Origin of the sequence: Aeromonas sp. MdU4 (genome assembly GCF_041929505.1) — a bacterium.
In the GTDB taxonomy this organism is placed as follows: Bacteria; Pseudomonadota; Gammaproteobacteria; order Enterobacterales; family Aeromonadaceae; genus Aeromonas.
The window spans coordinates 1-55,201 of the sequence record NZ_JBHFMW010000016.1 but is presented as its reverse complement, the minus strand read 5'-3'; the positions used below and the strand labels follow the sequence as shown (position 1 = coordinate 55,201).

The following is a 55,201-nucleotide window of genomic DNA, read 5'->3' as shown; positions in this document are numbered from 1 at the left end:
CTCACCGAGACGGCGGGCCAACGCCCCGACGTTCCCGGCCCCCTGAGTCAGCACCAGATCCCCTTCGCCAACCAGGTCGGCCAGCACGGCGGGCACATCATCTGGCGTGGCCACAAAGATGGGTTCCAGGTTGCCGCGCGAGCGAATGGAGCGACACAATGCCCGACCATCAGCACCCGGGATCGGCTCTTCACCAGCCGCATAAACCTCCAGCATCACCAGCACGTCTACCTTGGAGAGCACATCGGCGAAGTCCTCGTAGAGGTCGCGGGTACGGGTATAGCGGTGCGGCTGGAATACCATCACCAGACGCTTCTCGGGCCAACCAGCACGAGCGGCATTAATAGTCACCTTCACTTCGCTCGGATGGTGGCCATAATCGTCCACCAACATCGCCTTGCCGCGACCGGTTTCGAACTCGCCATACTGCTGGAAGCGGCGGCCAACCCCTTCAAACTTGGCCAGCGCACGGATGATGGCCTCATCGCTGACACCATCCTCGGTCGCGACAGCAATCGCCGCGGCAGCGTTCAAGGCGTTGTGGATCCCCGGCAAGTTGAGGGTGACCTTCAGCTCACCGGCATCTTTGCGGCGCACCCGGAAACAGCTGTGGTTGGTGGTCTGGACAAAATCCAGTACCTGCACATCCGCGTCGTCAGAGAGACCATAGGTGAGGGTCGGACGGGCAATCTCGGGCAGCATGCCACGAATAACCGGATCATCGATGCAGACCACAGCCAGACCGTAGAAAGGCAGGTTGTGCAGAAACTCGATGAAGGTGGCTTTTAGCTTGGAGAAGTCACCGCCGTAGGTATCCATGTGATCCGCTTCGATATTGGTCACGATAGAGACCATCGGCTGCAGATGCAGGAAGGAGGCGTCGCTCTCGTCCGCTTCAGCAATCAGATAACGGCTGCTGCCCAGACGGGCATTGGTACCGGCGCTATTGAGAAGACCACCAATAACAAAAGTCGGATCGCGGTCAGCCTCGGCATAGATGCTCGCCACCAGGCTGGTGGTGGTGGTCTTGCCATGGGTACCGGCGATGGCGATACCGTGGCGGAAACGCATCAGCTCGGCCAGCATCTCGGCGCGACGTACTACCGGGATCCGCTGCTCACGGGCAGCCAGCAGCTCCGGGTTGTCCTGCTTGATGGCAGTGGAGACCACAACCACGCTGGCCCCGTTGACATGCTCGGCGCTATGGCCAGCAAAAATATGGGCACCCAGGGCTTCGAGTCGCTCGGTCACGGCATTGCGAGCCAGATCAGAGCCCGTTACCTGATACCCTTCGTTGGCAAGCACTTCGGCGATCCCGCCCATACCGGCACCACCGATGCCGATAAAGTGGATGCGACGCACGCGGCGCATTTCAGGGATCACGGTACGCAGTTTTGCCAGTTCAACCTTGGTCATAATCATCTCTTTAGTCTGCCGCAAGCCATTTACAGTCAAAATCGGCCTGCTCGGCGGCATCAATAAATACAGGGACAACACTGCACGGCTCCGCCTGTGCAATCTTGCTCATCAATTTTTCTTAACTCTGTCCGGTTGCCAACCGCTTGCACTCATCAGCTACCCGCTCAGCCGCATCGGTGATGGCGACGCGACGGGCAGCCTTGGCCATGTTGAACAGGGTCTCCCTGCGCCCGGCGAGCCAGGAGAGTCGCGCAGCCAGCGAGGCAGTGGTCAACTCGGACTGGGGCAGGAACTCGGCCGCACCACCATCGACCAGGGTCAGGGCGTTACGGGTCTGGTGATCATCCACCGCATGGGGCAGCGGCACGAAAATGGCAGCCACACCGGCAGCAGCCACTTCGGAGACGGTCAGGGCACCAGCACGGCAGACCACCAGGTCGGCCCAGGCGTAGGCACTGGCCATATCCTTGATAAATTCACTCACCTCGGCATTGATGCCGTGCTGGGCATAGGCTGCGGACACTGTCTCGCCATTGCCCTTGCCGCACTGGTGACGCACCTCGATAGGTACGCCAGCCGCGGCAACCGCCGCAGGAACCTGTTCGTTGAGCACCCGAGCGCCAAGACTGCCGCCAACGATCAGCAGATGCAGCGGCTCGCTGCTGCTACGCAATTGGGGATCCGGCAGGGCGACCACTTCGGGACGAACCGGGTTGCCAACCACTGCAGTGCAACGACTCGGCGCAAAAGCCCCCGGAAATGCCATCAGCACCCGCTTGGCGATACGTGCCAGCAACTTGTTGGTCAGGCCGGCCGCAGCATTTTGCTCGTGCAGCAGCAACGGAATGCCGGAGATCCAGGCCGCAACGCCGCCCGGGCCGGAGGCAAAGCCGCCCATACCAAGCACCACATCAGGGCGAATGGTCTTGAGTACCTGACGCGCCTGCAGCACGGATTTAACGATGCGATAAGGTGCTGCCAGCAGCCGCTTGATGCCGTTGCCACGCACCCCCTGAATATCGATAAAGGAGATAGGATAACCGTGGGCAGGCACCAGCTCGGCTTCCATCCGATCTGCTGTACCAAGCCAGTGGACTGTCCAACCCTGGGCCTTCAGGCGATCGGCCACGGCCAAACCGGGGAACACATGGCCCCCGGTACCACCCGCCATCACCAACAGCGTCTTGCTCACTAAACCTCCCGCACGCGCGCCTGGGCGGTCGCCTGACGCAACTCAAAATCGATACGAATCAACATGCTCACCGCCACCGTCATGATGATGAGACTGGAGCCACCATAACTGACCAGTGGCAGGGTCAACCCTTTGGTCGGCATCATGCCGCTGGCGGCACCGACGTTAACGAAGGTCTGGAAGCTGAACCAGATACCGATGCCAATTGCCAGATAACCGTCATAGAGCCGCTCGGCGACCAGTGCGCGATGGCCCAATTTCAACGCTTTGACAGCCAATGCAAAAATCAGAAACAGGGCACCCAGCACCCCGACATAACCCAGCTCTTCACCGAGGATCGCAAACACGAAGTCGGTGTGCGCCTCTGGCAGGTACTCCATCTTCTGGATGGAGTTGCCCAGTCCTTCGCCAAACCAGCTACCGCGGCCAAACGCCATCAGTGACTGGGTCAACTGGTAGCCACTGCCGAACGGATCGGCCCAGGGATCCATAAACGAGGTCACCCGGCGCATCCGGTAAGGCTCGACGATGATCAGCATCACCACGGCACCGACCCCGGCACCGATCAGGGTCAGGAACTGGCCAAGTCGGGCCCCCGCCAGAAACAACATGCCGAAGGAGGTCACGAACATCACCACGGTGGAACCCAGGTCAGGCTGCAGCAGCAGCAAGACAGCCAGCACCCCGAACACCGCCAGCGGTTTCAGGAAGCCGATCCAGGCTTCGCGCACTTCGTTCTGACGGCGCACCAGATATCCCGCCAGATAGACAAACAGCGCCAGCTTGCCAAACTCGGCAGGCTGCAGGTTGAACGGACCGAGTGGCAACCAGCGCACCGCTCCGTTGACGTTGCGCCCCACCAGCAGCACCAGCACCAGCATGACGATGGCCAGCAGCAGCATGGGGCCATTGTGCTCCTGCCAGCGCGCCATCGGCACCTGCAGCACGAACCAGGAGATGCCGAGCGCCATCACCAGAAACATGGCGTGGCGTTTCACAAACATGAAGGGGTCGTCACCCAGAGAGATCCCCTCGGGGATCGATGCCGATGCCACGATCACCACCCCGACCGCCATCAGCGCAAGCGCCAGCACGACCAGCTGCCGATCATAGAGACCGGCAGGCCGCGCCGGTAACAACCAGCGCTGCAAAAAACCTGCGACCGTGCGAAGGGCATTCATAGCGCCAGCACCATTTCGGTGAAACGATCGCCGCGCACCTCGAACGACTTGAACTGATCCAGGCTGGCACAAGCTGGCGCCAGCAGCACCCAGTCACCCGATCTGGCATCGGCCGCCGCCTTGGCGACTGCAGCAGCCAGATCGGCCACCCGCTCGGTCTGCTCACCCAATGCCAGCAGCACGTCGGCATCCTGACCGAAGCAGTACATATGATCGATCTGGTTGCCCAACAGAGCCTGAATGGGGCCAAAATCCTGTCCCTTACCCTGACCACCGGCCAGCAGCAACAGCCGTCCCTTCACCGACTCGCGCACCCCGGCCACGGCAGCCAACGTGGCCCCCACGTTGGTCGCCTTGGAGTCGTTGATCCAGCGCACCCCGTTTACCTCGCGCACGAAGCGTGCGCGATGGGGCAAGCCCTCAAAACGGCGTAACACGGTGAGCTGGGCAGCACGGGGAATGCCGACCGCATCGCACAGCGCCATGGCGGCAAGGGCGTTGGCCTGATTGTGGGCGCCGACGATCTTCATCTCGTCCACTGCCAGCAGCGGTTCGCCATGCAGAGTCAGCCAGTAGCGGCCATCCAGCAGGCAGCGGCCATAGCCATTGCAGTCGAGGCCAAAGCTTTGCCATACCTGACCCACATCGGGCAGGGTCTGAGGGTCGTCGCGATTGACCAGAATGTGTTTGGAGTGCTGATGGATCTCCATCTTGGCGGCGCGATAGTCAGCCATGCCCTGATAGCGATCCATATGATCTTCTGAGAGATTGAGCACCACGGAAGCCGCTGCACGCAGGCTATGGGTGGTTTCGAGCTGAAAGCTGGAAAGCTCCAGCACACAGAGATCCATCGGCTGCTTGAGCAGCTCCAGCGCAGGAGTCCCGATGTTGCCACCTACACCGACATTGAGCCCGGCCTCGGCAATCATCTCGCCCACTAGCGTGGTCACCGTACTCTTGCCGTTGGATCCGGTGATGGCGATGACTGGCGCCTGGGTCTCGCGCACGAACAACTCGATGTCGCCGACGATCTGCACACCGAGCTCAGCAGCAGCCTTCAGCTCGGGGGTCGCCAAGGCAATGCCCGGGCTCGCGACGATCATGTGCGCCTGCTTGAGCAGCGCCTCGTCGAGCCCGTGAATGAGCTCCACCTCCGGCGGCAGTTGATCCTTGCCCGGTGGGTTGGCACGGGTATCCATCACCAGTGGCGTGACGCCACGGCCGAGGAAGTAATCGACACAGGAGAGTCCGGTTTTGCCCAATCCGATGATGATGACCATGGCCTTACCTCACCTTCAGGGTGGCAAGACCCAGCAGCACCAGCACGAGGGTGATGATCCAGAAGCGCACGATGACGCGCGGCTCCGGCCAGCCCTTCTTCTCGTAGTGGTGATGGATCGGCGCCATGCGGAAGATCCGCACGCCGCGCAGCTTGTATGAACCCACCTGCAGGATCACCGAGACTGTCTCCATCACGAAGACGCCGCCCATGATCACCAGCAGGAACTCCTGACGCACCAGCACAGCGATGGTGCCGAGCGCGCCGCCCAGCGCCAGCGAGCCGACGTCTCCCATGAAGACCTGGGCCGGATAGGTGTTGAACCAGAGGAAACCCAGACCCGCCCCGACGATGGCGGTACAGACGATCACCAGCTCGGAGGTATAGGGCACGTAGGGAATGTGCAGGTAGTTGGCAAAGTTGACGTTACCTGTGGCCCAGGCGATCAGGGCAAAGCCCCCTGCCACCATCACGGTCGGCATGATGGCCAGCCCGTCGAGACCATCGGTCAGGTTGACCGCGTTGGAGGTACCGACAATGACAAAATAGGTGAGCACGATAAACATCAGGCCAAGCTGCGGCATCACATCCTTGAGGAAAGGCACCACCAGCTGGGTCTGCCCCTCATGGGTCGCTGTGGCATAGAGGAACACCGCCACCGCCAGCGCTACCGCGGATTGCCAGAAGTACTTCCAGCGCGCGATCAGGCCGTCGGTATTCTTGCGCACCACCTTGAGGTAGTCGTCGGCAAAACCGATGGCGCCGTAGGCTCCGAGCACAAACAGCACCAGCCAGACATAGGGGTTGTCGAGGCGGCACCAGAGCAGTACGGAGGTGAAGATAGCCGCAATGATCATCAGGCCCCCCATGGTCGGGGTGCCCCGCTTGCTGAGGTGGGACTCGGGACCGTCGTTGCGGATCACCTGACCGAATTTCAGGATCTGCAGGCGGCGAATGAGGCGCGGCCCCATCCAGAGGGCAACCCCCAGTCCGGTGATGATCGACAGGATGGCGCGAAACGTCAGGTAGGAGAAGACGTTGAAGAAGGTGAAGTGCGGGGTGAGCAGTTCGGCCAGCCAGACTAGCATGTGGCTGACTCCTGATGGCCTTTGACCATCTCGACGATATCTTCCATGCGGGAGCCACGGGCGCCCTTGACCAGAATCGAAATTTCCTGATGTGTATTTATCATTTGCGCAAGCACTTCAAACAACGACGCCTTGTTATCGAAATGTCGGCCCGCCGCGGCATCTGCGGTGTGGCGACTCTGTTCCCCCACTGTCAGCACGGCATCCAGGCCGCGCTCGCGGGCATGATGGCCAACCCGGGCGTGTTGCCCGGCAGACTCCTCACCCAGTTCCCGCATATCACCGAACACCAGCACCTTGAAGCCGCCCATGGCGGTCAGGGTATCGATGCCCGCCAGCACGGATTCCACGCTGGCATTGTAGGTATCGTCCACCAGGGTCAGACCGCCCCAGCGCTGCACGCAGAAGCGTCCCTTGACCGGCGCCATCTGCTCCAGACCAGCCTTGACCGATGCCAGAGAAGCGCCGAGCGCCAGCGTACCAGCGGCGGCCGCCAGCGCATTGGCCACGTTATGGCGACCGGGGATCGCCAGAGTCAGGCTCACCTCGCCCTGCGGGGTCACCATGACAAACTCGGCACAGCCCTGAGCGTTGAGAACCACATCGCGAGCATGGAACGGCTGGCTCTCATCTTCGATGGAGAAGGCGCAGCAAATGCCACGCTCGCGCCACTTCGGCCAGAATTCGTTGTCGGCATTGACGATGGCAGTGCCGCCTTCACGCAAACCCTCAAAAATTTCGCTCTTGGCGTGGAACACCCCTTCCAGCGAGCCAAAACCCTCCAGATGAGCCGCTGCTACGTTGTTGATGATGGCGGCATCCGGTTTAGCCAGCGAGGTAGTCCAGGCAATCTCGCCCGGGTGGTTGGCACCCAGCTCCATCACCGCAAACTTGTGTTGCGGTTCGAGACGCAGCAAGGTCAGCGGCACGCCCACCTCATTGTTGAAGTTACCGGCAGTGGCCAGCACTTCCCCTTCGTTGCGCAGGATGGCTGTCGCCATCTCCTTCACCGTGGTCTTGCCGCAGCTGCCGGTAATCGCCAGCACCTTAGGGTTGATGCGCTCGCGCACCAGCTTGCCAATACGGCCCAACCCCTTGAGGGTGTCTGCTACCACCAGCTGGGGAATGGCCAGCGGCAGTTCACGCTCGACCAGCAGGGCAGAGGCCCCCGCCGCCAGCGCCTGATCGCAAAAATCGTGGGCATCGAAGCGCTCGCCGCGCAGTGCTACGAACAGTGCGCCAGCACCCAAGGTACGGGTATCGGTGCTGACCGCAGTAATCTCGCCATCTTCACCAATCAGACGGGCATCGAGCACCTGCGCCAGGTCGGCAAGCCTGAGGGTCATCATTTGAATGACTCCATTAATGTGTGCAAAGCGGCCGCGACGGTTTCCCGGTCGCTATAGTGCCGCTTGTCGGTTCCAATGATTTGATAATCCTCGTGGCCTTTGCCAGCCACCAGAATGATGTCCTGTTTGCTCGCCTTGCTGATGGCCAGGGTGATCGCCTTGACCCGATCGTGCTCAACCTGCACCGCAGCAGGATCGCGAAGACCCGCCACCATGTCGGCCATGATCCGGGCCGGCTCCTCGGTACGGGGATTGTCGTCGGTCAGGATCACGCGATCCGCATACTGTTCGGCCATGGCCGCCATCATGGGGCGCTTGCCGCGATCCCGGTCACCGCCACAGCCGACCAGACACCAAAGCAGCCCTGTGCAGTGCACCCGCAAGGCCTGCAATGCTTTTTCCAGCGCATCCGGAGTGTGGGCATAATCGACCACGGCCAGCGGCGTATCGCCACCACCGAAGCACTCCATGCGGCCAGTTACCGGCTGCAGTTGAGGTGCGGTCGCCAGCAGTTCGTTGAAGTCGTAACCGAGCACCAGCATCACGCCCATCGCCGCCAGCACATTGCTGACGTTGAAGCGGCCGAGCAAGGGGGCGGATAATACACCATTCCCCCAGCTGGAGTTAATCTGTGCACGAAAACCTTGCTGGTGAAAATCGAGCTGTTGCGCCGTTAATTGACGGCCAACATGGTTTTCAATCGGACCATTAACGCTGAAAGCGACGGCGGAGGGGTAGTTGACCAGCCACTGTGCGCCCAGCTCATCGTCCCGGTTGATCACGGCATGGTGCTCATCGACCAGTTGCAACAACAGCTCCTTGGCGGCGCCATAGGCCTCCATGGTGCCGTGGTAGTCAAGATGATCCCGGCTCAGATTGGTGAAAACCGCGGCAGCAAACGGCAGAGCGGCAACCCGATGTTGCACCAGACCGTGACTGGAGACCTCCATCGCCACCAGATCCGCCCCTTGCTCTTGCAGGGCCGCCAGATTGGCTTGCACCTGAATGGCGCTGCCGGTGGTGTTTTCCGCTTCGATCAGGTTGCCAAACAGACCGTTGCCGATGGTGCCCATCACGCCAGCCTTGCCACCCAGCAGGGTGCGCCAGTTGGCGACCAGCAGTGCCGTGGTGCTCTTGCCGTTGGTACCCGTGATCCCCACCAGATCCAGTTTTTTGGCTGGCTGATCGTAGAAATAACCTGCGAGGACAGAGAGGTGAACGGGCAGATCCCGCATCCCGATACAAGGAACCGGAGTCACTGGCGCGCTAAATTCACCATCCTCCTCAAACACAACAGCGGTCGCTCCCTGAGCCACCGCCTGTTCGATAAACTGTCTGCCGTCCACCTGATGACCACGAATGGCCACGAAGAGAGAGCCGGGGCCGACCCGCCGACTATCCAGCTGGATGTTGGTCAGGGCAAGCGCCGGCGCCGTAATGCCGAAAGGGCGCAGTAATGAATCAAGTGCGCGGTGCAACAGGAGCCTCCGTACTGGCGAGCTTGGTGGGCACCGAAGGGGGTACCGCATCCGGACGAATATTGAAGAGTTGCAGCACCCCGCCCATGGCCTCTGCAAACGGTGGGGTCGCCACGGCGCCACCATAGTAGGCGCTGCCTTTTGGCTCGTTGATTACCACCACCATGACGAAACGGGGATCACTGGCCGGGGCGAAGCCAGCAAACCAGGCCATGTAATCCTTGCCATAGCCACCAGCGACGGCGACTTTGGCGGTACCACTCTTGCCACCCACCCGGTAGCCCGGGATCTTGGCCTTGGGAATGGCGTTGTCGACCACGTATTCCAACGCCTGCAACATGGCGGAGGCGTTGTTGTGGTCGATCACCTGCTCGCCCTTGGGCGGCTCGGTCACTTTGACGATAGAGAGCGGCACCCGCTTGCCCTTGTTGGCCAGAGTGGCGTAGGCAGAAGCCAGCTGCAGCGGGGTGACCCGCAGGCCATAGCCAAAGGAGAGGGTCGCCCGTTCGATATCGGACCAGCGACGGCGCTGGGGCAGCATGCCGCCGCTCTCGCCCATCAGACCGCTACCGGTATCCATGCCGAAACCGAACATGCTGAGGGTATTGATCATCTCCTGCGCCGGCATCCGCAACGCGATACGCGACATACCGATGTTGGAGGAGTAGCGCAGAATGTCGTAGAGGTTGGTCGCCCGGTGGATACTGACATCCTTGATCTGCTTGGCGCCGATAAAGAGTGGCCCGCCCTGGATGGTATCTTTCCAACTGGTCACACCAGCCTGCAAGGCACTGAGCAAAATCAATGGTTTGACTGTCGAACCCGGCTCGTAGGTATCGGTTACTACCCGGTTGCGTACCCGGAAACTCTGGTACTGACCGCGGTTGTTCGGGTTATAGGAGGGGGTATTGACCATGGCAAGCACTTCGCCAGTCTTGATATCCAGCATCACCATGGAGCCGGAGGTCGCCTTGTTTTCGTCGGTGGCCCGCTTGAGAGCGCGGTAAGCCAGCGCCTGTACCCGCTGATCGATACTGAGCTGCAGATCGTTGGCGTTCTTGCCCTCTTTGACGATGCCAAGTCGCTCGATGACCCGGCCCTGCCGATCCTTGCGCACCCGCATCTCGCCAGGTGTCGCGGTCAACCACTCGTTGTAGCTGCGCTCGATCCCCTCGATACCGTTGCCATCAATGTTGGTCACCCCCACCAGATGGGCGCTGATTTCACCAGTCGGATAGAATCGCCGTGACTCTGGGCGCAGATAGACACCACCCAGCTTGAGCCCCTTGATATATTCGGAGACAGCCGGGGTCACCTGACGCTGCAGATAGACAAAACGCTTGCTGGGATTGGCGATGCGCTGCTTGAGGGTATTGATATCGATCTTGAGCACGGCGGAGAGTGCCATCCAGGCCCGTTCATTGTGGATGGCACCGGACTCGTGAACCGTCTTGGGATCAGCCCAGACCGCTTCGACCGGTACAGATACCGCAAGCTGTTCACCGTTGCGATCGGTGATCATGCCGCGTACCGCCTGAGTGGCGGTGGTACGCAGGGAGCGCATGTCCCCCTCCTGGCGCAGGCGATCCGGATTGATCACCTGGATCCACGCCAAACGCAGGATCAGACCCACAAAGGCGATGCCGATAAACACGACCAACGTGCGAAAGCGCCACGGATAAATCGATGGCGCTTTGACAGTCGCTTTGGCAGCTTTGGCTGTAGCCTTGCGTTTCATGGTTGGGTAATTACCTTTTCGGTGGTCACCAGCGGACGTCCCATCTGCAACTTGTCCATCGCCAGGCTCGCCACCCGGGAGTGTTCCGCCAGGGTGCCCTGCTCCAGAAGGAGGTGACGCCATTCGATATTGAGACGATCCTCTTCCGCCATCAGGTCGTTCTGTTTGGCAGTCAGGCCACGCGTCATGTTGGTCACCAGGATCACCGCAAACGCAGTCACCAGTACGGCGACTGACAACAGGATCTGCAGCTTGTGCCGCCAGAGATCTGCCACGATCTCCCTGGCAAGGTGGACACGCACTTCGCTCATCGCTTACTCCGCCAACCGCTCGGCGACCCGCAGCACGGAGCTGCGCGACCGGGTGTTTTCCGACACTTCATGGTCAGAGGGCTTGAGCGCCTTGCCAACCGACTTCAATTTGCGACCGCCAGCCAGCTGGGCTTCGGTCAACGGAATGCCGTAGGGCACTTCCGGTCCCTTCTCGTGTTTGCGGATGAAGTGCTTCACCAGCCGATCTTCCAGTGAATGGAAACTGATCACCGACAGGCGGCCATGAGGTGCCAGCACCTCCAGCGCACCGTTCAATGCGGTCTCGATCTCGTCCAGCTCGCTGTTGATATAGATACGGATGGCCTGGAAGCTGCGAGTCGCGGCATGTTTGCCCTTCTCCTTGCTCGGATTGACCCGGGCAATCATCTCCGCCAGCTGACGAGTACGGACATAGGGCTCGGTAACCCGGTCGTGCACGATGGCGCGGGCAATTTTCTTGGCAAAGCGCTCTTCACCGAAGGTCTTCAACACCCAGGCGATATCATCAACGTCAGCCTTTGCCAGCCACTCGGCAGCACTTTGGCCGGAAGTGGGGTCCATCCGCATATCGAGCGGACCATCCTTCATGAAGCTGAAACCCCGCTCGGCATCGTCAAGCTGGGGAGAAGAGACCCCCAGATCCAGCAAGAAACCATCCACCTTGCCCAGCAGGCCGCGTTCATCCAGATAGGAGGCAATACCGGAAAAAGGACCGTGCACGATTTCGAAACGGGGATCCTGGATCTTGGCAGCCTCGGCAATCGCCTGCGGATCGCGATCGATGGCGATCAGGCGACCATTGGGACCAAGGTGCTGAAGAATAAGGCGGGAATGACCACCACGGCCAAAAGTACCGTCGACATAGACACCGTCCGGCTTGATGGCCAGACCTTCAACGGCTTCGTGCAGCAGCACTGTGATGTGTTCAGCGGCTTGGGTCATTTATAAAGAGAAATCCTGTAGTCGTGATGAGCTTGCCCAATCGTCCCCGGGCAGACCCAAGATGTCGTCATTGACCTGTTGTTGCCAGCGGGCTTCATCCCACAGCTCAAATTTGTTGAGCTGGCCCACCAGCATGATTTTCTTGTCCAGCCCGGCATGATTGCGCAGGGGCTGACTGAGCAGCAGACGGCCATTGCCATCCAGCTCGCATTCTGTCGCATGCCCCAGCAGCAAGCGCTGCAAACGGCGCTCGGCGGGATTCATGCTGGAGAGGGTCTTGAGCTTGCGCTCAACCTCTTCCCATTCATTCAGGGGATAAAGGAGCAGACAGGGATGAGCAATATCGATGGTGCAGACCAGCTGGCCGTCGCTTTCGTCGCGCAGCCAATCACGGAATTTGGTCGGAATAGCCAGCCGCCCTTTACTGTCCAGGCTGATGGCATGAGCGCCACGCAACAAATTGCAGTCCCTGAAGGTGAGTGAGCGGGCAGTTTGCCGCTCTAAAAACCACTTTGATCCACTTTTCCCCACCTTGAAGTTTAAGGACGTGCAGGGGGCTTTTCAAGCAAGGAGATGGGACGAAAGGAACATATTGACGCAGCATTTACATACCGCAGATTGAGTGGGTTGATTTTCCACAAGTTATTTGGTGTACAACTCGGACGATTAATTGAAACAAGTTAATGAAATGGGAGCGCGCGCAATATGGCGACTCAGACCCACGCCATGTCCCCTATCGCAATCCACCGCTATGTTTGGGATAACAACATAGGAAACTATCAGGTTGATTTGAAACATATAATTTCATTCCGAATTACCAAGCTGAAAATATCACGCTCAATGCCGCCATATTTTCTTCAGAAATAAAAAAGAGCCCCGCGATTAATCGCGGGGCTCTTCGGAATGAGGTCGGAGTCGGCCTGTAAGCCGGGTTCTGTACCGGGTTGCCCCGGGTAGCAATCATTCCTCTAGGCCAGCAATCGCTCGCTGGCTCAAGCAACCTACCCGCCCCCAACGCGGGCCGCGCCAATAGGGGGCCTATTTGGTCTTGCTTCGGGTGGAGTTTACCGTGCCACGAACTGTTGCCAGTCGCGCGGTGCGCTCTTACCGCACCCTTTCACCCTTACCTGATCCCTTGCGGGCCATCGGCGGTCTGCTCTCTGTTGCACTGGTCGTAGGCTCACGCCCCCCAGGCGTTACCTGGCACCCTGCCCTATGAAGCCCGGACTTTCCTCCCCTCCGCCCGTCTGTCCCGAGGGACACAACGACGAAGCAGCGATTGCCCAGCCAACTCCGAGGCGCGGATTATAGCCTTGCGATAGCCACGGGGTAAACCGGCAATTCCCGTTTACAACGATTAATAGTGCTCGAGACCGTACTTGTAGAGGGCATTCTTCTTCACACCGTGGATCTCTGCAGTCAATGCCGCCGCTTTTTTAAGCGGGAGTTCGGCAACCAGCAACCCCAAAGTACGGATCGCCTCGGCAGGCAGATCCTCTTCCTCTTTAGAAGCGCCAGCCACAACCAGCACGATCTCGCCGCGGCAGCGATTGTCATCCTCACCTAGCCAGACCAGCATTTCGGAGGCGGGCAAACCGTGGATGGACTCGAACGTTTTGGTCAGTTCGCGGCACACCACAACCTGACGCTCGCCGAGAATGCGAGCAATCGCTTCGACTGTATCTTGTACCCGGCGTGGCGATTCATAGAACACCAGGGAGCGGGTATCTTCGATCACTGCCTGCAGGCGATCATCACGTCCCTTGCTCTTGGCTGGCAGAAAACCTTCGAAAGCAAAGCGATCAGTGGGCAGACCGGCCGCACTCAAGGCGGTAATAGCCGCGCAGGGACCGGGCAGCGGCACAACCTTGACCCCCGCTTCACGACAACGGGTGACCAAGTGATAACCAGGATCGCTGATGAGCGGTGTACCCGCATCGGAGACCAGCGCCACGCTCTTGCCCTCCTTGATCCGGCCGATCAGCACGTCAGCCTTCTGCTGCTCATTGTGATCGTGCAGGGCAAAGGTCGGCACCGAGATTTGGTAGTGGCTAAGCAAGATGCCGGTATGGCGGGTATCTTCAGCGGCCACCAGATCGACACTGCGTAAAATGTCCAATGCACGCTGGGTGATATCCGCCAGATTGCCGATCGGGGTGGGGACTATATACAGGGTTGGGATGTCACTCATGGGATCTCCGAGTGTCCCGACAATTGTGTCGCCATATTGGCCCGTTTACACTATGGGGAACTTCAACACTGGTCGGGGAATGAACTTGAACCGGGTTACAAAGCAGCTAAGTGTATCACGACTCTTCGGCATCATACTCGCGGCGGTACTGCTCGCCGCCTGTGCGTCGGATCCCAATCAACCGTCAGGGCAGTCAGGCATGCCCTCTGCCTTCTCCAATCTGACCAAGAATGCCCAGTGGTATCTTGAGCAGGTGGACCCGGCCAAACCGGCCGAAGCCTTTACCTGGCAGATGTTGGCAGCACGCAGCTATCTGGCGCTGGGCCAGGCCAAACCGGCCTCGGCACTGTTCCAGCAATTGCAGAAGCAGGCCAAGGCCCCCGACCAGAAGGCGCAGCTACAACTGCTGCAAGCCCACCTGTTGCTGGCGCAAGGCCATGCCAATCAGGCGCTGATCCTGTTGGAAGGCAAGCCTGAAGTCGCCCTGGATGCTGATACCCAAAAGGATTGGTATCGCCAGCGCGTGGTGCTGCAGCTAGACATCAACAACAAATTTGGCGCTGCCAAGTCACTGATCCTGCTGGAACCCTATCTGGCCCAGAATGAGCTTGCCACCAACCATCAACAAATCTGGTCACTGCTCAAAAGCATGACCCCGTCCACCCTGCAGGCGCTGGAAGAGGCTCCGGCTCCAGACGTTACCACAGGCTGGCTGCGCCTTGCGGCACTGGTCAACGAATTCGGTGCCCAGCCCAACCTGCTGGCTCGCCAGCTGACAGGCTGGAAACGCGACTTCCCCAATCACCCGGCCCAGAAAGACATGCCGGCGGGCCTTGGCGATCTGGCAACCACCTCTGCCAGCGCCTCGGTACAGCAGATTGCGGTGCTGCTCCCCCTCTCCGGTAATCTGGAACCGCAGGGGGCCGCCATCCGGAACGGTATGCTAATGTCCTACAAGGAGAATCAGGGGCAATTTACCCTCAACTTCTACGACACCCAGAGCAAACCGACTATCGACCTCTACAAACAGGCGATTCAGGAAGGGGCGGATATGATCATCGGCCCGCTGCTGAAAGACCGGGTCGAGGAGCTGCTCAAAGCCAATCCAACCGTGCCGGTGCTGGCGCTCAACGAGCTGGACAAGCCGATCGTCAATGACACCACCTACTACTTCTCTCTCTCTGCCGCTGCCGATGCGGCACAGGCAGCCCAGTATCTCTACGCTCAGGGCTACCGCAAACCGCTATTAATCGCCGCTCAGGGGCGGATCGGCTACAGCAGCATCAAGGCGTTCGAACAGGCTTGGGCTACCGTGAGCCAGGACAAGCCGGTAGTCACCACCTTCGGCGCACGCAACGAAGTGCAGGGAATGGTCAAAAACGCCCTGAGTGGCCGCTCTACTGCCAAGGCCGGCCAGGTTGTTCAGCTTTCCGACGCGGCACCGCGCAGCATCGATGTCGTCTACATCGTGGCCAACCCGCTGGAAACCCGGATGATCAAGCCCTACGTGGATGTCTCGGTCGAGCCGATGGGCAGCCTGCCGATCTTCACCGGCCCGCGCGGTTATGATAGTGCTGCGACCGAAGTGACCTCCGAACTCAACGGTATGCATATCGCCGATATGCCTTTGCTGCTCGGCGGTTACGAGAAGCAGCGCGAGCAAGTTGCCCTGCTGTGGCCGCAGACCCAGGGCGACCTGCTGCGCCTGTTTGCCATGGGCTACGACGCTGTCGCACTGGCGGAAAATCTGCAACAGATGCGCAAGGTCGGCGGGATGCAGCAGGCTGGCATGAGCGGCCAGCTGAGTGTCGACGCGCAGGGTAATATCGTGCGAATGCTGAGCTGGGGCACCTATCAGAATGGCAAGCTGGTCGACGAAAATGCAGTCCAGCAGCTGGAGGAGCCAACCAATGAAGGAGCTGTTAGCACGGATGCGCCAGCAATTGCAGAACCTGTTCTCGCCCCCGCCGAACAAGGGACAGCACTTTGAGCTAGTGGCTGAACGCTGGCTGCAGGCGCGTGGTCTGCAGCCAGTAACTCGCAACTACCGCTGTCGGGGTGGCGAAATCGATCTCATCATGCACCAGGGCCAGACCCTGGTGTTTGTTGAGGTGAGGTACCGGGCCTCCACCAGCCATGGTGGTGCCGCCAGCTCGGTCACCCGGGCAAAACAGCGCAAGATCATGCTGGCCGCGCGACACTATTTGAAGCAACATGCCATCAACGAGGCCAGCCAGGCCTGCCGATTCGATGTGATCGCGTTCGAGGGGGACCAGCCAGACTGGATCCAGAACGCATTTTAAGAGGACCCTATGACAGACCGCATCAAAGAGAACTACACCGAAAGCATCCAGACCAAGATCGCCGCTGCCGAGGCGCTGCCGGATGCCATCCATACTGCAGCCCAGATGATCACCATCTGCCTGCTTAATGGCCACAAGGTGCTGGCATGCGGCAATGGTCCTTCCGCAGCATTGGCCCAGCTTTTCATCTCGGAATTGGTCAACTGCTACGAAACCGAGCGCCCTTCCCTGCCCGGTATGGCGCTGACCCCTGACATGGCAACTATCAGCGCCATCGCCACCGACCACGGTTTCGAAGAGGTATACGCCAAGCAGATCCGTGCACTGGGCCAACCGGGTGACATTCTGGTTGTCATTACCACCTCTGGCCACAGCCGCAGCCTGATCAAGGCTGCCGAGGCAGCCCTCTCCCGCGATATGACCATAGTGGTGCTGAGCGGCGGCGACGGTGGCGAGATGGCGGGTCTGCTGGGACCGAACGATGTGGAGATCCGCGTGCCATCAGCTCGTCGGCCTCGCATTCTGGAAGTGAACCTGTTGACCCTGCACTGCCTGTGTGATCTCATCGACCAGACACTTTTCCCGCAACAGGAAGATTGAAACCATGAAAAAACAAACCCTCCTGCTCGGTCTGCTGGCTAGTGCCCTGCTGCTGCAAGGCTGCGCAGCCGTGGTAGTTGGTGGTGCAGCCGGTACCGCCAAGGCATCTGGCGACCGCCGCACTCTGGGCGCGCAATGGGATGACCAGACCATCGAACTGAAAGCGGCCAATCTGTTAGCTGACAACAAGCCACTGAGCGCCGCCAGCAAGATCAGCGTCTACAGCAATAACGGCCGCGTCCTGCTGGTCGGCCAGACGCCTTCTGACGTTTACAAACTGGAGGCGGGCAAAATTGTCGGTCGCATCGATGGCGTTCGTCACGTCTATAACGAGTTGCGCCTCGGCCAGCCAGCCAGTCTCACCACCCGCAGCAATGACTCCTGGATCACCTCCAAGGTGAAAGCCGACATGTTCGGCACCAAGAACTTCGACAGCACCAAGGTCAAGGTAGTCACCGAGAATGGCGAAGTATTCCTGATTGGTCTGGTGACTCGCCAGGAAGGAGAACAAGCGGTCGAGATTGCCCGCCACGTGAATGGTGTGAAGCGCGTTATCAAGGCCTTCGAGTTCGCCCAGAACTAAGCCAACCCGGCATAAAAAAACGCAGCCAATCGGCTGCGTTTTTTATTTGATCACTTTCAGGGTTGGACGACCACTGGGACGCGGTGGTTCCGGCTCGGGTTCCACCGGCGCTTCAGCCTGTTCCAGCCAGATATCGTAACCCGGCTCGGGCGGGAACATGGTACCCACGCCGTTCTCCCTGGCATGGATAGCCAGCACGGCCGCCATCGGGATGTAAACCTGCTGAGAGACACCGCCAAAGCGAGCGCTGAAACTGATGGCCTCATTATCCATGTGAAATTGCATCACGGCACGAGGCGCGATGTTCAACACAATCTGACCATCCTGGGCAAACTGCATCGGCACCATCACATGGGGAATGTTGACGTTGACCACCAGATGGGGGGTCAGATCGTTGTCCAGCAGCCAGTCAAAGAACGCCCGTAACAGGTACGGGCGGCTCGGGGTCATTGTCGGTTCCATACTCATACGCCAGAACGGATCTCCCGCTCGGCTTCGGTCAGAGAGGCCTGGAAGGACTCACGCTCGAACAGACGAACCATATAGGCTTTCAGCTCTTTGGCACCACGACCGGTCAGGTCGATGCCAAGGCTCGGCAAACGCCACAGCAGCGGGGCCATGTAGCAATCCACCAAACCGAACTCTTCACTCATGAAGTAGGGCATTTCACCGAAGATCGGGGCGATTGCGAGCAGGTTGTCACGCAGTTCGTTGCGTGCAGCTTCGGCATCAGTGCCAGCCATGATCTTGTCGGCCAGGGAGTACCAGTCCAACTCGATGCGGTGCATCATCAGACGGCTGTTACCACGGGCAACCGGATAAACCGGCATCAAGGGCGGGTGCGGGAAGCGCTCGTCCAGATACTCCATGATGATGCGTGAGGTATAGAGTGCCAGCTCACGATCCACCAAGGTCGGTACAGAGTTGTACGGGTTCAGCTCGGCCAGCTCATCTGGCAGATTGGCAGGGTCAACCTGGCAGATATCCACGCTAACACCCTTCTCCGCCAGGACAATACGCACCTGATGGCTGAACATATCGTTGGCACCGGAAAACAGCGTCATTACCGAACGCTTATTGGCAGCTACAGCCATTGAACCCTCCCGTCATAAAAAAGCAGAAACGGCAATGAAGCATCTTGATCTTCATTGCCGTGCATTATATTACTCGGATCTGGTCGCTTAGTGAACGTCGAGCCAGAATTCCTTCTTCAACAGCACAGTGAAGATGAAGAAGATTACGATGAAGCCAAGTACCCAGAAGCCCATGCGTTCACGCTCCTGTTGTACTGGCTCAGCCGAGTAGACCAAGAAGTTTACCAGATCCAGCACCGTCTGATCATACTCTTCGTTATTCATTTCACCATTGCCGTCAGATTTGATGCTGACAACCTGCTGGGTTTCCACCCCGTCGACCGTGTGAGTGGCGAACTCGGCACGCGGCGTTCCCTGCAACGGCTCCAGCACATGGGGCATGCCCACAGACGGGAACACTACGTTATTCACCCCAAACGGACGGGTTGGATCCACATAAAACGAACGCAGATAGGTATATATCCAATCCGCCCCACGTACCCGGGCAACCAGCGTCAAATCGGGAGGGGGAGCCCCAAACCACTTGGCGGCATCCTTGTCATGCACCGCATTTTCCATCAAATCACCAATCTTGGCGCCATTGACGATCAAATTGGCAGACATCAGATCTGCCGGGATCCCCAGATCCTCGGCAACCCGGTTATAACGCTGGTATTGGGTGCTGTGGCAACCAAAGCAGTAGTTCATGAAGGTGGTTGCACCACGCTGCAAGGATGCCTTGTCGTTCAGGTCATAGTTGGCCTTGTCCAGATGCACGGCTCCGGTATTGGCAAACACCAGTGACGGCAGCAGGGTCAGCACTGCAAATATTATTCTTTTCATTTAAATGTCACCCTCTCCGGCAGCGGCTTGGTGCTTTCATTCTTGCTATAGAAGAACAGCAGGACGAAGAACCCGAAATAACCCAGGGTACAAATTTGGGCAATCAGCGTCAGCGTCGGCGTCGACGGCAGCACCCCGAGGATCCCCAGAATCACGAAGCAAACCACAAACTGGGCAATGTTCAGCTTGTGCAGCTTGCTGCGATAGCGCACCGAGCGCACCTTGCAGCGATCCAGCCAGGGCAACAGGAACAGCACCACGATGGAGAGACCCATCATGATGACACCGAGCAGCTTGTCCGGCACCGCCCGCAAAATGGCGTAGAAGGGGGTGAAGTACCACACTGGCGCAATGTGTGCCGGGGTTTTCAGCCCGTTGGCCACTTCAAAGTTCGGCTTCTCGAGGAAGTAACCCCACATATCCGGCTTGAAGAAGATGATCGCGCAGAAGAAGAACAGGAAGCCCGCCACCCCGATCATATCCTTGACGGTGAAGTAAGGGTGGAATGCCACCGCATCCAGCGGCCAACCTTTCTCATCCTTGTGCTTCTTGATGTCGATACCGTCCGGGTTATTGGAACCCACTTCATGTAGCGCCAAGATGTGCATGGCAACCAGCATGACCAGCACCAGCGGCAACGCAATGACGTGCAGCGCGAAGAAGCGGTTCAGGGTTGCGCCGGAGATGACGTAGTCACCGCGGATCCACAGGGTCAGATCGTCGCCGATGACCGGAATGGCGCCAAACAGCGAGATAATGACCTGCGCTCCCCAGAATGACATCTGACCCCAGGGCAGCAAGTAGCCCATAAAGGCTTCCGCCATCAGCACCAGGAAGATCAGCATGCCGAAGATCCACAGCAGCTCACGCGGCTTCTGATAAGAGCCATAGATCATGCCGCGGAACATGTGCATGTAGACCACGATGAAGAAGGCAGACGCGCCGGTGGAATGCATGTAACGCAGCAGCCAGCCGTACTCCACATCCCGCATGATGTACTCCACAGAGGCAAAGGCACCTTCTGCGGAGGGGTTGTAGTTCATGGTCAGCCAGATGCCGGTAATGATCTGGTTAACCAGCACCAACATGGCCAAAGAGCCGAAAAAGTACCAGAAGTTCAGGTTCTTCGGTGCCGGATACTTGGCCATGTGGTCGTTGTACATGGCCGTGAGCGGGAATCGGTAGTCGATCCAGCCCATCAGTTTACTCAACATGGTCAGGCCTCCTTGCCATCGGCACCGACCCTGATGGTGGTGTCGTTAAGATATTGGTACGGCGGAATGACCAGGTTCAAAGGTGCTGGCACCCCCTGAAACACTCGACCTGCCATGTCGAACTTTGAGCCATGGCACGGACAGAAGAAACCGGATGTAACCCCTTGTACCTGCTCGCCAAAGCTGTCCGGCAAATAGGAGGGCGAGCACCCGAGATGGGTGCAAATACCAACAGCGACAAAAATCTCGGGTTTGATAGATCTGTAGCCGTTGTGAGCATAATCGGGTTGTTGTGGTTCTTCAGATGAGGGATCCCGCAGCTTGTCATCATGTGCCGCCAAGGCATCAAGTGTCTGCTGGGTACGCTTAACGACCCAGACGGGTTTACCTCGCCACTCGACACGGATGAGCTGACCCGGTTCCAACTTGCTGATATCGACCTCGACCGGAGCACCAGCCGCTTTGGCTTTGGCGCTCGGATTCCATGACTTTATAAACGGCACTGCGGTAAACGCAGCTCCTACCCCACCAACGGCAACCGTTGACCAGGTAAGAAATCTGCGGCGACCGGTATCAACTGGCGCATTGCTCATCCAAAAACTCCCCCATGTGGACTCCGCACATTCTTATAGTGTCCCTGTTCCCCATTTTTCCCGTGACAACAGCGGCGGAAGCTGGATTTACAATTGCCACAGAAAACAGGGGAAATTTTAAAGAAAAGATAACAACTTGACAAGAAAGAGAGGCGAGCAATGAAAACAATAAAGATACAATTTTTTGTCTTTTGTGACGCGTGGTTAGCATTGATATCGGTAATGTTACCAATAAAAAAAGCCTGGCAGTTGCCAGGCTTTTTTGACACTCGAAAGAGTGAGTACCAAAAGCGAATTAACGCTTGGAGTACTGCGGACGCTTACGAGCTTTGTGCAGACCAACTTTCTTACGCTCAACCTTACGGGCATCACGAGTAACAAAGCCAGCTTTACGCAGTTCGGAACGCAGGGTTTCGTCGTACTGCATCAGAGCACGAGTGATACCGTGGCGGATCGCACCAGCTTGACCGGAGATGCCACCACCGTTAACGGTGATGTACAGGTCCAGTTTCTCGGTCATCTCAACCAGTTCCAGCGGCTGACGAACTACCATACGGGCAGTCGGACGGCCGAAGTACTGCTCCAGAGAGCGCTGGTTGATTACGATTTTACCGCTACCCGCTTTGATAAATACGCGAGCAGTGGAGCTTTTGCGACGGCCGGTACCGTAGTATTGATTTTCTGCCATGTTGCCAGTTCCCGATTAGATATCCAGTACTTGAGGTTGCTGAGCAGCATGAGCATGCTCGGCGCCTGCGTAAACTTTCAGTTTACGGAACATGGCACGGCCCAGAGGACCCTTCGGCAGCATACCTTTTACAGCAGCTTCGATTACCATTTCCGGTTTACGCTGAATCAGCTTGTCGAAGCTGATTGACTTGATACCACCCGGGAAACCGGAGTGAGCGTGGTACATTTTGTCGGTAAATTTCTTACCGGTTACGTGTACCTTCTCAGCGTTTACAACGATGATGTAATCACCGGTGTCAACGTGCGGAGTGTACTCAGCTTTGTGCTTACCACGCAGACGAGCAGCGATCTCGGTTGCGATACGACCCAGAGTTTTACCTTCTGCGTCCACAATGTACCAGTCACGTTTTACGGTTTCTGGCTTGGCAACGAAAGTTTTCATTAAGTTAAACCCAATTACCTGTTACAGACCCAATTGCTTATGGGGGCTCTCCCACAAACAACAAACGATGGCCTACCTGTACCCCTTCGAATACAAGTAAAGCTTAAAGTGTTGCTGTCTTATCGACAGCTGTAACGTGGGCCGGGCGATTATAAGTGAAGTTGCCTTAAATATCACCTGCTAATTTCACTGCCATGAAACCAGCAAATGTCGCCCGACCCTACCTGCCGCAGATGCCCATCCGACTGGCAGGCGCGGTATTGTGACTAAGGAAGGTGCACTCTGGCAAGGTATTCGTGCGATTGCATTTCCTGAAGCCGCGAAAGACAGCGTTTGAATTCGAAATTCAGCAGCCCTTCGCCGTAGAGTTCTGTCATGGGAACCGCCGCCGACATGATGAGCTTGACGTGCCGTTCGTAGAACTCATCGACCATGGCAATGAAGCGGCGAGCCGCGTCATCAGTGCCTCTGCCCATTGGCTGAACATTGGCCAACAACACGGTGTGGAACAGCCGTGCCAGCTCGATATAGTCGTTCTGGGAACGGGGAGTACAACAAAGTTGCTCGAATTCCATATAGAGCACCCCTTCCCCCATCCCCAGCGACATCAGCTGACGATGATTGACCTCAAACTCTCCCCCATAAGTCGCATGTCCGCCGGTTAATTGCTGAAAATAGCGGTCGAGATTGGCTTTTGCCTGCAAATCCAGCGGACAGTGATAAATCTCGGCTTGTTCCAGCGTACGCAGGCGATAGTCGATACCACCGTCCACGTTAAGTACCTCGCAATGGCGCTCGATAAGCTCGATAGCTGGCAGAAAACGGGCTCGCTGCAGCCCGTTACGATAAAGATCGTGCGGCGGAATATTTGACGTGGCGACCAGCACGACACCGTGGCCAAACAACTCCTGAAAAAGCGTACCCAGCAGCATGGCATCGGTGATATCGGAGACAAAAAATTCGTCGAAACAGATGATATCCGTCTCGCCTGCAAGCTTGGCGGCCACCAGCTTGAGCGGATCAGCCTGGCCACTCAACCCCTGCAGTTCATCGTGAATGCGATGCATGAAACGGTGGAAATGGCTGCGCATCTTGCGATCCCCCGGCAAGCTGTCGAAAAAAGTATCCATCAGCCAGGTCTTGCCTCTGCCCACTCCGCCCCACATATAGATACCCTGGACAGGTGCCGTTGGCTTGGTTTTTTGCAGCCAGCCGAACAGCCCGCGGGATCTGGTCGGAGTCGGACGCCGCAACAAATCCTGATACAGTCGCTCCAGCCTGCTGATCGCCATCCCCTGCGCGGGGTCGGCCACAAAGCCGGGGCGCAGCAGATCCTGCTGGTATTTTTGCTGCGGTGTCATCCTTGAACGCCTCTCCAACTCCCTGAATAGAGGACAAAATGGTATCACGGCCTCAGGGTGCACGGTATAGTGCCATCAAGCTATGGCGGCTCATCCAGCCGTATAAACACACACTGTTTTCGCTGTAACAAGGAGCATCTATGAGTCTGTTAACTGGGATCCTGCTGGCTGTCGCAGCCCTGATCGTCGGTATCATCATCGGCCGTTTCTCGGTACGTAGCCGTGATGCTGGCCGTCTGGAACAGGAGTTGAACAAGGCCCACAAAGAGCTCGAAAACTATCAGGGCCAGATCAATACCCACTTTGCCGACAGCGCGGCGCTGATGGAACAACTGGCCGAGCAGTATCAGACCCTCTACCGCCACATGGCCGAGCAGAGTAAATTTCTGGCAAAGGCACAGGAACCGCTGTTCCGCGAACCATCGGCAGAAGAAACACCAGCCAATGAAGCGGAAGAGCCGGGTGTTCCACCCCGTGACTATGCTGGCGCCTCTTCCGGGCTGCTCAAGCAACCAAACTAGTTCCTCGCGGAACTAATTGGCTCGTCCCGTGGTCTGACCTTGACGATTGCAATGCAACTTTTTCTGGGAGCTGTTTTTCATATGCGTAAACCTCTTTCCATGCTCAGTGTGCTAGCCCTCAGTGTCGGTATCGCCATGTCTGCGGCCCCTGCTCAGGCTGCACTGCCTTCCCTGTTAGGCTCAAATCAGGAGATGCCAAGCCTGGCGCCCGTTCTCGAACAGGTCACGCCAGCTGTGGTCAATATTTCAGTCTCTGGCAAAAAAATCACCCGCCAGCGTCTGCCGGAACAGTTCAAGTTCTTCTTCGGCCCCAACATGCCCGACGAACAGGTGAGCGAGCAGCCGTTCCAGGCGCTCGGCTCCGGCGTCATCGTCGATGCCAAAAAGGGTTACGTGATCACCAACGCCCATGTGGTTCACGAGGCGGACGAGATCAAGGTCAACCTGAAAGATGGTCGTGAATATGCGGCCAAGAAGATCGGGGAAGACAAGCAGTCCGACATCGCCCTGCTGCAAATCAAGGCGGAGGATCTAGTACAGATCAAGTTCGCCGACTCTGACGAACTACGGGTTGGTGACTATGCGCTGGCCATCGGCAACCCGTTTGGTCTGGGTCAGACCGTGACCTCCGGTATCGTCAGCGCACTGGGGCGCAGCGGCCTCAACATCGAAAACCTGGAGAACTTCATCCAGACCGATGCGGCCATCAACTCCGGCAACTCCGGCGGTGCTCTGCTCAACCTGCGTGGCGAGCTGATCGGCATCAACACCGCGATTCTGGGCCCGAACGGCGGCAACATCGGCATCGGCTTTGCCATCCCCTCCAACATGGTGCGGGATCTGACCGAACAGATCGTCAAATACGGTGAAGTACGCCGCGGCCAGCTGGGTATTACCGGCACCGAGCTCACCTCCGACATCGCCAAGACCTTCGGCTACAACAAGAAGGATGGTGCCTTCGTCAATCAGGTCATGCCTGATTCTGCGGCCGACAAGGCAGGCATCAAAGCGGGCGATATCATCGTCAGCATCGATGGCAAACCAGTTCGATCTTTCGGCGAACTGCGCGCCAAGATCGCCACCATGGGCGCCGGCAAGCAGGTCGAGCTGGGACTGATCCGCGATGGCAAGTCACAAACTGCCAAGGTGACGCTGAAGCAGGCCGATGACAGTGAAGTGCGCGCCAGTGCGCTGCACCCGGCACTGGAAGGGGCCAAGCTGAGCACCACCACCGACCCGGTCTCCGGCGTTGCGGTGGCAGACATTGATCCCCGCTCTCCGGCAGCCGCTTCCGGCCTGCAGAAGGGTGACATCATCATCGGGGTCAACCGCCTGCGCATCAACACTCTGGGTGAGCTGACCAAAGCGCTCAAGAGCAAGCCGGAAGTGCTGGCGCTCAACATCCAGCGCGGCGACTCTTCGCTCTATCTGGTGATCCGCTAACACTCTGGTTGCTCGCCAACCCCCCCGTCACCCGCGGCACTCGCCGCGGGTGATTTTTGTCCATCGATAGTGTTATTCTCTGCGCGCTGCCTGTACGGATGAGAATGACATGAAAATCCCCCCTTTAGTCAGTTACTTGGGCAAGTCTGTCGGTTTCGGATTAACCGTCGCGGCGCTGCTGTTGCTGCTGTTTCCCAATTTTCGCGGAGGTGCCCAGCTACCCGGCATTATCACCAATGCCCGTGAGCTGAGTTTCTCTTATGCCGCCCATCGGGCAGGCCCTGCCGTCGTCAATATCTACACCCGCAGCTTTGCCCCCAATCAGGGCAATCGTGGTCAGTTGCAGCCGCAAGGGCTCGGCTCTGGCGTCATCATGAACCAACGCGGTTATGTACTGACCAACTATCACGTCATTGCCGATGCCGATCAGATCATCGTCGCCTTGCAAGATGGCCGCGTCTTCAGCGCCGAACTGGTCGGTACCGATCAGCTTACCGACCTCGCCGTGCTCTATATCGAATCAGACAACCTGCCGGTGATCCCGCAAGATCCGGAACGGCTGCCAGAAGTGGGGGATGTGGTACTCGCCATCGGTAACCCCTATAACGTCGGCCAGACCATCACTCAGGGCATCATCAGCGCCACCGGCCGTACCGGGCTATCCAGCATGGGACCCGATGGCAATGGCCGTCAGGATCTGCTGCAAACCGATGCCGCCATCAACGAGGGCAACTCGGGCGGTGCGCTGGTCAACGGCCGTGGCGATCTGGTGGGGATCAACACCGCCACCTATCACCTCAACGGCAATCAGGAGAGCTATGGCATCAGCTTTGCCATCCCCTATCGCCTGGCAAAACGGATCATGGATGAGTTGATCGCCAACGGCCGGGTGATCCGCGGCTACCTCGGGGTCTCCAGCGTCGAGATCAATCCCATCGTCGCGCGGATGATGAACCTGGGCGACCTGCGCGGCCTGGTGGTTGAGAGTCTGGATCCCAACGGTCCGGCGGCCAAAGGCGGCCTGCAGCGGGGGGATGTGCTGCTCAAGATCAACGGAGAGGCCATCAGTGGCGTGCGCAGCGCCATGGACAAAATTGTTGAGAGCCGCCCCGGCACCAAGCTCACCATCTCGGTCTTCCGCTCCGGCAAGCCGCTGGAAGTGGTGGTCACCATAGAAGAAGACCTGCGCTATCAGAAGCGGATGGCCAGCAGCTCGAGCGCCGCGTCAGCCAGCTAGCGCGACCTCTGTTTTTGCAAGGGCGGGAAACCGCCCTTTTCCACATCTGTCAACTCGACAACACCTGTGACCGTGAGATGACTCACAGTTTCCAGCAACACTTGCTCTGCCTTCTCCCCTCGATTAGTGCGCTACCGGTCACACAAAACCAGCGCCAATAAGCACTCTTTTTGCCTTTCTCTCACCGAAAAGCTCACTTTGGGGCCATCTCCTCAAGAATTTCCGCTTCGAATCGGAAAAAAGCTGCCTCCTCTGCATCGTCACATGGGCTTAGGGTAAGCCCATACCTTCTGCCAGCCTTGGAGAGCAGACATTGCAAACAGAGACTCACGACCAGACCCTGACCCCGAACAGCCCGGAGTTGCTGCGCCAGACCGACCATATCCTCGGGCGCATCCATCCCCTGCTGGCCGAACAGGGCATCATCCCCAACGAGGTGCAGCTACAGATGCTGGCCTCCCACGTCAAAGCCATGGTGTGGCGTTCCTGCAGTGGCGACCCCCTGCCAGAGGTGGATCTCAGCCTGTTTGATGAGATCTCCCCGCTCTCGCTCCAACTGGCCGAACAGGTAGTCAGCTGGCTGGATCGGCTTGCTTATGAAGAGGCCCACCTCTTGTCCGTCCATTTTGAAGTGGCCAAAGAAAACGAACTCAGCTCAGTGCAGCCCCAGTAACTAAAGGAGAAATCGATATGACAGCTATCAAACTCGTGATCGGAGACCGTCTCGGCAAGGGCCAGAAAGTCGGGGCTGGTGCAGAAAACGCTGGCGCCACAGTGACCGTCATTCCCGGCATGGCCGCCGATATGAAACTCGGTGACGTAATGAACAAGGAGCAGGCGGATCTCGGCATCTCCTTCTGCGGCAGTGGCGGCGCTGGCGCCATCACCGCCCAGACCAAGTACGGCTATAAGTGCCGCTACGGCATGCGTTCTGTTGAGGAGGGCGTCGCCGCCATCAACGAAGGGTGCGTCGTGCTGGGCTTTGGTTTCATGGACAAGGAAGAGCTGGGCCAGAAACTGGTTGAAGCCTTCGCCAAGAAACACGGACGCGCCTGATGAAAGAGAACTTCACCACCCAGGTCATCGTCAATGGCAAGGGGGCGACCCGCCAACAGGCATTTGCCGCCGCCCTCAGCCAGGTACAGCCCACTCTGCTCAAGGATAATCCGCTGGTGATGCTGCGGATCGAGCCGCTCGAGGTGCAAGTACTCAAGGCAGAAGAGTTGGTCCGGGTGGAGAAGTTCCTGTTCTTCTTCCTGCCGCGCCAGCGTCACGAATACCGCGTCCAGCTGGAGATCAAAGTTCAGGTCACCAGTCTGGATGCCGCCAAGGTGGCGTTCACCCGGGTGTGACGCCTGCGCAGGCACAACCCCACAAGAAGGATACGTTGAATGTTTCTAATCATATTGTTCAAGTCTCTCATCATTGGCGGCCTGGTGGGCGTCGGGGTGGGGGCCGGCGCGGCGCGGATGTTCCACGCCCCGACCGTACAGGGCATGGGCGCTTTCCGCACCCTGGGTGAGCTCAACTCTTGTGAAGGGGATCCAGCCTCCCACTTCTCGTTCGGCCTTGGCTTCTTCTTCAATGCCTGGGCCTCGACCGTGGCGGCAGGTGCCTTCACCCAGGACGTAGATCACCGCATCATTCCGCACTGGGCCACGGCGGCCTTGCTGGTCAAAAACCGGGATCTCGCCAGCACACTCCATGACCCGAAAAAGATGGCCATTGCCAGCGGCATCATCGGCGCCATCGTGGTCGCCTTCCTCAACAGCACGGCAGCAGCAGTTCCCGCCGCCTTGCAAGTCACCGCGGTCAAGGTGCTGGTGCCAGCGGCCAACCTGCTGGTCAACACCGTCATGCCGGTGATTTTCTGGCTCGCCGCCATCGAAGCGGGCAAAAAATCCGGTTTCTGGGCCACCATTTTCGGCGGTCTGGCGCAGCTCATTATGGGCAACGCAGTCCCCGGTCTGGTACTCGGCATACTCATCGGCAAGGGCGTAGAAGATAGCGGCTGGAACCATGTTACCAAGGTGATGATGGCGGCCATCGTATTGCTGTTCGTACTGAGCGGCTTCTTCCGCGGCTTCGATATGAAACTGATTGAATCCTTCCATATGGGTGTCCCCCTGTGGCTGGACAGCGTCCATAACCTGCTGAGCGGCAAATAAGGGATCACACCATGGATGAGAAACTGAAAAACAACTTCTGGTATGCCGACTGGTCATTCCCCATCTTTGTCGGTCTGCTCTCTGCCGGGGTCTTTGCCGGTACCCACATGTTCTATCTGTACGGGGTCGGCGCCTTCAACGAGGTGGCTTTCGTCGCCATGCTGAAAGCCGGAATGGACACCGGTGCTTACGGGGCGGTAGCCGCCTTCGGCGCCAGTTTCCTGTTTGCTCGGATCATCGAGGGATCTCTGGTGGGGATCCTGGATATCGGCGGCGCCATCCAGACCGGAGTTGGTCTCGGCGTGCCCGCCCTGTTGCTGGGGGCCGGTATTGTCTATCCGGTGGAGAACTTTGGCGCCTCACTGGCCACCGGTATGGTCATCGGTCTCGCTATTGGTGGCATCATCATTCTGGCGCGCAAGTTCACCATCAACCAGAGCAACTCCACCTACGGCGCCGACGTCATGATGGGGGCTGGCAACAGCTCTGGCCGCTTCCTCGGCCCCCTGATCATCCTCTCCGCGATGGGCGCCTCGATTCCCATCGGTATCGGTTCCCTGCTGGGTGCGCTGCTGTTCTACGTGTGGGGCAAGCCCATTACCGGCGGCGCCATTCTGGGAGCCATGCTGCTTGGCACCCTCTTCCCGGTTGCCCTTGTGTAAGCATCAGCCGCCCTGCGGGGCGGCTCTCTAGAGGTCATCGCCATGTATGACATGATTATCAGAGCGGGGCGCCAGGGAAATGGTCAGCTCATCGATATCGCCATCAAGGAGGGCAAGCTGGCAGCCATTGGCCAGCTGCCAACCGATGAGGTAGCCAAACAGATTCTCGATCTCGCTGGCCGTATTTATGTGAGCGCCGGCTGGATCGACGGCCACACCCACTGCTATCCCGCCTCCCCCATCTATCACGATGAGCCGGACAAGGTGGGCGTAGAGTCCGGCGTCACCACCGTCATCGACGCCGGCAGCACCGGAGCCGACGATGTAGATGACTTCCAGCATATCGCTGCGGGCTGCAAGACCCGGGTGCATGCCCTGCTCAACATCTCCCGTATCGGTCTGCTACGCCAGAACGAGCTGGCGGATAGCCGGGACCTCGATATGGATCTCGCCTCGGCAGCCATTCGCCGCCACCCCGACTTTATCGTCGGCATCAAGGCACGGATGAGCGGTAGCGTAGTCGGAGAAAACGGTCTGCAACCGCTGCGCATGGCCAAGGCGCTGCAACAGGCTCACGGCCAGCTGCCGCTGATGGTGCACGTAGGCAACACGCCGCCGGATCTGGACGAGATCGTCGCTCTGCTGGGGAATGGCGATCTGCTGACCCACTGCTTCAACGGCAAGCCCAACCGCATCCTGACCCCAGCTGGCGAACTGCGTCAGGCGGTGCACGACGCCATGCAGCGGGGCATGCGGCTCGACATTGGCCACGGCGGCGCCAGCTTCAGCTTTGACGTGGCTGAGCTGGCTATTGCTCAGGGGATCCTGCCCCATACCATCAGCTCCGATATCTACTGCAAAAACCGTATCAAGGGCCCCGTCTACAGCCTGGCCCACGTGATGTCGAAGTTTCTCGCCATCGGCATGACGCTGGAGCAGGTGCTTGCCTGTGTCACCTGCCACGCGGCCGATGCACTGCATTTGACTGGCAAGGGGCGACTCGAAGTGGGCGCCGATGCCGATCTGACCCTGTTCGAGGTCGCCAGCGGCCCGACCCTGTTTATGGACACTGAAACCCAGTCCCGCAGCGGTGACCAACAACTGCAACCCCTCGCCGCACTGGTGAGTGGGGAACTGGTTCTGACTCACAATGGGAAATCACACCATGCCTTCTGTTTATGAGAAATATCAGCTCAAACCGGTGATCAACGCCTCCGGGCGCATGACCATTCTCGGTGTCTCCACCCCCGAGCAGGAGGTGGTCGATGCGGTCAACTTCGGGCTCGGCCACTACTTCGAGGTAAAGGATCTGGTCAACAAGACCGGCGCCTATCTGGCTGACTTGCTGGGTGTTGAAGATGCGGTGGTGGTCTCCTGCGCCAGCGCGGGCATCGCCCAATCGGTGGCAGCCGTGATCGTACGCGGCGACCCCCACCGCCTCGAGCAACTGCATGCCCACCCTCATGACGTGCCAAGCGAAATCGTGCTGCCCAAGGGGCACAACGTCAACTTCGGCGCCCCGGTCGGTACCATGGTCAATCTGGGTGGCGGCAAGGTAGTGGAAGCCGGCTACGCCAACGAGTGCTCTGCCGCCCAGCTGGCAGCGGCCATCAATGCCAACACCGCCGCCATCCTCTACATCAAATCCCACCACTGCGTACAGAAGAGCATTCTGTCGGTGGCCGAGGCCGCCGAGGTAGCCAAGGCTCACCAGTTGCCGCTGATCGTTGATGCGGCAGCCGAAGAGGATCTGCGCCTCTATTACAACCAGGGGGCAGATCTGGTTATCTACAGCGGCGCCAAAGCTATCGAAGGGCCCACCAGCGGGTTGGTGCTTGGCAAACGCCAGTATGTGGAGTGGGTGAAGCAGCAAGCCAACGGCATCGGCCGCGCCATGAAAGTGGGTAAGGAGGGGATCCTTGGTCTGACCCACGCCATCGAGCGCTACCTGGCCAAGGAGAAAGAGAGCGGCACAGCCATGGTCGCCAAGATGGCTCCCTTCATCGAGCGCCTCAACCTGCTGCCCGGCGTCACCGCCAAAGTGGTATGGGACAGCGCGGGGCGTGACATTGCCCGCACCGATATCGCCTTTGACCACCAGCAGATCGGTATGACCACGGTGCAGGTCGTCACCCGCCTGCAGCAGGGTACGCCTGCCATCTACTGCCGTGGCTACAAGGCCAACGAGGGGCACATCGAGATCGACGTGCGCAGCGTCACCGTGCCCCAACTCGACCAGATCCATTGCGCCATTGCCCACCTCGTTCAGGAGAATCGCTGATGTCCCTTACCCCCAACTACTACCGTGATCGTGTCTGCCTCAACGTGCTGGCGGGTTCCAAAGAAAATGCGGTTGCAATCTACGAAGCAGCCGAAGGCCACGTGTTGGTCGGTGTGCTCTCCAAAAACTATCCGGACATCCCCTCTGCAGTCGCGGACATGAAGGAGTACGCCAAGCTTATCGACAATGCGCTCTCCATCGGGCTGGGGGCGGGGGATCCACGCCAGTCAGCCATGGTGGCCGAGCTGGCCTGCCAGCTGCAGCCCCAGCACGTCAACCAGGTGTTCACCGGCGTCGGTGCCAGCCGGGCACTGCTCGGCCAGTCACAAACGCTGGTCAACGGCCTTATTTCCCCTACCGGCACGCCGGGGATGGTGAAGATCTCTACCGGCCCCCTCAGCGCCCAGCAGCCGGACGGTATTGTCCCTATCGATACCGCCATCGCCCTGCTCAAGGATATGGGCGGCAGCTCGGTCAAATTCTTCCCCATGGGCGGGTTGGCCTGCCGCGACGAGTATCAAGCAGTGGCCGAAGCCTGTGCCCGCCATGGCTTCTGGCTGGAACCGACCGGAGGCATCGATCTGGATAACTTCGGGGAAATAGTGCTGATCGCGCTGGAAGCCGGAGTCGAAAAGGTGATCCCGCATGTCTACAGCTCCATCATCGACAGTGCGAACGGGCAAACTCGCCCCGAGGATGTCCGCACCCTGCTGGCCACGGTAAAACAGCTACTGGCGTAATTGCAGCCACAGGCACCGGTTCAATCACTGACCGGTGCCTGGCCTAGTGATGGCAGGCTTGTTACCATCGATCCTTTCTCGTGCGACAGGAGATCCCTCCCCCTTCATGATCAAGCTGCCCCACCCCAGACTTCACCAATTGCTGACCCAGCTCCATGCCGAACCGTTACCGCAGGAGGAGCTGGCACGCCGCCTCAATGTTTCCACCCGCACAGTGCGCACCGATGTGGCGACCCTCAACGAACTGATTGCCACACACGGCGCCCACCTGATCCACCAGCGTGGCAGCGGCTATCAGCTGAAGATCTACAATCAGGGACTGTTCGATGAGTTACTGGCTGCTCAGGAGCAGGAGAGCACGCTACCGCGCACCAGTCGCGAGCGGGTATTGCATCTGCAGATCCTGCTGCTGACGGCGGAACAGGGGATCAAGCTAGATGACCTGGCTGATACCTGGTATCTGAGCAGAACGGCACTACAGGGGGATATGACGGAGGTACGTGAACAGCTGGCCCATTTCGGGCTGCTAGTCGAGAGCAAGCCCCGACTAGGGATGCGAATACAGGGGAGCGAAACAGCGATCCGGGCCTGCCTGACTCAGCTGCTCAGTCAGGAATTACTACACAACCACCCACTGCAGAGCCTGCTACCGACTCTCTGCCCCAGTAAAACGCTAGAGATAGTGGGCAATCACATTCATGGCCAGCTGAACCACCATCACCTGCGTCTGACCGACGAGAGCCAGCAACAACTCGCCATCTACTGCGCCGTCGCCCTGTTGCGTCAGGCGGCTGGCCACGAGCTGCGCCAGTTTGTCAGCGAAGATCTCACCGCCCCTCTGCTGGCGGTCGCTCGCGACATCTATGGCGAACTGCCGACTCTGACCCCGCCGGGCGAAGAGGAGATCGCCTGCCTCGGCATCCAAATCCAGGCACGCCTGATTGCCGAAACGCCTCAGCTTAGCCCGGCCATGGCGGCCGAGAGCGAACAGCTGGTCGAGCATCTGCTGGCGTACATTCACCAGCACTATCCCTATGACCTGCGGAATGACCGGCAACTTCGGGCCGATCTGCAGACTCATATCAGCGCCATGCTGCTACGGGTCAAATATCAGATCGGCAACCACAATCCATTGGCCGACCACATCAAGCAATACTATCCCCTCGCCTACGACATCACGCTAGCCGCCATCTCGGAGTGGATAAAGCAGACCCCCTACCGGCTGACCCACCACGAGATAGGCTATCTGGTGATCCATATCGGGGTCGGGCTGGAGCGCCACTACGATATTGGCTACACCAGACGCCCCCAGGCGCTACTGTTATGCGATGCAGGCAATGCCACCTTCCGGGTGCTGGAGGCGCGCATCAAACGGGAGTATCCCCAGCTGCAACTAACCACGCTCGAGTCGGTGCGAGATTACGAGGGACTAGCGGAGATCGAGCAGGACTTTGTCATCAGTACCGTCAAGGTGAACGAAAAAAACGCCCCCGTGGTACTCGTTGCCCCCTTCCCGACCCAGTACCAGCTGGAACAGCTCGGCAAACTGGTGCTGATCGACCGCACTCGCCCCTACATGCTCGACAAATATTTCGATGCCGACCACTTCATGGTTGTCAAAGAACCGTTCACTCAAGCAGAACTGTTTGCTCGTATTTGCGATCAACTGGAGAGGGAAGAGCTGGTGGAGAGCGGCTTCAGAGCCTCACTGCAGGAGCGGGAGCGGATCGTCTCTACCATGCTGGGAGAAGGCATTGCCCTGCCCCACTCCCTCGGTCTACTGGCACGCCGCACCCTGGTTTACACCGTGTTGGCACCACAGGGAATCGAATGGGGGAATGGTGAGATTGCCACGCTGATCTTCGTGTTGGCCATCAGCAAGGCCGACTACGAGGAGGCGATGGGCCTCTATGACCTGTTTCTGGCATTCATGAACGAAAAAGCCAGCAAAAATCTGCTGGCTTGTCACGATTTTGCCAGCTTCAAAACGCTGGCCAGGACGGGCTCATAAAACCGAGCGGGGAGTGACTACTCCTCGTTAAAGCCGGAGGTAAACAACTCCACCACAGCGGCCAGGGCCTCGACCTCTTCGGGGCCCTCCACCTGTACTTCCACCTGCCGTCCCTGCGCAGAATCGAGCATCAACAGGCCGATGATGCTGTCCGCATCGGCCTCTACTCCATCTTCATTGCGCAGCAGGACATGAGCATCGAAACCCTGTACCAGCTCGAACAGCATCATGGCCGGTCTGGCATGAATGCCCAGCTTGTTTTTCACTTCAACCGAGGCAGAAACAGTCATCGAGTCGTCCTATTTGCCCATCAGGATTGGGGTGCACTCTTGTCGAGGGTGCGATGGCGGATCTGCACGTTCTTGCCGAGCAGGCGGAAAGCGCTGGCCAACCGTTCAGCGATAAAGACCGAGCGGTGCTGACCACCGGTGCAACCAATACCGACCGTGAGGTAGCTGCGATTATTGCGCTCCAGATGGGGCAACCAGGTCGCCAACATGCTCTCAATCTGCTGGGTAAACAGCATCACGTCGGCCTGAGCAGAGAGATAGTTGGCAACCGGCTCATCTTTGCCGGTAAAGGGCTTGAGCTCGGGGATCCAGTGCGGATTAGGCAGGAAGCGGGCATCGAACACAAAGTCAGCATCTTTGGGAATGCCGTATTTGAAACCAAACGACTCGAACACCAACACCAGTTCGTTCTCTTTCTTGCCGAGCACCCGGGTTTTGATGAGCTCGCTCAGGTCGTGAATGCTGAGGGTGGTGGTGTCAATACGCAGGTCGGCAGTCGAGGAGATGGGTGCCAACAGGTGGGTCTCTTCCCGGATCGCCTCATCCAGCGACAATTTGTTGCGCGACAGGGGATGCAAGCGGCGGCTCTCACCATAACGCTTGAGCAAGGTGCCGTTATCCGCATCGAAGAAGAAGCTGGTGAATTCGACCCGCCCTTCGTTACGCACCTGCGCCAGCAGGTTCTCCAGTTTTTCCGGATCGCTCGGCAGGTTGCGTACGTCGATACTGACTGCCAGCTTGTCGTACTGGCTCTCGACCGAAACGATCAGCTGGGGCAGCAGGTTGACCGGCAGATTGTCTACACAGTAGTAGCCCAGATCCTCAAGTACTCGCAGGGCTACCGTTTTACCGGAGCCCGAACGTCCACTCACCACGATTAACTGCATCTTGTTCCCTCACGCCAAAGCAGGTGTGTCATCGAACGGCCTGAACGTCAGGCCGAAGTCATGATCTGATAGAGTTCTTCATCGCTGGTTGCCTGACGCAACTGGCGGCAGACCGCCTTGTCACCCAGCTTGGAAGCCATCAGGGAAAGGGTCTTGAGATGCTGTTTGCACTCACTTTCCGGCACCAGCAAGGCAAACAGCAGGTCAACCGGTTGATTGTCGATAGCATCAAAAGGGATAGGGTCAGCAAAGGTCATCAGGATGGCGGTGGGAGGGAATTCATCGTCAATGCGACCGTGGGGGATCGCAATACCGGCACCGATCCCGGTACTACCCATTTTTTCGCGGGCCAGCAAACATTCAAACAGCGCCTGACGGGAAGTGCCAAGGCGTTCTGCGGCCAGCTCGCTGATGATTTCGAGGGCCCGTTTCTTGCTGGTACAAGGGACTGCACTCTTGGTGCAGTCCCGACTCAGTATGTGTTCAAGTTGCATAGTTATTTTTTATTTAACTTATCTTTGTGCTTGATGATCTGCCTGTCCAGCTTGTCGAGCAAGATGTCTATCGCAGCATACATATCGGCATGCTCGGAATTGGCGAATACCTCACCCCCGCTGACATGCAATTTGGCTTCCGCTATCTGGTTCAGTTTTTCCACGCTAAGCACCACATGCACGTTGTTGATGTGGTCAAAGTGACGCTCGAGTTTGGCAAATTTATTATTCACATAATCACGCAGAGCTTCGGTAATCTCGACATGGTGTCCGGTCAGGTTAATTTGCATAACATCATCCTTTTGTTTTGCCTAAACCAGGCGTTTGCGCTGATTGGAAGGTGGGATAAACAAGGATTCGCGGTACTTAGCGATCGTGCGTCTCGCCACCATAATACCCTGTTCGGCCAGCAAATCCGCGATCTTGCTATCACTTAACGGCTTGACAGGATTTTCTGCCGTCACCAGCTTTTTGATGAGCGCGCGGATTGCGGTCGATGAGCACTCTCCTCCTCCTTCGGTGTTCACATGGCTGGAGAAAAAAAACTTCAGTTCGAAAATGCCCCGTGGGGTATGCATATATTTCTGGGTGGTCACCCGGGAAATGGTGGATTCATGCATCTCTACGGCTTCGGCGATATCGTTGAGCACCATGGGTTTCATCGCCTCTTCACCATACTCGAAAAAGCCCTGTTGCTGCTCGACAATGCAACTGGCTACTTTCAGCAGGGTGTCATTGCGACTCTCCAGGCTCTTGATAAACCACTTGGCTTCCTGCAAATGGGAGCGAATAAACTGGGTGTCGGTGCTACTGCGCGCATTGCGGGCCATCGCGGCATAGGCCTCGTTGACCCGAATGCGGGGGGCGGAATCGGGATTGAGTTCGACCACCCATTTATTGCCCTTTTTGACCACAGAGACATCCGGTATCACATACTGGGAGTCACTCTGGATAATGCCGTTACCGGGACGCGGCTCCAGCAACTGGATCAGATCGAGCACCTCCTTGAGGTCGCTCTCCTTGAGTTTGATCTTGCGAGCGAGGGTACGGTAATCGCGGTTGCCGAGCAGTTCCATGTGCTCGAGAATGACTTCCTTGGCCTCATTGAGCCAGGGAGTTTGCGGGTCGTACTGCTCCAGCTGGATCAGCAGGCACTCCTGTACCGAACGGGCGGCAATGCCAACCGGATCGAAATGCTGCACCCGCTTGAGGACTGCAGCCACTTCGTCCAACTCAACCTCCACCTCATCGCTACTGACAGCAGCCTGGATATCCTCCAGCGCAACAGTCAGATAACCGGATTCGTCGATGGCATCGATGATGGCGAGCGCAATAGCGGCATCCACATCACTGAATGGCGTTAGGCGCATCTGCCACAGCAGATAATCCTGCAGGTTTTCGGTGGTCTCCCCCTGATAGACGGTATCTTCCCCATCGTGGATAGGGCCCGCGCTCTGGGCGGTACCGGCTGAGTAGACTTCGTCCCAAGTGGTGTCTACCGGCAACTCGTCCGGCATCTGCTCCTGAGCCATGGCATCGCTGGAGTCCAGTTGGCTGGCATCGACCTGCGCCTCAGGGCTGGTCTCCAGCACTTCGCTCTCTTCCTGCTCCAGCAAAGGATTGTTTTCGAGCGCTTGCTGAATTTCCTGCTGAAGTTCCAGCGTGGAGAGCTGTAGCAGACGAATCGCTTGTTGTAATTGCGGCGTCATGGTCAGGGACTGACCGAGACGCAACTGTAATGTCGGCTTCATCTACGTCGGGATATCCTTGTGTTCAGCGAGGCACACGTCAAAGGAAATGAAGGCATGCCCCCTTACTATAGACTGAATTGATCGCCCAAATAGACGCGCTTGACCTGCTCATCGGCGAGGATGTCAGCCGGTGCACCTTCGGCAATCATCTTGCCGTGGCTGACGATATAGGCCTTCTCACATACGTCCAGAGTCTCTCTGACGTTGTGGTCGGTAATCAAGACACCGAGGCCCCTATCTTTCAGGTGCTGGATGATCTTCTTGATGTCTATCACAGAAATTGGGTCGACACCTGCAAATGGCTCGTCCAGCAGAATAAAACGTGGCTCGGCGGCCAGGGCGCGGGCGATCTCGACTCGCCGCCGCTCACCACCAGAGAGGCTCTGGCCCAGGTTGTCGCGAATGTGGGTGATATTGAACTCTTCCAGCAGCTGCTGGACCTTGTCCTCCCGCTCCTCACGACTCAATCCCTTGCGGGTTTGCATCACCCCCATCAGGTTGTCGAATACCGACAGGCGGCGGAAGATGGAGGCTTCCTGAGGCAGGTAACCGATACCGTTGCGGGCCCGCACGTGCATCGGTTGCAGGCTGATATCCTGATCATCAATGGTGATGAGACCGGCATCACGCTGTATCAGCCCCACAATCATGTAGAAAGAGGTGGTCTTGCCCGCACCGTTGGGGCCGAGCAGACCGACGATCTGGCCAGTGCCAACTTCCAGACTCACGTCACTCACCACCATGCGACGCTTGTAGCTCTTCTGCAGGCCCACTGCTTTTAACACTGCCATGGCTTATTTTCCCTGCTTCTTCTGGTCGGCGGGCTTATCGAAATTCTCTACCTGATCCGGCAGGAACACGGTTTTAACCCGCTGGTTCGGGCTCTTGCTCTCGGCAATCATCTTCTGTTTGACGATGTCATAGCGGATCAGGTCGCCATTAACCTGGCTATCTTCCTGCTTGAGCTGACCATTGCCAGTAATAATCACCAGACGGTTCTTCAACTCATAGCGAATGCTGTTGCCGTGAGCATTGACCGGCTTGCCGTTATCCAGGATCTGGAAGAAGGTGGCGGGCTTGCCATAAGCAGTCATCACCTCAGCCCCTTTCTCGCCGGAACGGGTCACCACGACTTTGTCAGCGTGGATCTTGATGGTGCCCTGAGTAATGATGACATCCTGCTCAAAGGTGATGCGGTTGTCCTGCATCTCGGCCACCTGCTTGACGGCATCGACATAGACCTTCTCGGTGAAGTCAGACTCTTTGGCACTCACCGCGCCGCACAGCAACAGGGCTGCGAGGGCCAGATTAGCGTTTTTCATTGAAATAGATGGCATGGCCTTGATCCAGTAACTCAAAATATTTGCGATCCAGATGGCCCTTCAGGCCAACCCCTTGGGTCTGGAAATCCCGACCCAGAATGTTCACTTGCCGGTTGCTGCGCACATCCTGCGTCACCAGATCCAGCTCCAGATAAGGCGTATCCAGCGTGGAGATGAAGGAATCGGGGAGCAGACCATCCAGATGCACCTTGTCCCGCAGGATCACGTTGTCATCGGTATTGAGCACACCGTTTTCGGCTGTCACCTTCCATTCGGCGTCACCCTGTTCATCAAACATGTAGACTACCGGCTGCTCGAAGGTTGCCTGCTCCAGAGTCTGGTAGTACTCGGCATAGCTCGATTCCAACCGCTCGGTGCGCTTGCCATTGATATCAAAACGGGTCGTCACCAGATCTCTGGCGACAAAATCGGGCTGATAGTGCTCGGTTTTAACCACAGTTTCCGGTACCAGCTCCACCTTGCCCAGTTGCCAGGCAACCAGAGCCACCAACAACAACAGCGCAAACAACAGGGTCTGTCTGCTCATACCGATGCCTCTGGCTGGTAGTCGCCATGTCCTTGCGCCTGCAGGATAAGATCGCACACCTCGCGTACCGCCCCGATACCACCACCTAGACGAGTCACCAGATCGGCACGACTCAGGACCAGCGGATGGGCATCGGCCACGGCGATACCGAGGCCACAGGCCTGCATCACCGGCAGATCGATGGTGTCATCACCCATATAAGCGGCCTGTTCCGGTGTCAGACCCAGCTTGGCCAGCAGCGCTTCGAAGTGGGGCAACTTTTTATCGGCCCCCTGTACCACGTGAGTCACACCCAGGCTCTTCATCCGATCACTGACGATGCGGGAGTTGCGCCCGGTAATGATGGCGATCTCGATCCCGGCATTGAGCAGGGCTCGCATGCCTGCACCATCGCGGGTACAGAAGGTTTTCAGCTCTTCGCCGTTGTTTCCCATGTAAATGAGGCCGTTGGAGAGCACCCCATCCACATCGCACACCAACAGGCGGATTTGCGCCGCCTTGTCATACTGGCTGCGCGTCACCGGACCATAGAGGGTCGGTACGTTTTGCATCAAATTACTCCGGCTTTCAGCAGGTCGTGCATGTTGAAGGCGCCGAGCGGGCGCTTGTCCCCATCCACCACCAGTAATCCGTTGATTTTCCTTGTTTCCATCAGCTTGACGGCTTCTGCTGCCATCATCTCTGGGCCTACGGTAACACAGTTGGCCGTCATCACACGGCTGATGGGGGTGTAATGAATATCGATCTGCTGGTCGAGAATGCGGCGCAGGTCGCCATCGGTAAAGAGCCCTGCCAGCAGACCGTGCTGGTCAACCACTGCGGTCATACCGAGCCCTTTACGGCTCACTTCCAGCAGTGCTTCGCTGATGGTGGCATCTATCCCCACCCGGGGCAACAGCTCGCCGCGGTGCATCAGGTCACCGACCCGCAGCAGCAGACGCTTGCCAAGGGAGCCGCCCGGATGAGAGAGCGCGAAATCGTCGGCGGTAAAGCCGCGCGCCTCCAGCAGGGCCACCGCCAGCGCATCGCCCATCACCAGAGTTGCGGTAGTGCTGGAGGTGGGCGCCAGACCCAGCGGGCAGGCCTCTTTCTCCACCTTGATGCACAAGTGCACGTTGGCCTCTTTGGCCATGGTGGAAGCCGGATTGCCAGTCATGCAGATGAGCGGAATACCGCGGCGCTTGAGCACCGGCAGCAGGGCCAGAATTTCATCGCTCTCGCCGGAGTTGGAGATGGCGATAATGAGGTCACCGCTGGAGACCATGCCCAGATCGCCGTGGCTCGCTTCCCCCGGGTGGAGGAAGAAGGCAGGAGTGCCGGTACTAGCCAGGGTTGCGGCAATCTTGCTGCCGATATGGCCCGACTTGCCCATCCCGGTGACCACTATCTTGCCACCACAGCACAGCACCATCTCGCACGCCTTGTCGAAGGCATCATTCAGGTACTGATAGAGACCATCAATGGCTTGCTTTTCTATGTCCAGCACCGCACGGGCACTGCGACGAAAATCGAACAGTTCAGACACTTTCTCAGGCTTTACAGACATAAAGACACAGCTCCGGGCCGAAATTAGCTGCGGGATTATAAAAAAGTCTGTCCGGATAAGCGAATCGGATGGTGAACCCCGCTACTGATGACGCACTTTGTTACAGAAAACTGTCGCGCCAAGAGGCTGACGGCCTGTTCAATAGTTGTTCCTTGCTGTTGCTTAGACCTAGACTAGCCCATAAAATTCGCACCTCATTTACACCGGATGGACAATTGTTTGAACAATGACCTGATCACCATCTCCGATCTGACCTTCAGTCACGGAGATCGGCTGCTGTATGACGGGATCAACCTGACCATTCCTCGTGGCAAGGTGACCGCCGTCATGGGCCCGAGCGGCATAGGTAAAACCACCCTGCTGCGGCTGATCGGTGGCCAGATCAAGCCGGAGTCCGGTCACATCCTGTTTGACGGGGAAGATATCCCCACCCTCTCCCGCAGTCGCCTCTACGAGGTGCGCAAGCGGATGAGCATGCTGTTCCAGAGCGGCGCCCTCTTTACCGGCATGACGGTCTACGACAACGTGGCCTTCCCGCTGCGGGAGCACTCCGGCCTGCCGGAAGAGCTGATCCACACCATCGTCATGATGAAGCTGCAGGCGGTGGGCTTGCGCGGCGCGGCGAAACTGATGCCCTCCGAGCTCTCCGGCGGCATGGCGCGCCGGGCAGCGCTAGCGCGGGCGATTGCGCTCGATCCCGACCTCATCATGTATGACGAGCCGTTCGTCGGCCAGGATCCCATCACCATGGCGGTGCTGGTCAAGCTGATCAAGGATCTGAACGATGCTCTCGGCATCACCTCCGTCATCGTCACCCATGACGTAAAAGAGGTGCTCAGCATCGCCGACTACGCCTACATCATCGCCAACCGCAAGGTGGTGGCGCACGGCACACCGGAGCAGCTGCGCGAAGAGCACAATCCCGAGGTCGAGCAGTTCCTCAAAGGTTTGCCCGACGGTCCTGTTCCGTTTCATTTTCCGGCAGGCGATCTGCTACAGGATCTCTGATGTTGATAAGTCAAATAAGCAAGCTGGGGCTGGTCGGAGTGCGGTTTATCAGTTCCGTCGGTCGCGCCACCATCATGTTGTTTCATGCACTGGCGGGCAAACCCGAGCCGCGCAAGCACTTCCCGCTGCTGATCCAGCAGTTGTATGTGGTGGGTGTGCAGTCGGTGGCCATTATTCTGGTCTCCGGTCTGTTCATCGGCATGGTGCTCTCGCTGCAGGGTTACAACGTACTGAAAGATTTTGGTGCCGAGCAGAGCCTGGGCCCGCTGGTCTCCCTCTCCCTGCTGCGGGAGCTGGGTCCGGTGGTCACGGCGCTGCTGTTTGCTGGCCGCGCCGGTTCGGCCCTGACAGCCGAAATTGGCCTGATGAAGGCAACCGAGCAGCTTTCAAGCCTCGAGATGATGGCTGTCGATCCGCTGCGTCGGGTGGTGGCGCCCCGCTTCTGGGCCGGGGTCATCAGCATGCCGCTGCTGGCCTTCATGTTCAGTCTGATCGGCATCTTCGGCGGCAAGCTGGTCGGGGTGGATTGGCTCGGGGTAGACGAAGGGGGCTTCTGGTCTGCCATGCAGTCCTCCGTCGACTGGGGGGAAGACATCATGCAGGGCGCCATCAAGAGCCTGATTTTCGCTCTGGTGATCACCTGGATTGCCCTCTTTAACGGCTATGATGCCAAGCCCACCTCGGCCGGGATCAGTCAGGCCACGACCCGCACAGTGGTCCACTCATCCCTCGCCGTACTCGGCCTGGATTTTATACTCACTGCAGTCATGTTTGGATAAGGTAACGATGAAGTTCAGCAAAGTAGAATTCCTGGTCGGCGCCTTCATGCTGGCCAGCATAGCTGCCGTTCTGGCGCTGGCACTGCAAGTGGCCGGTTTGAGCTTCAAACCGGAAGGAGAAACCTATACCCTGCGCGCGCATTTCGATAATATCGGCGGCCTGAAAGTTCGCTCGCCGGTCAAGGTCGGCGGTGTGGTGGTGGGTCGAGTCAGCGACATAGCTCTGGACCCGAAAACCCAGGTTCCCGAAGTCACCCTGTTGATGCAAAAGAGTGCCGGTGAGTTTGCCGATACCAGCACCCTCTCCATCCTCACTTCCGGTCTGCTCGGCGAGCAGTACGTCGGCCTGATGCCCGGTTTCAGCGATGAGGAGATGGGTACCGGCATGCTCAAGGAGGGCGACCTGATTGAAGACACCAAATCCGCTATCGTGCTGGAAGATCTGATTGGCAAGTTCCTGTATAGCCAATCGTCCGACAGCAAATCAGACAGCAAGAAGGAGTAACCATGTTCAAGAAGATTGCCCTGCTGCTGGGCTTGATGACCAGCATGTTCTTTTCCCTGTCTGCCCAGGCAGCGGTCGATGCGACCGACCCCTATGCGCTGGTAGACCAGGCCGCCAAACAGACCTTTGCCCGCCTGAAAGCCGACCATGCGCAGGTGAAGAGCAACCCGGATCACCTGCGGGTGATCATCCGCGAAGAGCTGCTGCCCTACGTGGACAACCGCTTCGCCGCCTACAAGGTGCTGGGTAACCAGATCAAGCAGACCAACGAGGCACAGCGCAATGCCTTCGTCGATGTGTTCACCGAGTACATGGTGAGCTCCTACGCCGATGCGCTGGCCCACTTCGACAAGCAGACAGTCAAGGTCGAGCCAGGCAAGGCTCCCGATGGCAACATCACTGCCGTCAGCGTCAGCGTGAAAGAGGCGGGCAAGCCGGACATCTTCCTCGAGTTCAAACTGCGCAAGAACAACAAGACCGGCGAGTGGAAAGCCTTCGATATGGTGGCCGAGGGGATCAGCCTGCTCTCCGCCAAGCAGAGCGAACTGGGCGGACTCATTCGCCAGAATGGCATCGATGCGGTGATCGCCCAACTGCGTGAACACAACGCCAAGCCGCTGGTGCTCAAGAAATGACCCTCTGCGGTGAGCTGCAGGCGCCACAGGTCAATGACCTGTGGCTACGCCGTACCGAGTGGTGGCAAAATGACCGACTCGAACTCGACGGCGTCACCACCCTTGACTCCGCCGGACTGGCGCTGCTGGTCAAATGGGCGAAAGCCGTATTAGCGCGAGGCGCCACACCGCAACTGGTGGGCGCCTCCAGTGATTTCTATACCCTGGCCAACCTTTACGGGGTGGCCGATTTGTTTCAGTCAACCCCGCTCACAACTGAGGACGCATAATGCAAGTCTCTGAAATTGAAGCGATACTCCTCGAGGCTCTGCCATTGTCCGAAGTCCATGTCAAAGGAGATGGCAGTCACTACCAAGTGATCGCCGTCGGTGACATGTTTGACGGCATGAGCCGGGTCAAGAAGCAGCAGGCTATCTATGCCCCGCTGATGGACAAGATCGCCAGCAACGCCATTCACGCCCTCTCCATCAAGGCTTTCACCGAAGCCGAGTGGAAGCGCGAACGTAAATTCCTACTGCCCTCCTGATTTGGTAACGAAGTAAAAATGGACAAATTCAAAATCGATGGTCGTTGTACTCTTAACGGCGAAGTGACCATCTCCGGCGCCAAAAACGCTGCCCTGCCGATCCTGTTCGCGACCCTGCTGTGTGATGAAGAGGTACACCTCTCCAACGTGCCACGCCTGAAAGATGTGGGCACCACCATCAAGCTGCTGGAGATGCTGGGCGCGACCACCAAGGTCAACGGCAATGTGACCGTGCTGACCGGTGCGGTGAACAACCACGTTGCACCCTACGAGTTGGTGAAGACCATGCGCGCCTCCATTCTGGCGCTCGGCCCGCTGGCCGCCCGTTTCGGTGCTGCTGACGTCTCCCTGCCCGGCGGTTGTGCCATCGGTGCCCGTCCGGTCAACCTGCACGTCCACGGCCTGGAGCTGATGGGCGCCAAGATCACCATCGAAGATGGTTACATCAAGGCCCGTGTCGATGGCCGCCTGAAAGGCGCCCACATCCTGATGGACATGGTCTCCGTCACCGGTACCGAAAACCTGATGATGGCTGCTACCCTGGCTGATGGCCGTACCGTGATCGAAAACGCCGCGCGCGAACCGGAAGTGGTCGATCTGGCCAACTTCCTCAATGCACTCGGAGCTAACATTCAGGGCGCGGGCACCGACACCCTGACCATCGACGGTGTCGAGCGTCTGCACGGCGGCAACTACAGCGTGCAGCCTGACCGTATCGAAACCGGTACCTTCCTGGTGGGCGCCGCGGTCACCGGCGGCAAGATCACCTGCCGCAAGACCGACCCGACCCTGCTGGAAGCAGTACTGGTCAAGCTGGAAGAGGCTGGCGCTCTGATTGAGAAGGGTGACGACTGGATCACCCTCGACATGACTGGCCGCACCCTCAAGCCGGTCACCATCAAGACAGCCCCCTACCCGGCCTTCCCGACCGACATGCAGGCCCAGTTCACCGTGCTGAATGCCGTCGCCAAAGGCACCGGCATGGTCACCGAGACCATCTTCGAGAACCGCTTCATGCACGTTCCCGAGCTGGTACGGATGGGCGCAGACATCGAACTGCAAGGCAATGTGGCCATCTGCCGCGACACCGAGCAGCTCAAGGGTGCCCAGGTAATGGCGACCGACCTGCGCGCCTCCGCCAGTCTGGTGCTGGCTGGCTTCGTGGCCGAAGGCTCCACCATCGTCGACCGTATCTATCACATCGACCGTGGCTACGAAGACATCGAGCACAAACTGCAGGGTCTGGGTGGCCGCATCGAGCGCATCAAGGGCTGATAGCCCCCTGATCGCTGGCCGATAAAAAGGCCCCCTCGCGTTGGCGAGGGGGCCTTTTTCATGGCTTCAGTTCCCTTAAGAGAGGGATCAGTGCCCCGCCAGCTTCATATTCTCCACCAGCACCGAGCCGGTCTTGAGGCTGGAGCGCTCATCCTCGTCACTGCCCACCGCCACGATATGGCTGAACATCTCGGCCAGATTGCCGGCGATGGTGATCTCCTCGACCGGATAGGCGATCTCGCCATTTTCGACCCAGAAACCGGCTGCACCGCGGGAGTAGTCGCCATTGACGATATTGACCCCCTGCCCCATCAGCTCGGTCACCAGCAGGCCGGTCCCCATCTCGTTGAGCATGCCCTGAAAATCCTGACCGGTACTGGAGACCTGCCAGTTGTGGATGCCACCGGCATGACCCGTGGTGGTCAGCCCCAGCTTGCGAGCAGAGTAGGAGGTAAGCAGCCAGCTCATCAGCTCGCCGTTACGGATAATGTCCATATCGCGAGTCCGCACCCCTTCCCCATCAAACGGGGTACTGGCGAGACCGCCCAGCAGGTGGGGAAACTCCTGAATGGTGAGCCACTCGGGCAGGATCTGCTTGCCCAACTTATCGAGCAGGAAGCTCGACTTGCGATAGAGGTTGCCACCGCTGATCGCCATCACCAGATGGCCCCACAGGCCGGAGGCGGTATCGGGGTGGAACAGCACCGGCGCATGACGGGTCGAGATCTTGCGGGCGCCGAGGCGGGAAACGGTACGCTCAACGGCTTCGTCGGCGATGCGCTGCGGGCTCCAGAGCCCGTCGAGAGTACGGCTGGAGGAGTAGCCGTAATCCCGCTGCATATCGCCATCCTGCTCACCAATCAGCACGCAGCTCAGAGAGTTGCGCGATGCCGCATAGCCTTTGACGAAACCGTGGCTGTTGCCATAGACCTTGATACCGAGGTGGCTGGAGAAACCGGCCCCGTCTGAGTGTTTGATCCGGGCATCACGGCCGAGCGCCAGCCGCTCGCACTCGATAGCCAGCTCGATACCACGCTGGGGATCCAGCTCGACCTGGTGACACAGTTGCAGATCGGGGGCATCCCAGGCCAGCAGCTCGGCATCTGCCAGACCGGCGCAATCGTCGGCCGAGGTGTGGCGAGCAATCTCGATGGCCGCTTCGACGGCAGCACGAATGGCGGATTTGCTCAAATCGGTAGTAGAAGATGACCCCTTGCAACCATCGCGATAGACGGCGATGCCGAGGGCTCCATCTTTATTGAATTCAATGCTTTCCAGTTCACAACCCCGGGTGTTCACCGACAGCCCGGTCTGCTTGCTGATGGAGACTTCGGCCAGCGAGGCGCCCAGTCCCTTGGCTATCTCCAGGGCCTCGGCAACCACGGCCTCGAGATGGGCTTGATCCTGGCGGATTTGGTCTTGCTGATCCATAACTCACATCTGTATGAAAGAAGGAAAGGGGGTAAGCATATCAGACCCCTGCGCCCAGCGGGAGAAGCTGGTAACATATCCACCAAACGTGAATGACAGGAATCAAGAGACCGATGAGTCAATATCAAGACGACAACGAGTTCGAAGACTGGGGCCCCAGCAAGAGCCAGCTGAAGCGCGATGCCGAAGCACTGCAAAAAATGGGCGATGATCTGGTCAACCTTAGCCATAGCGAACTGGAAAAAGTTCCGATGGACGAAGAGCTGGCTGAGGCGATCGAACTGGGCCGCAAGCTCAAGCCGAAGAAAGACGAATCCTACCGTCGCCATCTGCAGTTCATCGGCCGCCTGATGCGCAGCCGCGACCCGGAGCCGATCGTCGAAGCCCTGTCGATCTTCAAGAATCGTCACTCCACCGTAAATGCCCGCCTGCACCGTCTGGAGCAGTGGCGTGAGCGCCTGATCACCGAAGGTGACAGCGCCCTCAACGAGCTGATGTCCCAGTTCCACGAGCTGGATCGCCAGAAGCTGCGCCAGTTGATCCGCAATGCCAACAAGGAGCGGGAGCTGAACAAACCCCCCGTTGCCTTCCGCGAGATTTACCAGTATCTGCGCGGCGAGATTGAAGATCTGCTGTGATCCCCGATGCACGCCTCCCTTGCGGAGGCGTGCTTCCATTGATGCCTTTACCCCGCCCCATTCCCCGCCATCCCTGTGCGTTTAATATATCCACCACTCTGCCACCCAAACCATGAGTGACCATCTGCTACTTCCCGTTAAATCGCCACTTCAGAGCAGAGCCAAACATATCAATTAACAATCATGCATCATTTCGTTTGACATATTGAACGGCCTTGGCAGACTGAGACAAGGATCCAGGCTGTTGCTGTCGAGGCTGACTGACGATTCTAGCCCCACACGATACCGGTTCCCGTGACCATGCCTTGAGGCATGCCCTTGCCCAACCGGCTTGCAAGGGTCTACCCAAGGCGCAGGATGCGAATTCAACGCCAAGGATAACTCAGGTGCCCTATGTCAACGCCTTCACTCCCCTCCAACCGTAAACCCGTCGTCTTGATGACCATGGGCGCCCAGCCCCGCAACGGTCACGCCTATCAGGTGATGACCCATAAATACATCATGCCACTGGTAGAACTAAGCCAATGTATTCCGCTGCTGGTACCCACCTGCTGCGGCACCGCCGATCTGGAACAGTATCTGGATCTGGCGGATGGCGTTTATCTGAGCGGAGCAGGCTCCAACATAGATCCGGCGCTCTACGGGCAAGAGAACCTCACCCCGGAGAAACAGCAGGACCGGGACCGCGATCTGTTCGATCTGCCGCTCATCAAGGGCGCGCTGGCGCGCGGACTACCGATCCTCGGGATCTGCCGTGGCATGCAGGAGATCAACGTGGCACTGGGAGGAGACATTCATCAGAAGGTCTATAGCGAGCCGGGCTATGACGATCATCGGGAAGATTCGGACGATCCGGTGGACGACCAGTATGGTGAGAGCCACCAGATCAATCTGGTCTCCGGCAGCTGGTTTGCCGATCTCATCGGCGAAGAGCGGATTGCCGTCAACTCATTGCACGGACAGGGGATCAAAACGCTGGGAAGTGGGCTGGAACCACTGGCCCACGCCGAAGATGGTCTTATCGAGGCGATCCATGCCCCCGTTATATCTCCCTTCCTGCTGGCGGTGCAGTGGCACCCTGAGTGGAAAGCAAACGAGAACCCTTACTCCATCAAGATTTTCCAGGCGTTTGGCGAGGCCTGCCGCCAACGCCGTGCGCTGACGGCAAACAGCTAACCCTGCAACAGGGTCAGTCGCCAAAACCTCGCGCCTTGAGCTTGGGTAGCCCGCCCCGCTCGGGGCGCAGAGTGCGGCAGATATCCATCCCCTTGAGCCCACGCTGGATATGATCAGGGGATTGGCCAAACACCATGCCGTTGCTGCGGTAGAGGTTGTTGTCATCCAACTCGAACTTCTCGCCGCCGATCAACAACTGCTCACGACCATTGACCTTGTCACCGCGCTTGATGGGCACTTTCATGTCGCTCAATACCTCGCCGGTGGCACACCCCTCGCGCCAGCTCGCTTCGCTGGAGAAGGGGGTAATGGCGATCTCGCGCCAGGAGCCATCCCTGAACTCCACCCGATAGCGATCCACCAGCAGGTCGCAGCCAACCAACGGCATGAGCATAATCAAGCAGATGATTTTCTTTGATAATTGCACCGGTTCCCTCCCTGAAACTATTGAGAACAGCATAAATAAAATGGCACATCTGCGCACCATTTCTCTGCCATGGAACAGCTATGCTGGAGGTAAACAGTGCCAAGGAGTTGCTATGTTTGGCGATAATCTCACTGCGCTACCCACCCTGCTCTGGATCGGTGAGCATCCATTCTGGACTCTGCTCACGGTCATGCTCATGCTGATCCACTTCTGGCGTCGGCCCGGCCAACGACGGGAGCTGCTCTCCGAGCTCGGCTTCGTGATGATGAGCATAGTGGTCATCGTCCTGATCCAGCTGGAAGGAGGCTGGTTCAAGCTCCCGCTCCCCCACCATTTGCTGGTGGAGATCTCCACCCTGCTGGCCGGTCTGGTACTGGTGAAAATCTGGGGGATCCTGCTGTTCGAATTCCTGCTCCCCCTCTGTCATGTCAGGATCCCGCGGATCATCGCCGACATCGTCATCACCATCGGCTATATCAGCTGGGGACTGTTTCGCCTCTACGCCTCCGGTATGGCGCTGGGAGAGATTGTTACTACCTCGGCGGTGATCACCGCGGTCATCGCCTTTGCCATGCAGGACACCCTCGGCAACCTGCTGGCCGGGGTCTCGATCCAGCTCGACAGCTCCATCGCTATCGGTGACTGGCTGCAGGTGGACACCACCCAGGGACGCGTCGTCGAGATCAACTGGCGCGCCACCACCATTGAGACCCGCAACTGGGAGACCGTTGTCATCCCCAACAGCCACCTGCTCAAACAGCGCTTCACCGTGCTCGGCCGTCGCCGTGGCGAACCGCTCCAGTGGCGACGCTGGGTTTGGTTCGATCTGACGCTGGATACCCTGCCCACCCAGATAATCGCGCTGATCGAGAAGTCCCTGCGGGAGACCAAGCTCCCCTGCGTCGCCAAACATCCACAACCGGACTGCCTGCTGATGAACGTCGAAGGGGGAATCGCCCGCTATGCGGTACGCTACTGGCTCACCGATCTGGCTCGTGACGACCCGACCGACTCCATGGTACGCAGCCTTATCGATGCCGCACTGCGTCGCAACGATCGGCGTCTCACGCCGCCGATCTTCAACGTCTTTATGGCCAAAGAGAAGCAACACCTGGATGCTCGCCACAAACGCCATACCGCCGAGCGTACCGACACGTTGCGCAAGCTGCCGCTGTTTGCCATGTTGCAGGAGAACGAGTTGCTGCAGCTGGCCGATCAGGTGAAGTTCGCCCCCTTCGTTAGCGGCGACGTTATGTTGGAGCAGGGAGAGGTTTCAAGCTGGCTGTTCGTGCTGGTCAAAGGGGAAGCCGAGATGGTGGTCAACGTCGAGGGACGGGATCTTAAACTGGGCACCCTCGGGGCTGGCGACTTCTTTGGCGAGCTGAGCCTGCTCACCGGCGAGCCCAGCACCTTCACCGTGCGGGCGGTGGCCACGGTCGAGACCTACCGCATCAATCAGGCAATGTTTCAGGAGCTGGTTGCCCAGCGTGAGTCGCTGGTCGAGCCACTTTATCGGGTGCTGAGCGACCGTCAGCAGGAGCAGCAGGCGCTGCTGGAGCGGGAGGCGGAGTCCATGAAACATCCGCCGCATCAGCTTGATCTGCTCGACAAGCTGATGAAGCTGTTTGGCGGCAGATAAACCAGGATGGCGGGGTTGTCGTACAACCTCGCCATCCGTCTCTCATACCCTCACGGGCACATGGGCTATCAAAGCAGCAGCTCGGCCAGCTCCCCCAAGGCGTTCAACTCCACATCCGGCAGCTGTTGCAGCTGTTGCCACGGCAGTTGCCGTTCGTTGAGCCAGGCGGCGCGAAAACCGTGCAAGCGGGCACCCAATACATCAGTCTCGGGATGATCCCCGACATGGAGGATCCGCTCCGCTGGCAGCTTGAGGGCGCTGCGAGTCTGCTCAAACATATCCGGCGCCGGTTTCATTCTGGCGCCCGCCCCCGCCTTGCAGACCAGCGTGAAGTAGCGATCCAGCCCTGCCTGCGCCAGATCCAGATTGCCGTTGGTGATGACCACCAGCGGGTAGCGTTCGGCCAGTCTGACCAGCAGCTGATGAGTGGACTCGCTCACCTCGATCTTCGAGCGCTCTGCCAGAAAAGCGGCAAATACCTGCTCCGCCTCGCGACTGGCCTGCTGGTCGGCCATCCCCCCCGCGACCATGGCGGCGCGGATGGTCTGCTGGCGCGCCAGACTGACATCGTGGCGCAGCTCGGGAGCGCCGTTCAGCACACTGCGCTTGAGTTCCAGCCAGCGCGGCTGGTCGAGCATGGCAGTGGCCAGATATTCGCTGCGCAGATGGCTCAGCATCCACTGCTCGGCGCGCACGATGGCGGGGCCGTTATCATAGAGGGTGTCATCGAGGTCAAACGAGATGGCAGCAACCGGCTGCCAGCGGCGATAGAAGTGCATGGACTCTCCTCTGCAACGGGGCTCAGGGCCCGTTATTCATCGTCCTGCGCATCCGGGTCACGCTTGGCCCTTGGGTGGGCGCTGTCGTAAACCTTGGCCAGATGCTGAAAGTCGAGGTGGGTATAGATCTGGGTGGTGGAGAGGTCGGCGTGTCCCAGCAGCTCCTGCACCGCCCGCAGATCGCCGGAGGACTCCAGCATATGGGTGGCGAAGCTGTGGCGCAGCTTGTGGGGATGGACGTGGGCGTTGAGCGCCTGTTTGTTGCCCCAGCCATCGAGGCGGGCCTGCACCGAGCGGGCCGACAGCCGCTGCTTGCGACTGGAGACAAACAGTGCCTCGCTCTCGTCCCCGGCCAGCAACGGGCGCACCTTGAGCCACTTCTGCAGCCACTCGACCGCCATCCGGCCGATGGGCAGCACCCGCTCCCGCGAGCCCTTGCCGGTCACCTTGAGCTGACGATCGTCGAGCTTCAGATCCACCAGATTAATCCCCACCAGCTCGGCAAGACGCAGCCCGGACGAGTACATCAGCTCCATGATGGCGCGATCCCGCACAGCCAACGGATCCTGCTCGTCGGTGATGTTGAGCAGCTGATACATCTCGTCCACATCGAGGTTTTTCGGCAGCGGTCGCCCCTGTTTGGGGGTAACGATGCCACGGGCCGGATTGGCGGTGAGCCGCCCCTGCCGTACCTGCCAGTCGCAAAAACTGCGCAGGGCAGAGACCTTGGTGGCAAGGGATCGAGGAGCAAGGCCCGCTTTGTGCATCCGGGTCACCAGAGTACGCACCTGACTCGCCTCGAGCTGGCCCCAGTCGACCAGACCCAACGTCACCAGCTCGGCGGTCATCGCCTCCAGATGGGCTTGATAGTTATTGCGGGTATGAGGGCTGAGCTGACGCTCGACCCTCAGGTATTCGATAAAGGCGGCCAGCTCGCCCGCCAGTGCCGCGGGCAGTGGCGGCTCGACAGCGGGAGCCTTGGCGGGCACCCTGGCCGGTGTTCTAGCCATGAGTCAGCTCGGGCAGACGCAACTGTAGCAGACGGCCCAGCTGACCCAGCAGCAGGGTGTCATTGTGGGGGGTGAAATGGCCAGGATCCGAGCTGGCGAAGGCCAGCACGCCGAGATCGCCGAGCCGCATCAGGGCGACCGAATTGACCAGCACGTCGTGGCCAAACAGCGCCTGCTTCTCACTCTGGTTCAGGCGGCCAAAGTAGTAATCCTGCCCAGGTAGACGCTGACCCAGCAAGGATTCGAGCTGCTTGCCCTGCGCCAGAAAACGCTGCTCCGGCCCGCTCAGGGCGAATTTTTTCGGATTGAGCCAGAGCCGCAACCCGGTCAGGCGCAGCCGCTGAACGAAGGCTTTGCCCATCACGGCACTCACCTCGAACAGGGTCTGACAACCGTACAGCTCGCCATAAAGATCGGCATAAACCCGGAAGATCCGCTCGTTTTCGCTGGCGATCCCCATCAATTCGGTGATCTCCTGCTCCAGCTGTTCGATCCGCTCGCGCTGACGCTCCAGCTGGCGTTCAACCAGCGAGACCGACCCTTTGCGTTCATGGGGAATACGGATCCTGTCCAGCACGGCGGCATGGCGTTGGAAAAACTCGGGATAACGGGCCAGGTACTCCAGCACAGTGGCTTCATCCACCGCTTGCTCCTGCCGTTTGAGTTCGCTCATAAATTGGTTGATCCATCAGAGAAATGGGGCTCGCTGCCCCGACATCATGGGCAAAGGGGGCCTGCGCCCCCCATACCTGCACCTTTATCCGGCTAAACCTCTATCTGTCCGTCAAACACATGCTCGGCGGGACCTGTCATATAGACCGGCTGACCCGGCCCCTTCCAGGCGATGGTCAGCTTGCCACCCGGCAGAGTGACGGTGACTCGCTCCTTGAGCTTGCCCTGACTGATACCAATCACCGCTGCCGCACAGGCACCGGTGCCGCAGGCCAGGGTCTCGCCCACCCCGCGCTCGAACACCCGCAGCTTGAGTTCGGAGGCATTGATCATCTCGGCAAAGCCGACGTTGACCCGCTCGGGAAAACGCTCGTGACGCTCCATGATGGCACCCAGCGTCTCGACCGGCGCATCGGCGACCGAAGGCACCTCGATCACACAGTGAGGGTTACCCATGGAGACGACACCGCACATCACGGTATGTTCCTGCGCCCGCAGCAGATAGGTTTTTTCTGCCTTCTGGGCCCGGAACGGGATCTTGCCCGGCTCGAACTGGGGCACCCCCATGTTGACCGTGACCTGATTCTCCCCTTCCAGCTGCAGCACGATGCGGCCGCGGGCGGTGCTGACCGCGATGCGATCCCGGTTGATCAGCCCCTTGAGGCGCACGAAACGGGCAAAACAGCGGGCGCCGTTGCCACACTGCTCCACCTCGCTGCCATCGGCATTGAAGATGCGATAGTGAAAGTCGAGTTCAGGGTCATAGGGGGGCTCTACCAGCAACAGCTGGTCAAAACCGATCCCGAAGTGGCGATCTGCCAACTTCTTGATGACGTCATTGCTGAAAAATACCTTCTGGGTGACGCCATCCACCACCATGAAGTCATTGCCCAAGCCATGCATCTTGGAAAAATCTATCAACATCGTGCAT

The 55,201-nt window shown here is 58.6% G+C and carries 62 protein-coding genes and 1 other RNA gene (1 of these 63 cut by a window edge); 26 read left to right on the top strand and 37 right to left on the bottom strand.

Going from position 1 to position 55,201, the window contains the following annotated elements; all coding sequences use genetic code 11:
* The 13 genes from murC to rsmI form a co-directional block, all read right to left on the bottom strand.
* Positions 1–1,416: the 5' portion of a UDP-N-acetylmuramate--L-alanine ligase gene (murC, locus tag ACE1BR_RS08760; RefSeq protein ID WP_374869403.1), read on the bottom strand. It extends 39 nt beyond the left edge of the window; 1,416 of the gene's 1,455 nt are visible here — the first part of the coding sequence; the start codon lies at positions 1,414–1,416; the stop codon falls past the left edge of the window.
* Between the two features lie 121 nt (positions 1,417–1,537).
* Positions 1,538–2,611 (bottom strand): undecaprenyldiphospho-muramoylpentapeptide beta-N-acetylglucosaminyltransferase, encoded by a 1,074-nt coding sequence (gene murG, locus ACE1BR_RS08755; protein ID WP_374869401.1) that lies wholly within the window; start codon positions 2,609–2,611, stop codon positions 1,538–1,540.
* Positions 2,611–3,792, bottom strand: coding sequence for a cell division protein FtsW (gene ftsW / locus ACE1BR_RS08750; RefSeq protein WP_374869399.1), 1,182 nt, complete (start codon positions 3,790–3,792; stop codon positions 2,611–2,613). The genes murG and ftsW overlap by 1 nt, the downstream gene beginning before the upstream one ends.
* Positions 3,789–5,072: a UDP-N-acetylmuramoyl-L-alanine--D-glutamate ligase gene (gene murD, locus ACE1BR_RS08745; protein WP_374869397.1), complete on the bottom strand. Its 1,284-nt coding sequence runs from the start codon at positions 5,070–5,072 to the stop codon at positions 3,789–3,791. The genes ftsW and murD overlap by 4 nt, the downstream gene beginning before the upstream one ends.
* Before the next feature lie 4 nt (positions 5,073–5,076).
* Entirely contained in the window at positions 5,077–6,159 is a 1,083-nt protein-coding gene (gene mraY, locus ACE1BR_RS08740) for a phospho-N-acetylmuramoyl-pentapeptide-transferase (RefSeq protein WP_005355120.1), read from the bottom strand.
* Positions 6,153–7,508 (bottom strand): UDP-N-acetylmuramoyl-tripeptide--D-alanyl-D-alanine ligase, encoded by a 1,356-nt coding sequence (murF, locus tag ACE1BR_RS08735; RefSeq protein ID WP_374869395.1) that lies wholly within the window; start codon positions 7,506–7,508, stop codon positions 6,153–6,155. The genes mraY and murF overlap by 7 nt, the downstream gene beginning before the upstream one ends.
* A complete protein-coding gene (gene murE, locus ACE1BR_RS08730; RefSeq protein ID WP_374869570.1) occupies positions 7,505–8,989 on the bottom strand; it encodes a UDP-N-acetylmuramoyl-L-alanyl-D-glutamate--2,6-diaminopimelate ligase in 1,485 nt (494 codons plus the stop codon). The genes murF and murE overlap by 4 nt, the downstream gene beginning before the upstream one ends.
* Entirely contained in the window at positions 8,970–10,724 is a 1,755-nt protein-coding gene (locus ACE1BR_RS08725) for a penicillin-binding transpeptidase domain-containing protein (protein WP_374869393.1), read from the bottom strand. Before ACE1BR_RS08725 ends, murE begins: the two co-directional genes overlap by 20 nt.
* Positions 10,721–11,035, bottom strand: a complete 315-nt coding sequence (ftsL, locus tag ACE1BR_RS08720; RefSeq protein ID WP_374869391.1) for a cell division protein FtsL — start codon at positions 11,033–11,035, stop codon at positions 10,721–10,723. Before ftsL ends, ACE1BR_RS08725 begins: the two co-directional genes overlap by 4 nt.
* Positions 11,036–11,038: 3 nt before the next feature.
* Positions 11,039–11,977 carry a 16S rRNA (cytosine(1402)-N(4))-methyltransferase RsmH gene (gene rsmH / locus ACE1BR_RS08715; protein ID WP_374869389.1) on the bottom strand — a complete coding sequence of 313 codons (939 nt, stop codon included), beginning with the start codon at positions 11,975–11,977 and terminating at the stop codon, positions 11,039–11,041.
* Positions 11,978–12,436, bottom strand: coding sequence for a division/cell wall cluster transcriptional repressor MraZ (gene mraZ / locus ACE1BR_RS08710; protein WP_374869387.1), 459 nt, complete (start codon positions 12,434–12,436; stop codon positions 11,978–11,980).
* A gap of 448 nt (positions 12,437–12,884) precedes the next feature.
* Positions 12,885–13,272, bottom strand: an RNA gene (gene rnpB, locus ACE1BR_RS08705) — RNase P RNA component class A.
* 62 nt (positions 13,273–13,334) lie between these two features.
* Positions 13,335–14,168, bottom strand: a complete 834-nt coding sequence (gene rsmI / locus ACE1BR_RS08700; protein ID WP_069554204.1) for a 16S rRNA (cytidine(1402)-2'-O)-methyltransferase — start codon at positions 14,166–14,168, stop codon at positions 13,335–13,337.
* Between the two features lie 79 nt (positions 14,169–14,247).
* Between rsmI and ACE1BR_RS08695 the strand changes: the two genes are divergently transcribed.
* Genes ACE1BR_RS08695 through dolP form a run of 4 tightly spaced genes read left to right on the top strand, consistent with a single transcriptional unit; the run spans position 14,248 to position 17,654 of the window.
* Positions 14,248–16,158, top strand: coding sequence for a penicillin-binding protein activator (locus ACE1BR_RS08695; protein ID WP_374869385.1), 1,911 nt, complete (start codon positions 14,248–14,250; stop codon positions 16,156–16,158).
* Positions 16,100–16,471 carry a YraN family protein gene (locus ACE1BR_RS08690; RefSeq protein WP_374869568.1) on the top strand — a complete coding sequence of 124 codons (372 nt, stop codon included), beginning with the start codon at positions 16,100–16,102 and terminating at the stop codon, positions 16,469–16,471. The genes ACE1BR_RS08695 and ACE1BR_RS08690 overlap by 59 nt, the downstream gene beginning before the upstream one ends.
* A gap of 9 nt (positions 16,472–16,480) precedes the next feature.
* Complete coding sequence (locus ACE1BR_RS08685; RefSeq protein WP_181269569.1) at positions 16,481–17,071, top strand: SIS domain-containing protein; 591 nt, start codon at positions 16,481–16,483, stop codon at positions 17,069–17,071.
* Positions 17,072–17,075: 4 nt separating this feature from the next.
* Positions 17,076–17,654, top strand: coding sequence for a division/outer membrane stress-associated lipid-binding lipoprotein (gene dolP / locus ACE1BR_RS08680; protein ID WP_374869383.1), 579 nt, complete (start codon positions 17,076–17,078; stop codon positions 17,652–17,654).
* A 42-nt stretch (positions 17,655–17,696) separates the two neighbouring features.
* Here the strand turns inward: dolP and ACE1BR_RS08675 are convergent, their stop codons facing one another.
* The 8 genes from ACE1BR_RS08675 to zapE form a co-directional block, all read right to left on the bottom strand.
* Positions 17,697–18,122 (bottom strand): ClpXP protease specificity-enhancing factor, encoded by a 426-nt coding sequence (locus ACE1BR_RS08675; protein ID WP_005336278.1) that lies wholly within the window; start codon positions 18,120–18,122, stop codon positions 17,697–17,699.
* Positions 18,119–18,748, bottom strand: a complete 630-nt coding sequence (gene sspA, locus ACE1BR_RS08670) for a stringent starvation protein SspA (RefSeq protein ID WP_042012397.1) — start codon at positions 18,746–18,748, stop codon at positions 18,119–18,121. The genes ACE1BR_RS08675 and sspA overlap by 4 nt, the downstream gene beginning before the upstream one ends.
* Positions 18,749–18,835: 87 nt before the next feature.
* Positions 18,836–19,570: a cytochrome c1 gene (locus ACE1BR_RS08665; RefSeq protein ID WP_374869381.1), complete on the bottom strand. Its 735-nt coding sequence runs from the start codon at positions 19,568–19,570 to the stop codon at positions 18,836–18,838.
* Positions 19,567–20,784, bottom strand: coding sequence for a cytochrome bc complex cytochrome b subunit (locus ACE1BR_RS08660; RefSeq protein ID WP_374869379.1), 1,218 nt, complete (start codon positions 20,782–20,784; stop codon positions 19,567–19,569). The genes ACE1BR_RS08665 and ACE1BR_RS08660 overlap by 4 nt, the downstream gene beginning before the upstream one ends.
* A gap of 2 nt (positions 20,785–20,786) precedes the next feature.
* Positions 20,787–21,377, bottom strand: coding sequence for a ubiquinol-cytochrome c reductase iron-sulfur subunit (petA, locus tag ACE1BR_RS08655; RefSeq protein ID WP_374869377.1), 591 nt, complete (start codon positions 21,375–21,377; stop codon positions 20,787–20,789).
* Between the two features lie 295 nt (positions 21,378–21,672).
* Positions 21,673–22,065 (bottom strand): 30S ribosomal protein S9, encoded by a 393-nt coding sequence (gene rpsI / locus ACE1BR_RS08650; RefSeq protein WP_005336286.1) that lies wholly within the window; start codon positions 22,063–22,065, stop codon positions 21,673–21,675.
* Between the two features lie 15 nt (positions 22,066–22,080).
* Positions 22,081–22,509 (bottom strand): 50S ribosomal protein L13, encoded by a 429-nt coding sequence (gene rplM / locus ACE1BR_RS08645; protein ID WP_005336289.1) that lies wholly within the window; start codon positions 22,507–22,509, stop codon positions 22,081–22,083.
* A 266-nt stretch (positions 22,510–22,775) separates the two neighbouring features.
* Positions 22,776–23,870, bottom strand: a complete 1,095-nt coding sequence (gene zapE / locus ACE1BR_RS08640; RefSeq protein WP_374869375.1) for a cell division protein ZapE — start codon at positions 23,868–23,870, stop codon at positions 22,776–22,778.
* 140 nt (positions 23,871–24,010) lie between these two features.
* Here zapE and ACE1BR_RS08635 point away from each other — a divergent pair, with 140 nt between their 5' ends.
* The 12 genes from ACE1BR_RS08635 to ACE1BR_RS08580 all read left to right on the top strand — a co-directional run bounded on the left by ACE1BR_RS08635 (position 24,011) and on the right by ACE1BR_RS08580 (position 34,933).
* Positions 24,011–24,391, top strand: coding sequence for a YhcB family protein (locus ACE1BR_RS08635; protein WP_374869373.1), 381 nt, complete (start codon positions 24,011–24,013; stop codon positions 24,389–24,391).
* Positions 24,392–24,472: 81 nt separating this feature from the next.
* On the top strand, positions 24,473–25,834 hold the full coding sequence (locus tag ACE1BR_RS08630) for a Do family serine endopeptidase (protein ID WP_374869371.1): 1,362 nt from the start codon (positions 24,473–24,475) through the stop codon (positions 25,832–25,834).
* 109 nt (positions 25,835–25,943) lie between these two features.
* Entirely contained in the window at positions 25,944–27,071 is a 1,128-nt protein-coding gene (gene degS / locus ACE1BR_RS08625; protein WP_374869369.1) for an outer membrane-stress sensor serine endopeptidase DegS, read from the top strand.
* Between the two features lie 313 nt (positions 27,072–27,384).
* A complete protein-coding gene (locus ACE1BR_RS08620; RefSeq protein WP_374869367.1) occupies positions 27,385–27,744 on the top strand; it encodes a transcriptional regulator in 360 nt (119 codons plus the stop codon).
* Between the two features lie 17 nt (positions 27,745–27,761).
* Positions 27,762–28,127 (top strand): glycine-rich SFCGS family protein, encoded by a 366-nt coding sequence (locus tag ACE1BR_RS08615; protein WP_374869365.1) that lies wholly within the window; start codon positions 27,762–27,764, stop codon positions 28,125–28,127.
* A complete protein-coding gene (locus ACE1BR_RS08610; protein ID WP_374869363.1) occupies positions 28,127–28,423 on the top strand; it encodes a DUF4312 family protein in 297 nt (98 codons plus the stop codon). Before ACE1BR_RS08615 ends, ACE1BR_RS08610 begins: the two co-directional genes overlap by 1 nt.
* A gap of 39 nt (positions 28,424–28,462) precedes the next feature.
* Positions 28,463–29,239 (top strand): DUF4311 domain-containing protein, encoded by a 777-nt coding sequence (locus ACE1BR_RS08605; RefSeq protein ID WP_111806437.1) that lies wholly within the window; start codon positions 28,463–28,465, stop codon positions 29,237–29,239.
* 11 nt (positions 29,240–29,250) lie between these two features.
* Complete coding sequence (locus tag ACE1BR_RS08600) at positions 29,251–29,901, top strand: DUF4310 family protein (protein WP_111806435.1); 651 nt, start codon at positions 29,251–29,253, stop codon at positions 29,899–29,901.
* Between the two features lie 42 nt (positions 29,902–29,943).
* Positions 29,944–31,083, top strand: a complete 1,140-nt coding sequence (locus ACE1BR_RS08595; RefSeq protein WP_374869360.1) for an amidohydrolase/deacetylase family metallohydrolase — start codon at positions 29,944–29,946, stop codon at positions 31,081–31,083.
* A complete protein-coding gene (locus tag ACE1BR_RS08590) occupies positions 31,067–32,182 on the top strand; it encodes a DgaE family pyridoxal phosphate-dependent ammonia lyase (protein ID WP_374869358.1) in 1,116 nt (371 codons plus the stop codon). The genes ACE1BR_RS08595 and ACE1BR_RS08590 overlap by 17 nt, the downstream gene beginning before the upstream one ends.
* Positions 32,182–32,922 carry a KDGP aldolase family protein gene (locus ACE1BR_RS08585; protein ID WP_374869356.1) on the top strand — a complete coding sequence of 247 codons (741 nt, stop codon included), beginning with the start codon at positions 32,182–32,184 and terminating at the stop codon, positions 32,920–32,922. The genes ACE1BR_RS08590 and ACE1BR_RS08585 overlap by 1 nt, the downstream gene beginning before the upstream one ends.
* Positions 32,923–33,028: 106 nt before the next feature.
* Positions 33,029–34,933, top strand: a complete 1,905-nt coding sequence (locus ACE1BR_RS08580) for a BglG family transcription antiterminator (protein WP_374869354.1) — start codon at positions 33,029–33,031, stop codon at positions 34,931–34,933.
* 17 nt (positions 34,934–34,950) lie between these two features.
* On the opposite strand, the gene npr is transcribed toward ACE1BR_RS08580, so the two are convergent.
* The 10 genes from npr to ACE1BR_RS08530 all read right to left on the bottom strand — a co-directional run bounded on the left by npr (position 34,951) and on the right by ACE1BR_RS08530 (position 41,770).
* Positions 34,951–35,223, bottom strand: coding sequence for a PTS phosphocarrier protein NPr (gene npr / locus ACE1BR_RS08575; protein ID WP_005336318.1), 273 nt, complete (start codon positions 35,221–35,223; stop codon positions 34,951–34,953).
* A gap of 20 nt (positions 35,224–35,243) precedes the next feature.
* On the bottom strand, positions 35,244–36,110 hold the full coding sequence (gene rapZ / locus ACE1BR_RS08570; RefSeq protein WP_374869352.1) for an RNase adapter RapZ: 867 nt from the start codon (positions 36,108–36,110) through the stop codon (positions 35,244–35,246).
* A gap of 47 nt (positions 36,111–36,157) precedes the next feature.
* Positions 36,158–36,604, bottom strand: coding sequence for a PTS IIA-like nitrogen regulatory protein PtsN (ptsN, locus tag ACE1BR_RS08565; protein ID WP_042061522.1), 447 nt, complete (start codon positions 36,602–36,604; stop codon positions 36,158–36,160).
* Between the two features lie 2 nt (positions 36,605–36,606).
* A complete protein-coding gene (hpf, locus tag ACE1BR_RS08560; RefSeq protein ID WP_033138199.1) occupies positions 36,607–36,894 on the bottom strand; it encodes a ribosome hibernation promoting factor in 288 nt (95 codons plus the stop codon).
* A gap of 21 nt (positions 36,895–36,915) precedes the next feature.
* On the bottom strand, positions 36,916–38,355 hold the full coding sequence (locus ACE1BR_RS08555) for an RNA polymerase factor sigma-54 (RefSeq protein ID WP_374869350.1): 1,440 nt from the start codon (positions 38,353–38,355) through the stop codon (positions 36,916–36,918).
* A gap of 65 nt (positions 38,356–38,420) precedes the next feature.
* Positions 38,421–39,146 (bottom strand): LPS export ABC transporter ATP-binding protein, encoded by a 726-nt coding sequence (lptB, locus tag ACE1BR_RS08550; protein WP_374869348.1) that lies wholly within the window; start codon positions 39,144–39,146, stop codon positions 38,421–38,423.
* 3 nt (positions 39,147–39,149) lie between these two features.
* The gene (gene lptA, locus ACE1BR_RS08545; protein ID WP_374869566.1) at positions 39,150–39,677 is read right to left on the bottom strand and encodes a lipopolysaccharide transport periplasmic protein LptA; all 528 of its coding nucleotides are present in this window, start codon (positions 39,675–39,677) and stop codon (positions 39,150–39,152) included.
* The gene (gene lptC / locus ACE1BR_RS08540; protein ID WP_374869346.1) at positions 39,664–40,224 is read right to left on the bottom strand and encodes an LPS export ABC transporter periplasmic protein LptC; all 561 of its coding nucleotides are present in this window, start codon (positions 40,222–40,224) and stop codon (positions 39,664–39,666) included. The genes lptA and lptC overlap by 14 nt, the downstream gene beginning before the upstream one ends.
* The gene (gene kdsC, locus ACE1BR_RS08535; RefSeq protein WP_374869344.1) at positions 40,221–40,775 is read right to left on the bottom strand and encodes a 3-deoxy-manno-octulosonate-8-phosphatase KdsC; all 555 of its coding nucleotides are present in this window, start codon (positions 40,773–40,775) and stop codon (positions 40,221–40,223) included. Before kdsC ends, lptC begins: the two co-directional genes overlap by 4 nt.
* Positions 40,775–41,770, bottom strand: coding sequence for a KpsF/GutQ family sugar-phosphate isomerase (locus ACE1BR_RS08530; protein WP_374869342.1), 996 nt, complete (start codon positions 41,768–41,770; stop codon positions 40,775–40,777). The genes kdsC and ACE1BR_RS08530 overlap by 1 nt, the downstream gene beginning before the upstream one ends.
* A 207-nt stretch (positions 41,771–41,977) precedes the next feature.
* Between ACE1BR_RS08530 and mlaF the strand changes: the two genes are divergently transcribed.
* The 7 genes from mlaF to murA are packed head-to-tail and all read left to right on the top strand — an operon-like array spanning position 41,978 to position 46,498.
* Positions 41,978–42,778 carry a phospholipid ABC transporter ATP-binding protein MlaF gene (mlaF, locus tag ACE1BR_RS08525; RefSeq protein WP_374869340.1) on the top strand — a complete coding sequence of 267 codons (801 nt, stop codon included), beginning with the start codon at positions 41,978–41,980 and terminating at the stop codon, positions 42,776–42,778.
* Entirely contained in the window at positions 42,778–43,557 is a 780-nt protein-coding gene (gene mlaE / locus ACE1BR_RS08520; RefSeq protein ID WP_374869338.1) for a lipid asymmetry maintenance ABC transporter permease subunit MlaE, read from the top strand. Before mlaF ends, mlaE begins: the two co-directional genes overlap by 1 nt.
* Before the next feature lie 7 nt (positions 43,558–43,564).
* Entirely contained in the window at positions 43,565–44,062 is a 498-nt protein-coding gene (gene mlaD / locus ACE1BR_RS08515) for an outer membrane lipid asymmetry maintenance protein MlaD (RefSeq protein WP_374869336.1), read from the top strand.
* A gap of 2 nt (positions 44,063–44,064) precedes the next feature.
* Positions 44,065–44,697, top strand: a complete 633-nt coding sequence (locus ACE1BR_RS08510) for an ABC transporter substrate-binding protein (protein ID WP_374869334.1) — start codon at positions 44,065–44,067, stop codon at positions 44,695–44,697.
* A complete protein-coding gene (locus ACE1BR_RS08505) occupies positions 44,694–44,966 on the top strand; it encodes a lipid asymmetry maintenance protein MlaB (protein ID WP_374869332.1) in 273 nt (90 codons plus the stop codon). The genes ACE1BR_RS08510 and ACE1BR_RS08505 overlap by 4 nt, the downstream gene beginning before the upstream one ends.
* Positions 44,966–45,223, top strand: coding sequence for a BolA family iron metabolism protein IbaG (gene ibaG, locus ACE1BR_RS08500; RefSeq protein ID WP_026456362.1), 258 nt, complete (start codon positions 44,966–44,968; stop codon positions 45,221–45,223). The genes ACE1BR_RS08505 and ibaG overlap by 1 nt, the downstream gene beginning before the upstream one ends.
* An 18-nt stretch (positions 45,224–45,241) precedes the next feature.
* Complete coding sequence (gene murA, locus ACE1BR_RS08495; RefSeq protein WP_374869329.1) at positions 45,242–46,498, top strand: UDP-N-acetylglucosamine 1-carboxyvinyltransferase; 1,257 nt, start codon at positions 45,242–45,244, stop codon at positions 46,496–46,498.
* An 87-nt stretch (positions 46,499–46,585) separates the two neighbouring features.
* Here murA and pmbA read toward each other — a convergent pair whose 3' ends face one another.
* Positions 46,586–47,929 (bottom strand): metalloprotease PmbA, encoded by a 1,344-nt coding sequence (gene pmbA / locus ACE1BR_RS08490; protein ID WP_374869327.1) that lies wholly within the window; start codon positions 47,927–47,929, stop codon positions 46,586–46,588.
* A 113-nt stretch (positions 47,930–48,042) separates the two neighbouring features.
* On the opposite strand from pmbA, the gene yjgA reads away from it, so the two are divergent.
* Entirely contained in the window at positions 48,043–48,567 is a 525-nt protein-coding gene (yjgA, locus tag ACE1BR_RS08485; RefSeq protein ID WP_374869325.1) for a ribosome biogenesis factor YjgA, read from the top strand.
* Between the two features lie 393 nt (positions 48,568–48,960).
* On the top strand, positions 48,961–49,743 hold the full coding sequence (locus ACE1BR_RS08480) for a gamma-glutamyl-gamma-aminobutyrate hydrolase family protein (protein ID WP_374869323.1): 783 nt from the start codon (positions 48,961–48,963) through the stop codon (positions 49,741–49,743).
* 13 nt (positions 49,744–49,756) lie between these two features.
* Here ACE1BR_RS08480 and ACE1BR_RS08475 read toward each other — a convergent pair whose 3' ends face one another.
* Positions 49,757–50,137: a hypothetical protein gene (locus tag ACE1BR_RS08475; RefSeq protein WP_374869564.1), complete on the bottom strand. Its 381-nt coding sequence runs from the start codon at positions 50,135–50,137 to the stop codon at positions 49,757–49,759.
* Between the two features lie 145 nt (positions 50,138–50,282).
* Here ACE1BR_RS08475 and ACE1BR_RS08470 point away from each other — a divergent pair, with 145 nt between their 5' ends.
* Positions 50,283–51,809, top strand: coding sequence for a cyclic nucleotide-binding domain-containing protein (locus tag ACE1BR_RS08470; protein ID WP_374869321.1), 1,527 nt, complete (start codon positions 50,283–50,285; stop codon positions 51,807–51,809).
* A 68-nt stretch (positions 51,810–51,877) separates the two neighbouring features.
* On the opposite strand, the gene ACE1BR_RS08465 is transcribed toward ACE1BR_RS08470, so the two are convergent.
* From ACE1BR_RS08465 to dapF, 4 genes are all read right to left on the bottom strand, one after another.
* Positions 51,878–52,588 carry an HAD-IA family hydrolase gene (locus ACE1BR_RS08465; protein ID WP_374869319.1) on the bottom strand — a complete coding sequence of 237 codons (711 nt, stop codon included), beginning with the start codon at positions 52,586–52,588 and terminating at the stop codon, positions 51,878–51,880.
* Between the two features lie 32 nt (positions 52,589–52,620).
* On the bottom strand, positions 52,621–53,598 hold the full coding sequence (xerC, locus tag ACE1BR_RS08460; protein WP_374869317.1) for a tyrosine recombinase XerC: 978 nt from the start codon (positions 53,596–53,598) through the stop codon (positions 52,621–52,623).
* Positions 53,591–54,271, bottom strand: coding sequence for a DUF484 family protein (locus ACE1BR_RS08455; RefSeq protein ID WP_374869315.1), 681 nt, complete (start codon positions 54,269–54,271; stop codon positions 53,591–53,593). The genes xerC and ACE1BR_RS08455 overlap by 8 nt, the downstream gene beginning before the upstream one ends.
* Before the next feature lie 92 nt (positions 54,272–54,363).
* Positions 54,364–55,194, bottom strand: a complete 831-nt coding sequence (gene dapF, locus ACE1BR_RS08450) for a diaminopimelate epimerase (RefSeq protein WP_374869562.1) — start codon at positions 55,192–55,194, stop codon at positions 54,364–54,366.
* Positions 55,195–55,201: the final 7 nt, after the last annotated feature.

Coding starts and splice junctions, on each gene's coding strand:
- ftsW (WP_374869399.1), bottom strand. CDS start 3,792: ATGAATGCCCTTCGCACGGTCGCAGGTTTTTTGCAGCGCTGGTTGTTA.
- murD (WP_374869397.1), bottom strand. CDS start 5,072: ATGGTCATCATCATCGGATTGGGCAAAACCGGACTCTCCTGTGTCGAT.
- mraY (WP_005355120.1), bottom strand. CDS start 6,159: ATGCTAGTCTGGCTGGCCGAACTGCTCACCCCGCACTTCACCTTCTTC.
- murF (WP_374869395.1), bottom strand. CDS start 7,508: ATGATGACCCTCAGGCTTGCCGACCTGGCGCAGGTGCTCGATGCCCGT.
- ACE1BR_RS08725 (WP_374869393.1), bottom strand. CDS start 10,724: ATGAAACGCAAGGCTACAGCCAAAGCTGCCAAAGCGACTGTCAAAGCG.
- ftsL (WP_374869391.1), bottom strand. CDS start 11,035: ATGAGCGAAGTGCGTGTCCACCTTGCCAGGGAGATCGTGGCAGATCTC.
- rsmH (WP_374869389.1), bottom strand. CDS start 11,977: ATGACCCAAGCCGCTGAACACATCACAGTGCTGCTGCACGAAGCCGTT.
- rsmI (WP_069554204.1), bottom strand. CDS start 14,168: ATGAGTGACATCCCAACCCTGTATATAGTCCCCACCCCGATCGGCAAT.
- ACE1BR_RS08695 (WP_374869385.1), top strand. CDS start 14,248: ATGAACTTGAACCGGGTTACAAAGCAGCTAAGTGTATCACGACTCTTC.
- ACE1BR_RS08690 (WP_374869568.1), top strand. CDS start 16,100: ATGCGCCAGCAATTGCAGAACCTGTTCTCGCCCCCGCCGAACAAGGGA.
- ACE1BR_RS08685 (WP_181269569.1), top strand. CDS start 16,481: ATGACAGACCGCATCAAAGAGAACTACACCGAAAGCATCCAGACCAAG.
- dolP (WP_374869383.1), top strand. CDS start 17,076: ATGAAAAAACAAACCCTCCTGCTCGGTCTGCTGGCTAGTGCCCTGCTG.
- ACE1BR_RS08675 (WP_005336278.1), bottom strand. CDS start 18,122: ATGAGTATGGAACCGACAATGACCCCGAGCCGCCCGTACCTGTTACGG.
- sspA (WP_042012397.1), bottom strand. CDS start 18,748: ATGGCTGTAGCTGCCAATAAGCGTTCGGTAATGACGCTGTTTTCCGGT.
- ACE1BR_RS08665 (WP_374869381.1), bottom strand. CDS start 19,570: ATGAAAAGAATAATATTTGCAGTGCTGACCCTGCTGCCGTCACTGGTG.
- ACE1BR_RS08660 (WP_374869379.1), bottom strand. CDS start 20,784: ATGTTGAGTAAACTGATGGGCTGGATCGACTACCGATTCCCGCTCACG.
- petA (WP_374869377.1), bottom strand. CDS start 21,377: ATGAGCAATGCGCCAGTTGATACCGGTCGCCGCAGATTTCTTACCTGG.
- rpsI (WP_005336286.1), bottom strand. CDS start 22,065: ATGGCAGAAAATCAATACTACGGTACCGGCCGTCGCAAAAGCTCCACT.
- rplM (WP_005336289.1), bottom strand. CDS start 22,509: ATGAAAACTTTCGTTGCCAAGCCAGAAACCGTAAAACGTGACTGGTAC.
- zapE (WP_374869375.1), bottom strand. CDS start 23,870: ATGACACCGCAGCAAAAATACCAGCAGGATCTGCTGCGCCCCGGCTTT.
- ACE1BR_RS08635 (WP_374869373.1), top strand. CDS start 24,011: ATGAGTCTGTTAACTGGGATCCTGCTGGCTGTCGCAGCCCTGATCGTC.
- ACE1BR_RS08630 (WP_374869371.1), top strand. CDS start 24,473: ATGCGTAAACCTCTTTCCATGCTCAGTGTGCTAGCCCTCAGTGTCGGT.
- degS (WP_374869369.1), top strand. CDS start 25,944: ATGAAAATCCCCCCTTTAGTCAGTTACTTGGGCAAGTCTGTCGGTTTC.
- ACE1BR_RS08615 (WP_374869365.1), top strand. CDS start 27,762: ATGACAGCTATCAAACTCGTGATCGGAGACCGTCTCGGCAAGGGCCAG.
- ACE1BR_RS08610 (WP_374869363.1), top strand. CDS start 28,127: ATGAAAGAGAACTTCACCACCCAGGTCATCGTCAATGGCAAGGGGGCG.
- ACE1BR_RS08605 (WP_111806437.1), top strand. CDS start 28,463: ATGTTTCTAATCATATTGTTCAAGTCTCTCATCATTGGCGGCCTGGTG.
- ACE1BR_RS08600 (WP_111806435.1), top strand. CDS start 29,251: ATGGATGAGAAACTGAAAAACAACTTCTGGTATGCCGACTGGTCATTC.
- ACE1BR_RS08595 (WP_374869360.1), top strand. CDS start 29,944: ATGTATGACATGATTATCAGAGCGGGGCGCCAGGGAAATGGTCAGCTC.
- ACE1BR_RS08590 (WP_374869358.1), top strand. CDS start 31,067: ATGCCTTCTGTTTATGAGAAATATCAGCTCAAACCGGTGATCAACGCC.
- ACE1BR_RS08585 (WP_374869356.1), top strand. CDS start 32,182: ATGTCCCTTACCCCCAACTACTACCGTGATCGTGTCTGCCTCAACGTG.
- ACE1BR_RS08580 (WP_374869354.1), top strand. CDS start 33,029: ATGATCAAGCTGCCCCACCCCAGACTTCACCAATTGCTGACCCAGCTC.
- npr (WP_005336318.1), bottom strand. CDS start 35,223: ATGACTGTTTCTGCCTCGGTTGAAGTGAAAAACAAGCTGGGCATTCAT.
- rapZ (WP_374869352.1), bottom strand. CDS start 36,110: ATGCAGTTAATCGTGGTGAGTGGACGTTCGGGCTCCGGTAAAACGGTA.
- ptsN (WP_042061522.1), bottom strand. CDS start 36,604: ATGCAACTTGAACACATACTGAGTCGGGACTGCACCAAGAGTGCAGTC.
- hpf (WP_033138199.1), bottom strand. CDS start 36,894: ATGCAAATTAACCTGACCGGACACCATGTCGAGATTACCGAAGCTCTG.
- ACE1BR_RS08555 (WP_374869350.1), bottom strand. CDS start 38,355: ATGAAGCCGACATTACAGTTGCGTCTCGGTCAGTCCCTGACCATGACG.
- lptB (WP_374869348.1), bottom strand. CDS start 39,146: ATGGCAGTGTTAAAAGCAGTGGGCCTGCAGAAGAGCTACAAGCGTCGC.
- lptA (WP_374869566.1), bottom strand. CDS start 39,677: ATGAAAAACGCTAATCTGGCCCTCGCAGCCCTGTTGCTGTGCGGCGCG.
- lptC (WP_374869346.1), bottom strand. CDS start 40,224: ATGAGCAGACAGACCCTGTTGTTTGCGCTGTTGTTGTTGGTGGCTCTG.
- kdsC (WP_374869344.1), bottom strand. CDS start 40,775: ATGCAAAACGTACCGACCCTCTATGGTCCGGTGACGCGCAGCCAGTAT.
- ACE1BR_RS08530 (WP_374869342.1), bottom strand. CDS start 41,770: ATGTCTGTAAAGCCTGAGAAAGTGTCTGAACTGTTCGATTTTCGTCGC.
- mlaF (WP_374869340.1), top strand. CDS start 41,978: ATGGACAATTGTTTGAACAATGACCTGATCACCATCTCCGATCTGACC.
- mlaE (WP_374869338.1), top strand. CDS start 42,778: ATGTTGATAAGTCAAATAAGCAAGCTGGGGCTGGTCGGAGTGCGGTTT.
- mlaD (WP_374869336.1), top strand. CDS start 43,565: ATGAAGTTCAGCAAAGTAGAATTCCTGGTCGGCGCCTTCATGCTGGCC.
- ACE1BR_RS08510 (WP_374869334.1), top strand. CDS start 44,065: ATGTTCAAGAAGATTGCCCTGCTGCTGGGCTTGATGACCAGCATGTTC.
- ACE1BR_RS08505 (WP_374869332.1), top strand. CDS start 44,694: ATGACCCTCTGCGGTGAGCTGCAGGCGCCACAGGTCAATGACCTGTGG.
- ibaG (WP_026456362.1), top strand. CDS start 44,966: ATGCAAGTCTCTGAAATTGAAGCGATACTCCTCGAGGCTCTGCCATTG.
- murA (WP_374869329.1), top strand. CDS start 45,242: ATGGACAAATTCAAAATCGATGGTCGTTGTACTCTTAACGGCGAAGTG.
- pmbA (WP_374869327.1), bottom strand. CDS start 47,929: ATGGATCAGCAAGACCAAATCCGCCAGGATCAAGCCCATCTCGAGGCC.
- yjgA (WP_374869325.1), top strand. CDS start 48,043: ATGAGTCAATATCAAGACGACAACGAGTTCGAAGACTGGGGCCCCAGC.
- ACE1BR_RS08480 (WP_374869323.1), top strand. CDS start 48,961: ATGTCAACGCCTTCACTCCCCTCCAACCGTAAACCCGTCGTCTTGATG.
- ACE1BR_RS08475 (WP_374869564.1), bottom strand. CDS start 50,137: ATGCTCATGCCGTTGGTTGGCTGCGACCTGCTGGTGGATCGCTATCGG.
- ACE1BR_RS08470 (WP_374869321.1), top strand. CDS start 50,283: ATGTTTGGCGATAATCTCACTGCGCTACCCACCCTGCTCTGGATCGGT.
- ACE1BR_RS08465 (WP_374869319.1), bottom strand. CDS start 52,588: ATGCACTTCTATCGCCGCTGGCAGCCGGTTGCTGCCATCTCGTTTGAC.
- xerC (WP_374869317.1), bottom strand. CDS start 53,598: ATGGCTAGAACACCGGCCAGGGTGCCCGCCAAGGCTCCCGCTGTCGAG.
- ACE1BR_RS08455 (WP_374869315.1), bottom strand. CDS start 54,271: ATGAGCGAACTCAAACGGCAGGAGCAAGCGGTGGATGAAGCCACTGTG.
- dapF (WP_374869562.1), bottom strand. CDS start 55,194: ATGTTGATAGATTTTTCCAAGATGCATGGCTTGGGCAATGACTTCATG.